This window comes from Nocardia sp. NPDC046473, from assembly GCF_040645995.1.
Lineage (GTDB): Bacteria > Actinomycetota > Actinomycetes > Mycobacteriales > Mycobacteriaceae > Nocardia.
On sequence record NZ_JBEYZJ010000008.1, the window covers coordinates 574,974 to 631,620 of the forward strand.

52 protein-coding genes (2 of these 52 only partly in view) are annotated in these 56,647 nt (G+C 66.7%); 30 read left to right on the plus strand and 22 right to left on the minus strand.

All coding sequences use genetic code 11. The annotated features are described in order from the left end of the window. Nucleotides 1-639, plus strand: the 3' portion of a protein-coding gene (locus ABZ942_RS30130) for an aminotransferase class V-fold PLP-dependent enzyme (protein ID WP_357387821.1). 567 nt of this gene lie to the left of the window's left edge; the window shows 639 of its 1,206 coding nt (coding positions 568-1,206); its start codon lies off the left edge, out of view; its stop codon occupies nucleotides 637-639. On the opposite strand, the gene ABZ942_RS30135 is transcribed toward ABZ942_RS30130, so the two are convergent. Beyond that, nucleotides 574-861 (minus strand): DUF1206 domain-containing protein, encoded by a 288-nt coding sequence (locus ABZ942_RS30135; protein ID WP_357387959.1) that lies wholly within the window; start codon nucleotides 859-861, stop codon nucleotides 574-576. The genes ABZ942_RS30130 and ABZ942_RS30135 overlap by 66 nt on opposite strands. Nucleotides 862-1,159: 298 nt before the next feature. On the opposite strand from ABZ942_RS30135, the gene ABZ942_RS30140 reads away from it, so the two are divergent. Continuing rightward, nucleotides 1,160-2,497, plus strand: coding sequence for a dicarboxylate/amino acid:cation symporter (locus ABZ942_RS30140; RefSeq protein WP_357387823.1), 1,338 nt, complete (start codon nucleotides 1,160-1,162; stop codon nucleotides 2,495-2,497). A gap of 57 nt (nucleotides 2,498-2,554) precedes the next feature. Here the strand turns inward: ABZ942_RS30140 and ABZ942_RS30145 are convergent, their stop codons facing one another. Beyond that, nucleotides 2,555-3,796, minus strand: coding sequence for a helix-turn-helix domain-containing protein (locus ABZ942_RS30145; RefSeq protein WP_357387825.1), 1,242 nt, complete (start codon nucleotides 3,794-3,796; stop codon nucleotides 2,555-2,557). 186 nt (nucleotides 3,797-3,982) lie between these two features. Here ABZ942_RS30145 and ABZ942_RS30150 point away from each other — a divergent pair, with 186 nt between their 5' ends. Further along, the gene (locus ABZ942_RS30150) at nucleotides 3,983-4,639 is read left to right on the plus strand and encodes an SRPBCC family protein (RefSeq protein ID WP_357387827.1); all 657 of its coding nucleotides are present in this window, start codon (nucleotides 3,983-3,985) and stop codon (nucleotides 4,637-4,639) included. Continuing rightward, nucleotides 4,639-5,064 carry a metalloregulator ArsR/SmtB family transcription factor gene (locus ABZ942_RS30155; RefSeq protein ID WP_357387829.1) on the plus strand — a complete coding sequence of 142 codons (426 nt, stop codon included), beginning with the start codon at nucleotides 4,639-4,641 and terminating at the stop codon, nucleotides 5,062-5,064. Before ABZ942_RS30150 ends, ABZ942_RS30155 begins: the two co-directional genes overlap by 1 nt. Nucleotides 5,065-5,074: 10 nt before the next feature. Here ABZ942_RS30155 and ABZ942_RS30160 read toward each other — a convergent pair whose 3' ends face one another. Next, a complete protein-coding gene (locus tag ABZ942_RS30160) occupies nucleotides 5,075-6,043 on the minus strand; it encodes a DMT family transporter (RefSeq protein ID WP_357387831.1) in 969 nt (322 codons plus the stop codon). A 38-nt stretch (nucleotides 6,044-6,081) separates the two neighbouring features. On the opposite strand from ABZ942_RS30160, the gene ABZ942_RS30165 reads away from it, so the two are divergent. The 4 genes from ABZ942_RS30165 to ABZ942_RS30180 all read left to right on the plus strand — a co-directional run bounded on the left by ABZ942_RS30165 (nucleotide 6,082) and on the right by ABZ942_RS30180 (nucleotide 9,440). Further along, nucleotides 6,082-6,612, plus strand: coding sequence for a CGNR zinc finger domain-containing protein (locus ABZ942_RS30165; RefSeq protein ID WP_357387833.1), 531 nt, complete (start codon nucleotides 6,082-6,084; stop codon nucleotides 6,610-6,612). Between the two features lie 171 nt (nucleotides 6,613-6,783). After that, nucleotides 6,784-8,025 carry a GGDEF domain-containing protein gene (locus ABZ942_RS30170; protein ID WP_357387835.1) on the plus strand — a complete coding sequence of 414 codons (1,242 nt, stop codon included), beginning with the start codon at nucleotides 6,784-6,786 and terminating at the stop codon, nucleotides 8,023-8,025. 93 nt (nucleotides 8,026-8,118) lie between these two features. Further along, nucleotides 8,119-8,409 carry a metalloregulator ArsR/SmtB family transcription factor gene (locus tag ABZ942_RS30175; protein ID WP_357387837.1) on the plus strand — a complete coding sequence of 97 codons (291 nt, stop codon included), beginning with the start codon at nucleotides 8,119-8,121 and terminating at the stop codon, nucleotides 8,407-8,409. A gap of 20 nt (nucleotides 8,410-8,429) precedes the next feature. Next, nucleotides 8,430-9,440, plus strand: a complete 1,011-nt coding sequence (locus tag ABZ942_RS30180; RefSeq protein ID WP_357387840.1) for an LLM class flavin-dependent oxidoreductase — start codon at nucleotides 8,430-8,432, stop codon at nucleotides 9,438-9,440. Nucleotides 9,441-9,448: 8 nt separating this feature from the next. On the opposite strand, the gene ABZ942_RS30185 is transcribed toward ABZ942_RS30180, so the two are convergent. The 4 genes from ABZ942_RS30185 to ABZ942_RS30200 all read right to left on the minus strand — a co-directional run bounded on the left by ABZ942_RS30185 (nucleotide 9,449) and on the right by ABZ942_RS30200 (nucleotide 13,116). Then, nucleotides 9,449-10,693, minus strand: a complete 1,245-nt coding sequence (locus tag ABZ942_RS30185; protein ID WP_357387842.1) for a hypothetical protein — start codon at nucleotides 10,691-10,693, stop codon at nucleotides 9,449-9,451. Further along, nucleotides 10,690-11,475, minus strand: coding sequence for a hypothetical protein (locus ABZ942_RS30190; protein ID WP_357387844.1), 786 nt, complete (start codon nucleotides 11,473-11,475; stop codon nucleotides 10,690-10,692). Before ABZ942_RS30190 ends, ABZ942_RS30185 begins: the two co-directional genes overlap by 4 nt. A gap of 285 nt (nucleotides 11,476-11,760) precedes the next feature. Further along, a complete protein-coding gene (locus tag ABZ942_RS30195) occupies nucleotides 11,761-12,510 on the minus strand; it encodes a serine/threonine protein phosphatase (RefSeq protein ID WP_357387845.1) in 750 nt (249 codons plus the stop codon). Nucleotides 12,511-12,621: 111 nt separating this feature from the next. Further along, nucleotides 12,622-13,116, minus strand: coding sequence for an Lrp/AsnC family transcriptional regulator (locus ABZ942_RS30200; protein ID WP_357387847.1), 495 nt, complete (start codon nucleotides 13,114-13,116; stop codon nucleotides 12,622-12,624). Between the two features lie 70 nt (nucleotides 13,117-13,186). Here ABZ942_RS30200 and ABZ942_RS30205 point away from each other — a divergent pair, with 70 nt between their 5' ends. The 4 genes from ABZ942_RS30205 (at nucleotide 13,187) to ABZ942_RS30220 (ending at nucleotide 17,337) form a co-directional block, all read left to right on the plus strand. Next, nucleotides 13,187-14,350, plus strand: a complete 1,164-nt coding sequence (locus tag ABZ942_RS30205) for an aminotransferase class I/II-fold pyridoxal phosphate-dependent enzyme (RefSeq protein WP_357387849.1) — start codon at nucleotides 13,187-13,189, stop codon at nucleotides 14,348-14,350. Between the two features lie 231 nt (nucleotides 14,351-14,581). After that, nucleotides 14,582-15,214 carry a LysE family translocator gene (locus tag ABZ942_RS30210; protein ID WP_357387852.1) on the plus strand — a complete coding sequence of 211 codons (633 nt, stop codon included), beginning with the start codon at nucleotides 14,582-14,584 and terminating at the stop codon, nucleotides 15,212-15,214. A gap of 204 nt (nucleotides 15,215-15,418) precedes the next feature. Beyond that, complete coding sequence (locus ABZ942_RS30215; protein WP_357387854.1) at nucleotides 15,419-16,780, plus strand: M20/M25/M40 family metallo-hydrolase; 1,362 nt, start codon at nucleotides 15,419-15,421, stop codon at nucleotides 16,778-16,780. A 14-nt stretch (nucleotides 16,781-16,794) separates the two neighbouring features. Beyond that, a complete protein-coding gene (locus tag ABZ942_RS30220) occupies nucleotides 16,795-17,337 on the plus strand; it encodes a YbhB/YbcL family Raf kinase inhibitor-like protein (RefSeq protein ID WP_357387856.1) in 543 nt (180 codons plus the stop codon). A 125-nt stretch (nucleotides 17,338-17,462) separates the two neighbouring features. Here the strand turns inward: ABZ942_RS30220 and ABZ942_RS30225 are convergent, their stop codons facing one another. After that, entirely contained in the window at nucleotides 17,463-19,292 is a 1,830-nt protein-coding gene (locus ABZ942_RS30225) for a long-chain fatty acid--CoA ligase (RefSeq protein WP_357387858.1), read from the minus strand. A 197-nt stretch (nucleotides 19,293-19,489) separates the two neighbouring features. On the opposite strand from ABZ942_RS30225, the gene ABZ942_RS30230 reads away from it, so the two are divergent. Genes ABZ942_RS30230 through ABZ942_RS30240 form a run of 3 tightly spaced genes read left to right on the plus strand, consistent with a single transcriptional unit; the run spans nucleotide 19,490 to nucleotide 24,792 of the window. Next, nucleotides 19,490-20,842, plus strand: a complete 1,353-nt coding sequence (locus tag ABZ942_RS30230) for a hypothetical protein (protein WP_357387860.1) — start codon at nucleotides 19,490-19,492, stop codon at nucleotides 20,840-20,842. Nucleotides 20,843-20,892: 50 nt separating this feature from the next. Further along, nucleotides 20,893-24,336 (plus strand): alpha/beta fold hydrolase, encoded by a 3,444-nt coding sequence (locus tag ABZ942_RS30235; protein ID WP_357387862.1) that lies wholly within the window; start codon nucleotides 20,893-20,895, stop codon nucleotides 24,334-24,336. Between the two features lie 21 nt (nucleotides 24,337-24,357). Beyond that, nucleotides 24,358-24,792 (plus strand): hypothetical protein, encoded by a 435-nt coding sequence (locus tag ABZ942_RS30240; protein WP_357387864.1) that lies wholly within the window; start codon nucleotides 24,358-24,360, stop codon nucleotides 24,790-24,792. A 2-nt stretch (nucleotides 24,793-24,794) separates the two neighbouring features. Here the strand turns inward: ABZ942_RS30240 and ABZ942_RS30245 are convergent, their stop codons facing one another. Continuing rightward, nucleotides 24,795-25,490, minus strand: a complete 696-nt coding sequence (locus ABZ942_RS30245; protein WP_357387866.1) for a GTP cyclohydrolase II — start codon at nucleotides 25,488-25,490, stop codon at nucleotides 24,795-24,797. Then, nucleotides 25,487-26,956, minus strand: coding sequence for a PfkB family carbohydrate kinase (locus tag ABZ942_RS30250; protein WP_357387868.1), 1,470 nt, complete (start codon nucleotides 26,954-26,956; stop codon nucleotides 25,487-25,489). Before ABZ942_RS30250 ends, ABZ942_RS30245 begins: the two co-directional genes overlap by 4 nt. 665 nt (nucleotides 26,957-27,621) lie before the next feature. On the opposite strand from ABZ942_RS30250, the gene ABZ942_RS30255 reads away from it, so the two are divergent. After that, nucleotides 27,622-28,002, plus strand: a complete 381-nt coding sequence (locus ABZ942_RS30255) for a hypothetical protein (RefSeq protein WP_357387870.1) — start codon at nucleotides 27,622-27,624, stop codon at nucleotides 28,000-28,002. A gap of 56 nt (nucleotides 28,003-28,058) precedes the next feature. Here the strand turns inward: ABZ942_RS30255 and ABZ942_RS30260 are convergent, their stop codons facing one another. From ABZ942_RS30260 to ABZ942_RS30270, 3 genes are read right to left on the minus strand one after another with little or no spacing between them, the layout of a single operon-like run. Further along, a complete protein-coding gene (locus ABZ942_RS30260) occupies nucleotides 28,059-29,135 on the minus strand; it encodes a quinone-dependent dihydroorotate dehydrogenase (protein ID WP_357387872.1) in 1,077 nt (358 codons plus the stop codon). 4 nt (nucleotides 29,136-29,139) lie between these two features. Then, entirely contained in the window at nucleotides 29,140-29,430 is a 291-nt protein-coding gene (locus tag ABZ942_RS30265; protein WP_357387874.1) for a DUF5703 family protein, read from the minus strand. Then, entirely contained in the window at nucleotides 29,427-30,545 is a 1,119-nt protein-coding gene (locus ABZ942_RS30270; RefSeq protein WP_357387876.1) for a hypothetical protein, read from the minus strand. Before ABZ942_RS30270 ends, ABZ942_RS30265 begins: the two co-directional genes overlap by 4 nt. 163 nt (nucleotides 30,546-30,708) lie before the next feature. On the opposite strand from ABZ942_RS30270, the gene ABZ942_RS30275 reads away from it, so the two are divergent. The 4 genes from ABZ942_RS30275 to ABZ942_RS30290 are packed head-to-tail and all read left to right on the plus strand — an operon-like array spanning nucleotide 30,709 to nucleotide 34,235. Continuing rightward, nucleotides 30,709-31,065: a hypothetical protein gene (locus ABZ942_RS30275; protein WP_357387878.1), complete on the plus strand. Its 357-nt coding sequence runs from the start codon at nucleotides 30,709-30,711 to the stop codon at nucleotides 31,063-31,065. Beyond that, a complete protein-coding gene (locus ABZ942_RS30280; RefSeq protein ID WP_357387879.1) occupies nucleotides 31,066-31,605 on the plus strand; it encodes a hypothetical protein in 540 nt (179 codons plus the stop codon). A 17-nt stretch (nucleotides 31,606-31,622) separates the two neighbouring features. Continuing rightward, on the plus strand, nucleotides 31,623-33,758 hold the full coding sequence (locus ABZ942_RS30285; RefSeq protein ID WP_357387881.1) for an MMPL family transporter: 2,136 nt from the start codon (nucleotides 31,623-31,625) through the stop codon (nucleotides 33,756-33,758). A 12-nt stretch (nucleotides 33,759-33,770) separates the two neighbouring features. After that, nucleotides 33,771-34,235: a YrdB family protein gene (locus tag ABZ942_RS30290; RefSeq protein ID WP_357387883.1), complete on the plus strand. Its 465-nt coding sequence runs from the start codon at nucleotides 33,771-33,773 to the stop codon at nucleotides 34,233-34,235. A gap of 965 nt (nucleotides 34,236-35,200) precedes the next feature. On the opposite strand, the gene ABZ942_RS30295 is transcribed toward ABZ942_RS30290, so the two are convergent. From ABZ942_RS30295 to ABZ942_RS30310, 4 genes are all read right to left on the minus strand, one after another. Beyond that, a complete protein-coding gene (locus tag ABZ942_RS30295) occupies nucleotides 35,201-36,049 on the minus strand; it encodes a heme ABC transporter ATP-binding protein (protein ID WP_357387885.1) in 849 nt (282 codons plus the stop codon). Between the two features lie 190 nt (nucleotides 36,050-36,239). After that, nucleotides 36,240-37,256, minus strand: a complete 1,017-nt coding sequence (locus ABZ942_RS30300; protein ID WP_357387961.1) for an iron ABC transporter permease — start codon at nucleotides 37,254-37,256, stop codon at nucleotides 36,240-36,242. 103 nt (nucleotides 37,257-37,359) lie between these two features. Next, the gene (locus ABZ942_RS30305; protein ID WP_357387887.1) at nucleotides 37,360-38,427 is read right to left on the minus strand and encodes an ABC transporter substrate-binding protein; all 1,068 of its coding nucleotides are present in this window, start codon (nucleotides 38,425-38,427) and stop codon (nucleotides 37,360-37,362) included. Between the two features lie 156 nt (nucleotides 38,428-38,583). Next, nucleotides 38,584-39,555 (minus strand): aldo/keto reductase, encoded by a 972-nt coding sequence (locus tag ABZ942_RS30310; protein ID WP_357387888.1) that lies wholly within the window; start codon nucleotides 39,553-39,555, stop codon nucleotides 38,584-38,586. A 269-nt stretch (nucleotides 39,556-39,824) separates the two neighbouring features. Here ABZ942_RS30310 and ABZ942_RS30315 point away from each other — a divergent pair, with 269 nt between their 5' ends. The 4 genes from ABZ942_RS30315 to ABZ942_RS30330 all read left to right on the plus strand — a co-directional run bounded on the left by ABZ942_RS30315 (nucleotide 39,825) and on the right by ABZ942_RS30330 (nucleotide 43,042). Then, nucleotides 39,825-40,751: an undecaprenyl-diphosphate phosphatase gene (locus ABZ942_RS30315; protein ID WP_357387963.1), complete on the plus strand. Its 927-nt coding sequence runs from the start codon at nucleotides 39,825-39,827 to the stop codon at nucleotides 40,749-40,751. A 67-nt stretch (nucleotides 40,752-40,818) separates the two neighbouring features. Continuing rightward, complete coding sequence (locus tag ABZ942_RS30320; protein ID WP_357387890.1) at nucleotides 40,819-41,571, plus strand: histidine phosphatase family protein; 753 nt, start codon at nucleotides 40,819-40,821, stop codon at nucleotides 41,569-41,571. Between the two features lie 79 nt (nucleotides 41,572-41,650). Further along, a complete protein-coding gene (locus tag ABZ942_RS30325) occupies nucleotides 41,651-42,235 on the plus strand; it encodes a DUF3090 domain-containing protein (RefSeq protein ID WP_040735411.1) in 585 nt (194 codons plus the stop codon). Nucleotides 42,236-42,238: 3 nt separating this feature from the next. Continuing rightward, a complete protein-coding gene (locus ABZ942_RS30330) occupies nucleotides 42,239-43,042 on the plus strand; it encodes an SCO1664 family protein (RefSeq protein WP_357387892.1) in 804 nt (267 codons plus the stop codon). A gap of 223 nt (nucleotides 43,043-43,265) precedes the next feature. Here the strand turns inward: ABZ942_RS30330 and ABZ942_RS30335 are convergent, their stop codons facing one another. Next, complete coding sequence (locus ABZ942_RS30335; protein ID WP_357387894.1) at nucleotides 43,266-43,646, minus strand: DoxX family protein; 381 nt, start codon at nucleotides 43,644-43,646, stop codon at nucleotides 43,266-43,268. A 586-nt stretch (nucleotides 43,647-44,232) separates the two neighbouring features. Here ABZ942_RS30335 and mshC point away from each other — a divergent pair. Continuing rightward, entirely contained in the window at nucleotides 44,233-45,471 is a 1,239-nt protein-coding gene (mshC, locus tag ABZ942_RS30340) for a cysteine--1-D-myo-inosityl 2-amino-2-deoxy-alpha-D-glucopyranoside ligase (protein ID WP_357387896.1), read from the plus strand. A 295-nt stretch (nucleotides 45,472-45,766) separates the two neighbouring features. On the opposite strand, the gene fadD11 is transcribed toward mshC, so the two are convergent. Further along, the gene (gene fadD11, locus ABZ942_RS30345; protein ID WP_357387899.1) at nucleotides 45,767-47,587 is read right to left on the minus strand and encodes a fatty acid--CoA ligase FadD11; all 1,821 of its coding nucleotides are present in this window, start codon (nucleotides 47,585-47,587) and stop codon (nucleotides 45,767-45,769) included. Between the two features lie 280 nt (nucleotides 47,588-47,867). On the opposite strand from fadD11, the gene ABZ942_RS30350 reads away from it, so the two are divergent. From ABZ942_RS30350 to ABZ942_RS30360, 3 genes are read left to right on the plus strand one after another with little or no spacing between them, the layout of a single operon-like run. Then, entirely contained in the window at nucleotides 47,868-50,852 is a 2,985-nt protein-coding gene (locus ABZ942_RS30350) for a heavy metal translocating P-type ATPase (RefSeq protein WP_357387901.1), read from the plus strand. A 10-nt stretch (nucleotides 50,853-50,862) separates the two neighbouring features. Next, nucleotides 50,863-51,486: a helix-turn-helix domain-containing protein gene (locus ABZ942_RS30355; protein ID WP_357387903.1), complete on the plus strand. Its 624-nt coding sequence runs from the start codon at nucleotides 50,863-50,865 to the stop codon at nucleotides 51,484-51,486. 48 nt (nucleotides 51,487-51,534) lie between these two features. Then, complete coding sequence (locus ABZ942_RS30360) at nucleotides 51,535-52,239, plus strand: dienelactone hydrolase family protein (protein WP_357387905.1); 705 nt, start codon at nucleotides 51,535-51,537, stop codon at nucleotides 52,237-52,239. Nucleotides 52,240-52,449: 210 nt separating this feature from the next. On the opposite strand, the gene ABZ942_RS30365 is transcribed toward ABZ942_RS30360, so the two are convergent. Further along, nucleotides 52,450-53,235, minus strand: coding sequence for a crotonase/enoyl-CoA hydratase family protein (locus ABZ942_RS30365; protein ID WP_357387907.1), 786 nt, complete (start codon nucleotides 53,233-53,235; stop codon nucleotides 52,450-52,452). 377 nt (nucleotides 53,236-53,612) lie between these two features. On the opposite strand from ABZ942_RS30365, the gene ABZ942_RS30370 reads away from it, so the two are divergent. Beyond that, nucleotides 53,613-54,719, plus strand: a complete 1,107-nt coding sequence (locus ABZ942_RS30370; protein WP_357387965.1) for an AI-2E family transporter — start codon at nucleotides 53,613-53,615, stop codon at nucleotides 54,717-54,719. 1 nt (nucleotide 54,720) lies between these two features. Here the strand turns inward: ABZ942_RS30370 and ABZ942_RS30375 are convergent, their stop codons facing one another. Then, entirely contained in the window at nucleotides 54,721-55,386 is a 666-nt protein-coding gene (locus ABZ942_RS30375) for an enoyl-CoA hydratase-related protein (protein WP_357387909.1), read from the minus strand. A gap of 50 nt (nucleotides 55,387-55,436) precedes the next feature. Next, nucleotides 55,437-56,045: a TetR family transcriptional regulator gene (locus ABZ942_RS30380; RefSeq protein ID WP_357387911.1), complete on the minus strand. Its 609-nt coding sequence runs from the start codon at nucleotides 56,043-56,045 to the stop codon at nucleotides 55,437-55,439. Between the two features lie 293 nt (nucleotides 56,046-56,338). Here ABZ942_RS30380 and ABZ942_RS30385 point away from each other — a divergent pair, with 293 nt between their 5' ends. After that, a protein-coding gene (locus ABZ942_RS30385; protein WP_357387913.1) for a TetR/AcrR family transcriptional regulator crosses the window boundary here: on the plus strand, nucleotides 56,339-56,647 show its 5' portion. 240 nt of this gene lie beyond the right edge of the window; 309 of the gene's 549 nt are visible here — the first part of the coding sequence; it begins with the start codon at nucleotides 56,339-56,341; the stop codon falls past the right edge of the window.

Genomic DNA, 56,647 nt, shown 5'->3' on the forward strand with positions numbered 1-56,647 from the left:
CTTGCGGCACACCCGGCGTGGTTGTTCGTCGACGCGTCACAGGCCTTCGCGAATGTCGTGACAGATCTGTCGGATCCGCGTATCGACGTGGCAACCGTCAGCGCGCGAAAGTATCTCAGGGCGCCGCGGGGAACCGGCTTCGCGACTTACAGTGAGCGCTTCCTCGACCAGATCTGTCCGATCGGACTCGATCAAACCTCCGGGCCATGGCGCGGTGACCAGCCGGTCCCGATCTCCGGTGCCCGCAAGTTCGAGTTCATGGAGACGTCTTTCGCGGTGCGGATGGGCATGAAAGCGGCGGTCGACGTCGCCCTCGGCCGGGATCTCGCACAGGACATGGCACGTATCGCCGAGCTAGCCGGGCATGCCCGGTCCGCGTTGGCGGAATTGCCGGAGGTAACCGTGGAAGACCGATCTGAAGAGCTGTCCGGCATCGTGACCTTCTCCCATGCGCGTCTGGCGCCCAGCCGGATCCAGTCGGAACTCCGACGCCAGAAGATCAACGTCGCCGCCCCGCAGGAGCCCTACGCGCCACTGTGGATACGTGCCGGACGTCCGCCGACGACCCGAATCTCACCACACGCGTTCAACACGCACGCTGAGATCGAAACCGCCGTGGCGGCGGTTGCCGCGCTCTGAACTCAGCGACGGCCCCGGCACCGTGGCCGAGGTCGTCGCTGAGTTCTCGGGTGCGGCCGGGATCCTAGACGGGACGGGCATACCGCCGTAGGTGCGGCGGTGCTTGGCCTCGAGGAAGGACAAGACGCCGAAGGCCATGAGGCCCACGGAGATCAGGATCAGCAGCCAGGGGCCGAAGGGCTTGGTGACGAAGCGATTGACACGCGCGCTGTGTGAGCCCAGATCCGCTGCGGGACGCGCGGAGTCGTGACTCGGGAGGTGTGGGGAAGTGGGCGCGACTGGGGAGCGCCGTCACCGCTCGACCGGCGCTGATCGGACGGGGTTGTGACGCAGGCCATACGGCGATGAGCCGAACCGATGGGTAATTGATCGGACGAATCGCTTACCGTTTAGGGCGTTATGAACTTTTTCGCGACAGTCGTGCACCTGGTCGCCAGGCTGCATGTGGATCTCGGCCGGTTGGCCGCGCAGCTGTGTTGCTGACGCGCGCTCAGCTCACCAGATCCTCTGATTGTCTTGGATGGTTCCCTTGTCTTCACCCAGTTCGCGCAGCCGTGTCCTGAATCCGGCGCGCTGGTCGTTCGGCGTCCAGATCCTGCTCGGTCTTGCGGTCGGTATCGCCGCGGGCTTCATCGCCCGCGCCACCGGATCCGCCTGGCTCACCAGCACATTGACCCAGGTCGGCGGCATTTTCGTGCAGCTGCTGAAGCTCGCGGTGCCGCCGCTGGTGTTCACCGCGGTGCTGGTGAGCGTCGCCGGACTGCGGCACGTCACCAATGCGGCCCGGCTGGCCGGCCGCACCCTGCTGTGGTTCCTCGCCACCGCGCTGATCGCGGTAGCGGTCGGCATCGTGCTCGGGCTGGTCACCAATCCCGGTCGGGGAGTCGAGCTGACCCTGGTCGGTGCGAAGGCGCCCGACTCGAAGGGCGGCTGGACCGACTTCCTCACCGGCATCATCCCGACCAACGTCGTCGGCGCCTTCACCAATGGCAATGTGCTGCAGCTGGTGTTCCTCGGCGCGGTGCTCGGCGTGGCGGCGCTGAAACTCGGCGAGCGCGCCAAACCCTTTCTGACACTGGCGGAATCGGTGCTGGAGCTGGTGCAGAAGGCGCTGTGGTGGGTGATCCGGCTCGCGCCGATCGGCACCGCAGGCCTGATCGGTAAGGCGATCGCCAGCTACGGCTGGAACCTGCTGCGGCCGTTGGCGACCTTCACCATCGCGGTATACGTGGGCTGCCTCATCGTGCTGGTCGTCGTCTACCCGATCCTGCTGCGCACCGTCGGCGGCGTGAACCCGATCCGCTTCTACGCGAAGGCTTGGCCCGCAGTCGAATTGGCGTTCGTATCCCGGTCGTCGATCGGCACGATGCCGCTGACGCAGCGGATGGTCACCGAACGGCTCGGTGTGCCAAGGGAATACGCGTCGTTCGCCGTCCCGTTTGGGGCGACCACCAAGATGGACGGTTGCGCGGCAGTGTATCCCGCGCTGGCGGCCATCTTCGTCGCGCAGATCACCGGAACGCACCTCGACATTCGCGACTACCTGTTGATCGCCTTCGTCTCCGTGGTCGGCTCCGCGGCAACCGCCGGCCTCACCGGTGCGATCGTGATGCTCACCCTGACGCTGTCCACACTGGGCCTGCCACTGGCCGGGGCCGGTTTGCTACTGGCCATCGACCCGATCCTGGACATGATCCGCACCGCGACGAATGTCGCTGGGCAGATGGTGGTTCCGGTTCTGGTGGCCAAGCGCGAAGGCATCCTCGACCAGGAAGTCTTCGATCAGCCGTCCGCCCCCCTGACCGAAGCCGAGCCCGAGCCGGTGGAAGAACCGGAGCCGGTGCCCGCAGCGGCCTGAGGACGCGGTGGTGCGGCGCCTCGAGCGCCGCACCGCGGTCTCGAATACCGCTGCCGCTCAACCGACTTGGCGGCCGCCGTCGGTGGGGTGGTAGGAGCGGGCGATCAGGGCGGACCGGAGATACCAGAGGCCGGAGGGTTGGGACGGGTCGAAGCCGGTCAGTTGGCCGATGCGCTTGAGTCGATAGTCGACGGTGTTGGTGTGCACGTGCAGGGCGTGCGCGGTGCGTTGGCGATTGAGGTTGTTGCTGATGTGTAGCTGGAGGGTTTCCAGCAGTTCGGTGTGTTCGTCGAGGGGCGTGAGCACGCTGCCGAGGTATTCGCGGCCGGGACCCGGCCGGGTGAGCTGGTATTCGAGGGCGAGTTCGTCGAAGCGGTACAGGCCGGTGACGCAGTCCAGCCGGTGCACCATGTCGAGCAGTTCGTGGGCTTGATCGACGGCGCCGGGGATCTGTTCGGGGGTGGCTTCCATCAGGGTGGCGGTGATGCCGACCTGCGCGGCGTCGGAGAGCCCCTTGATCAGCGCGTCGAGTTCGTCGTCCCGGAGCTGTTCGGCGGGCAGGAGAATGGTTCCGCCATCGATGCTGAGTAGCGACAAGGCGTTGCCGCCGCAGCGGGTGGCCAGTTCGGCCTGGGTGCGGCGTAGTTTGCGGCGCGCGACGACCTGGGTGTCGAGGGCCGGATTGTGCTCGTCGCGATGACGCGGAATCGACACGGCCAGCACAACATACGACTCGGCGATGGTGATGCCGCATTCGCGCGCCATCGTCGAGGTGGGCCGCCCGCCGAGCAGGGCGGAGGTGAGCGTGTGGACAGCGGTGTGGTGCTCGCTGACCGCGGCGCGCAGTTCCCGGAAGTAGGCGCGGGAGATGGCCGAGGTCAGCGTGTGCAGGATCTCGATGTTCATCTTGGAGGCGTCGACGAAGCTGTCGAAGTCCTCGACGGTCAGGTTCGAGACGACGAGGTCCATGCCCATCTTGAAGCCGGCGTGAATGGCGTTGTGGATCGCATCGATCGGCACGCCCTCGCGCGCCCACCCGGCCGCAGCCTCCTCGAGCTGTTCGACCTTCGCCGGAATGTTCTGCCCGTCCAGCATGCTGGCGGCGAGTTCGAGACAGACCCGGGTGATGGTGGTGACGTCGCCGTAGATCGCCTCGCCGGGCAACGTCGCACACGGCACGACGTTCTCGACGAAGTGGCCGACCATTTGCCGGGAGAGGGTTCTTACGTCGCGTAAGGGGGTGAACATCGGTTTCCCGGAGGTAGTCAGGTTCGGCCGGATCGGACTGTCGATAGCCATGACAACTCCTTCGTCAGCATTAGCTATGTGGCAGTTTCAGATTAGCTGCGCTGTTGCCATTTGTGGGATTTACCAGTCAATTTGTGATAAGAGGTGGGCGTGGCCGGACGGCAGCTGTGATGGATCACAGTGCGGCGGGAGGCGATGTCGATTACTATAAGTGCAGACTTATAGAAGGAGGATGTCATGCCCCTGCTCACCGACCCTGCCGCGATCGCCGGACTCGTCGTTCGCGAGGTCCGCACCGGATCGCGCGACGGTGCGCCGACCAGGATCGCCATCGCCCGTCGCACCTATACGACCGACCGGGCAGATCTCTGGGACGCACTGACCAATGCCGAGCGGATACCGCGGTGGTTCCTGCCGGTCAGCGGCGAACTGAAGGTCGGCGGCCGGTACCAGACCGAGGGCAACGCGGGCGGAGTAGTGGAGGTATGCGATGAGCCGCGACGGTTCGCCGTCACCTGGGAGATGGGCCCGCAGGTGTCGTGGGTGGCGGTTACTCTGACCGCTAACGGCGAGGGCACTCAGCTGGAGTTGGTCCACGAGGCGCCTGTTGCTCCCGAATTCTGGGATCAGTACGGTCCGGGCGCAGTGGGCGTCGGTTGGGATCTTGCACTGATGGCACTGGGCCTGCATCTGGCGAGCGGTGCGGCTGTGGACCCGAGCGAGGGCTCGGCGTTTCCGACGACTCCCGAGGGGCTCGAGTTCGTCCGGGTGGCGGCCCTCGGCTGGGCGAACGCGGCCATCGACGACGGTGACGACGCGGCCGCCGCGCACGCGGCCGCGCGGCGAACGATCACCTTCTACACGGTCGAGCCCGAGGACAGCTCGCAGTCCTGATGACGCTTTCTCGGGAGAAGATCTTCGAGGCGCTCGGCGATTCGGTTCGCCGCTACATTCTCGAACTGGTGGCGGCCGGTGAGCAGACCGCAGGCGCGATTGTCGCTGCCGTGCAGCAATATACGCGGATCTCGCAACCCGGCGTCTCGCAGCATCTCAAGGTGCTGCGAGACGCCGGGTTGGTGAGTGTTCGTGCCGAAGGCACTCGACGGCTTTATGTCCTCGACGCCGCAGGCGTTGCGGCGGCCCAGCACTGGCTGGCCGGGTTGGTCGACCCGCTGGCGCAGTTCGCCCAGCCGCTCGACGCCCTCGCGACCGAGGTCGCGCGTGGTCAACGCGCTCGCAGGGTGGCCAAGCCCGGTAGTTCGGCCGAGGAGTCGTCTGGAAGGGGCCGTTCGACCCGCCTGAATCTTTGGCTGGCGTAGCGTCGAAAACCTAACGCTCAGTGGCGAACTCGTCCACCGGTGCCGCCGCGTCGACCTCCCCGCGCCGGACGACGATCACGCCGCCGAGAATCAGTGCGCCGCCGAGCAATTGGAGGACGCGGGGCGCTTCGCCCAATAGTGCCCAGGCGAAGGCGAGCGCGGAGAGAACCTCGAAGAGGGCAACGAAGGACGCCAGCCGGGAGCCGAGCAGTCGGGTGGCGGCGATGCCGGAGACGTAGGCGAGGGCGGCCGTCACGACGCCGAGCGCCAGCACCGGGGGCCACCACGGGACGGTGAAGTGCTGGAAGACGACCGGATTTGTCGTCGCGTGCAGCGGAACGATGCCGACCGCGCCCGCGACCAAGAGGGCGACTCCGCCGATGAGGAGTCCGCCTGCGGCCAGGACGGAGCCCGGTAGCGTGCCGTCGCCGTGTGCCGAGAGCACGAAGTACCCGGCCGCGCCGACCATCGCGGCGAGTGCCCAGATGATGCCGATCCAGCTGGTGGTCGCGCCGGAACGCAGGTCGATGACCAGGAACAAGCCAGTGATCCCGAGCGCGGCGCCGGCGACCGTCGCAGCCCCGGGACGTTCCCGGTATCGCACCCACAGCCAGCCGACCACGGCGATCGGTGCGGTGTATTCGATGAGCAGCGCGACCCCGACTGCCATGTGGGCGACGGCGTTGAAGTACGCCAGCTGAGTACCGGCGACGGCGATCAGCCCATACGCGGTGATCAGAGATGCGTTGCGGCGCAACAGCTGCCAGTCGCCGTGCAGCTGCCGCAGCGCGATCGGCATGACCACGACGGCGGCCAGCAGCACTCGGACGGCCACGACGGACGCGGCACTCCAGCCCGCGTTCATCAAAGCGCGGGCCAGCGAACCGGAGAGTCCGAACGATGACGCGGACAGTATCGCGAGGGTCAGTCCGGATCTGAGTTGCCGCTGAACGGCACTGTCATGAGTCATCGTAGCCATGGGTAATGACGCTATGAGCGGCGGTGTAATATGTCAACATGGATTTTGCTCCTGACATCGAGGAGTCGCTGGTGGCAGCGGTGGAGCTGGTGAATTCGGCCGAGGAACCGGATACGCTGACCGAAATCGACCAGCTCGCAGCGTTTTTCGACAAGCACGTCTATACCGGCTCGCACGTCGGCGACGCCGCCGAGCTCGCGGCGGTCCGTGCGCTGCGCGCGCCGCTGCGGCGGATGCTCACCAGCGACCGCGATACGACGGTGCGGCTGGTGAACGAGACCCTGGCGAAGCATCGCGCGGTACCGCAACTCGTCCGGCACGGCGACGTCGACTATCACATCCACGCGGTCCCGACCGAGGCGCCGCTGCCGGTCCGGATCGCCGTCGAGACGGCGATCGCGCTGGTCGATCTGATCCGCACCGATGAGCTGAGCCGATTGTCCCTCTGTGCCGACAGCACGTGCGAGGGGATCGTGCTGGACCTGTCGCGCAACCGATCGCGCCGCTATTGCAGCACCGCCTGCGGAAACCGCAATGCCGTGGCGGCCTACCGGGCGCGGCGGAAATGATCACGCACTTCAGACGAATGGACCGCTAGGATAGGCGTTTCGTCCCGTATCGGATAGTGTGCCGATCTCACATTGCGTGATCCTGATACCCGTTTTACTGTCGATTTGCACGCCATGCTGGAGACCTCCGGGTAAATGCCCGGTCCGTTGTCGACCAAAGGCGGTAATTCATTGACCGACGACCGATCGATGTTTCGGACATGGTGGCGCGACCCGGTCGATTACCGCGGCCTGGTCGAGACGTTCGAATCGCACGGTGCGCTCGGTCGATTCAAGTTCATGCTGGGTGCCGGTGGGCTGGTCATGCTGCTGATCGCGGTGCTCGCCTCGGTGGCGCAGGGTGACGTGGCCGGGTGGGTCGGGCAGGTGCAGGGCGGCGTCGAGGCGACCGTCGCCGGATTGTGGACGTTGCGCTGGTGGTTTTTGCCGTGGCCACGCGAAGCCGAATCCATCGCCTGGATCGTGATATTCGATATCGACACCACTGCCAACGATTTGCTGGTGCACGATCGCGTCGTCGGAGTTCTGGGTGTCGTGCTGCTGACGGCGATGGGTGCGTACGTGACCGTGTTCCACGGTCCGCGGGTGCTGGCATTGCATGTCGGGTGGACCATCCTGACGAGCGTGGTGCTGGCATTCCTGATGTTTCGCGGTGAGCTGGCCGATTCCACCCGGAGTACGCAGGACGCTGCGAGCCGCCAACCGCAAGACCTCGCCCTGGGTCTCGCGGTCGTCCTCGTCATGCTGGTCGTGGTCGGTGTGATGCTGCCCTTCGTGCAGTTCTGCCACTGGCTGCTGCGCGCGGACGCCCAATCGGACCCACTGACCGGGCTGTTGAACCGGCGCGGCCTCGACTCCTATCTGTCCTCGCACATCGTGCATTGCCGCCAGGAGTCGGCCTACGTCGCGACGCTGGACATGGACCGATTCAAAGCCGTCAACGACACATTCGGTCATCCGTTCGGCGACGAGGTGCTGACCCGGACGGCACAGCGATTGCGCGAGGCGGTCGAATCCGACGCCCTGATCGCACGCACCGGTGGCGAGGAGTTCGTGATCGTCGGCTGCCTGCGCGAAGACGCCGCCGCGGTCGGTGAACGGCTGCGCAGCGCGATCGAAACCATGCCCGACCTGCCGCTGCCGATCACCGCCAGCGTCGGGATCGCGGTGCTCGAGGGCACGCGCACGACCAGCTCCGACGACGTGGCCACCTACCGCCGCCTGCTGCGGCGTTCTGATTCGGCGATGTATCGGGCGAAGCGCCGAGGCGGGAACGCCGTGGCGATCGCAGGACAAGACGAACCGCCCCCGGCCCGCCTGCGGCGCAAGCCCGCAGGCGTACCCGAAATCCGCCCCGTATCGACCTCCGATGACCTCGGTTTGTCCAGCGGCTCGCTCGGGCCGCCTGCCTAACCGTCTCGCGCGAGTGAGCAGCGTCATGGTGCCGGTGCCGTCGCGGGCGGCGTAAATTCGTTAATTAGCGAAATATCGAAGGGCGGTGGGACGTTGCTCGAAGAGTGCAAAGCGCTGGCGAACGAGACTCGGTTGCGCGTCCTGGAGTGGCTCAAGGAGCCGGACGTGCACTTTCCCGCGCGGGGAGAGACGGCTGAGCTCGGCGTGTGCGCTGGTCTCATCCAGCAGAAGGCCGGTACCTCGGCGTCGACCATCTCGGCTCATCTGGCGATCCTGCAGCGCGCGGGGTTCCTCACCGGCACCCGGCGCGGGCAGTGGATCTACTACCGCCGTGACGACGCGCGCATCCGTGCCTTCACCGAACAACTGCATCGCGTTCTCTGACCTACGAAAGGCGACGTCCTATGTCGACTGCTCTATCCATCCTCGATCTGGCGGTGATCGCGCCCGGCCAGTCCGCGCGCGATAGCTTCGACAACAGCGTCGCCCTGGCGCAGGCCGCCGAACGGTCCGGCTACCGCCGCGTCTGGTACGCCGAGCACCACAACATGGACTCGATCGCGTCGAGCGCGACGAGCGTGCTCATCGGTCACATCGCCGCGCACACCGACCGCATTCGGCTCGGCTCCGGTGGCATCATGCTGCCCAACCATTCGCCGCTGGTGATCGCGGAACAGTTCGGCACGCTGGAGACGCTGTTCCCCGGGCGCATCGACCTCGGGCTGGGGCGAGCGCCGGGCAGCGACCAGAAGACGATGCTCGCGTTGCGTCGCAATCCGTCCTCGGCGGACTCGTTCCCGCAGGACGTGCTGGAGCTGCAGGGATACCTGTCCGGGCGGTCGCGGATCTCCGGCGTGCAGGCGGTGCCGCGGGCGGAAGGCACTGTGCCGCTATACATTCTGGGTTCTTCGCTGTTCGGTGCTCAGCTTGCCGCGCAACTCGGCTTGCCCTACGCCTTCGCCTCGCACTTCGCACCGGACGCGCTGCACCAGGCGGTCGCCGTCTACCGTGACAGCTTCCGTCCGTCGGAGCAGCTGGCCGAGCCGTACGTGATGGCCGGGGTGAACGTGTTCGCCGCGGCGGATCGTGCGGATGCGTTGGCGCAGAAGACGATCTCCTATCGTAATCGGACCCGAATGTTCATCAAGCGTGGCGCCGCCGATGTCGACTACACCGACGCGGAGATCGACGCGTTCCTCGCCTCGCCCAACGGCCGCCAGCTCGCCTCGATGACCCAGTACACCGCGGTCGGTACGCCCGCCGAAGTTGTTGCGTACCTGGAGGATTTCGCCGCCGACAGCAACGCCGACGAACTCATTCTGGCCCATCACGCGGCGCAGATCGACGATCGGGTGCGCTCCGTCGAGCTCACCGGCGCCGCCATGGCCGCCGTCGCGCACGAACCGGCAGTTTAGCCGCCGGGCTACGGGCGCGGCGGTCGCTTCTTGGTCGCTTCCGTCGAGCCTTGGTAGCCGAGGATGATGAGCACGACCAGTAGCGTGACGATCTCGAGGGTGTTGAAGGCGAAGGGGTCGGTGGCCGAGGCGGCCGCGTCGTCGCCGGCGGCCGCGGGTGCTGCCGCGACGACGAATCGTCCTGGCATAGTGGCTGATTCGGCGTCGGTGCCGGCCGCGGCGATGGGCGCGGCCACCGGCAGGAATGGGAAGAGCGGGCCGGGCGCTATCGCCGGCGGGATCAACAGTGGGAAGGTCGGCACGGGCGGGGTAGGGGCGGTGGAGAGCGCGAGCAGGCAGGTCAGTACCGCGCTGCCGGTGACCGCGCTGCCGACGGCGGCGCTGCCGAGGGCGGAACCGCTCGAGCCGAAACCGGGTGGGATCACCACCGAGCCTGCCGAGCCGACCACGGCCCACCAGGGTGGGGCCAGCATGCCCGGCCCGATCAGGCCGGAGCCCGCGGCGGAGCCGAGGAACAGCAGCGCGCCGCCCGCCACCGCGCTGCCCGCGCAGGCGGTGAGGACGCTGCCGCTGTCGAGGCCGAGTGCGGCCGGTCCGACGGCGGTTTGTGTTGCGGCTGTGGGAGTTTCGCCTGTCTCGTCGTCTGCCGTGCTGCCGATGTCGAGCATGCCGCTGGCGGACGGTTTCGGCGGGTCCAGTGACAGTAGGCCGCCTGCGGATGCGCTGCCGGAGGCGATGTTCGGTGTGGCCGCGCTGCCGGTCGATGCGTCCGGTGTGGCGCTGCCGGTCGAGACATCTTGTGGCGCCGCGCTTCCGGTGGAGACGTCCGGGGTAGACGTGTTTTCGGCCGGCGGGGGCGGGTTTGCGGCCGAGGGCGGTGTGTCGCCGGCGGGGATGTCTGAGCGAGGCGGGCTTCCGGTCGAGGGATCTGGCGCCGGGGTGTTTTCGGCCGGGATGTCCGACGAGGGCGCTTTTCCGTACGGAATGCCGAGCGGAGCCGCAGTCCCGGTCGGAACATCTTGCGGCGCTTCAGTTTCGGACGAGGTGCTCGGCTGCGCCGTATTCGGCGTATCGGCCGGGCTCTCGGTCGTGACATCTGCGGCGGCCGGCGGGGCCGGGATCATCTCGTCGGCGGCGGATCGGCCACCGAACAACAGAGCCGCCGGAACGAACGCGCTCACGACAACCAATCCGCGTGCGCCCCTGGTCACTCGCGGCGCGACGCCGCCGAACTGCCTCCGCGGAAGTTTCATTCGTTGTGGGTGACCGGTCCGGGAATGCTCGGCTCGTACTGTGATTGGGCGTAGGTGAACGCGTCTATCGGAATGCCGAGCACGCCGGAGAACGGTCGTTCCAGGTCGTGGATGGCCAGCAGTGCGGAGCCGATCACGATGCCGAGCAGTGCGGTCATCGCGAGGCTGCGCCGGGTGACCAGCATGCCGGTCAGTACCGGGTTCAGCAGGACCAGGACCGCGCCGAAACACAATGCTATGTACAGGAATTGGGGGACGGAGCGGGCCGCGTCGATGGCCCGATCATGGCGGGCCTGCGTGACGCGGTCGATGCCGGCCAGTGCTCGGGTTCGTGCCTCGGCGACCGTCGGGTCCTGCGATCGGATCGATACCACGGTGTCGCGCAGCTCGTCGAGCAGCTTGCCGGTGGACGCGTTGAGGCGGCTCTCGCGCTCCATGACCGGCCACTCGTCTTTGAGGACGGAGTCGGTATAGGCACGCAGCTTCTCGTGGATCCGCTGCTGCTCCGGTCCCGGCATGGTGTGGATGGCCAGGTAGGTATCGACCAGCCCCTTGGACTCGGTGATCGTGTGGTTGTACGCGTTCTGGTTTTGGTTCCAGCAGGCGACGAAGACGAAGGCGAGTACCGCGGTGAATATCGTCTTGGCCAGGTCGAGCGCGAGGTGACTGGACGATTCGTCACTGGTCTGCCGCCACGATTTCGGGCGAACCCGGTCCCCGATGACCAAAACCGCCACCGCGATCACCGCGGCAATGATCCCGACGATCAATTCCTGCGACATCTCGCTCTACTTTCCCGGGCAAAGTCGGTACAACTGATTTCCGAGTGCATGGCTGAGCGGACGGGGCAACCCCGGCATTGGCATATTAGAACAGCAACCGTCGAAGGTTAGCCCTGGTCACTCGTGCTAAGTTGGCGACGTTACCGAAATGTGATCATCAATGAATAACCGGAGCGAATTTGCAGCAAATACGAGTTCCCAGTCGATCTATTTCGAGGAACTACGGCCGGATCGGGCGTCGGGGGCGGCGCCGAGCCGGTGTGGGACCACCGGTTCGTCCGGCGATCAGGTAATCGGGCGGCAGTCGGCGACCAGGGCGGTGGTGTTGTCCGTGCCGCCCGCGCGCAGGGCGCCGTCCACCAGGGTGTCGACCGCGATCGCCGGCGATTTCTCCTCGGCCAGGATTGCCTTGATCGACGCCATGTCGAGGCGCTTGTGCACGCCGTCGGTGCTCAGCAGCAGCCTGCCGGTGCTGGAGCCGGTGGTCGCGGTGCCGATGTCGGCGGGGCGCACCGTGCGCGCCGAGGTGAAGACGATGTGGTCGAGACGTGGCGGCGGGCCGAGGCCGCGGGCGCGCCAGTATTCGGCGACGGTGTGGTCGGTGGTGATCTGGTGCAGCACGCGCCCGTTCCAGCGGTAGGCGCGGCAGTCGCCGACCCAGGCGATATCGCCCGGTCCGTCGGGCCGGCCCGCGGACGGCAGTACCGCAACCACGAGGACGCTGTCCGCCTCCGATTGCGGGAACTGGCGGAGCAATTCGGCTTGGGCGGCAAGGATTCCCGCGCGCGCGCCGGTGCGGGCGCCGACGCGTGCGGCGACCTCCGCGGCGGTGCGCGAGGCCCGCGCGGCGGCCAGATGGTCGCCGATACCGTCGGCGACGACGAACGCGGTGCGGCCGGTGCCCGGATCGGTCACGGCCGCAGCGGCATCGGCGTTCAGCGAGCGAGAACCGCGTCTGCTCAACGACTCCCAGGTGGTGCCGGTGAGCCGGACCACTTCGGGGTCGGGGCCGTCGGTGACAGGTGCCGAGCACATGTCCTGACCTCCTTGGCGGGACCGTTGTGCGTGCCGATCGGCACTACTCCAGTAAACCGTGCTTATCCGTGCCGTCGGCAACAGTTTGCCGTGCAGTTCCTGTGAAGCCCATTACGGTTTGGTCTCTTGGCGCGACGGCGACAACGGTACGGCGAGTTGGGCTTTGACTCGTTCGTAGGTGGGCAGCGTCTCGTACCGGTGCACCGACTTGTCGCCGACGAACAGTTCATTCGACAGGCGCCGGTAGGCGGCGAGGTCTTCGGTGACCAGCACTACGACGTAATCCCATTGGCCCACAACGGAATAACACTGCTGCACGGCGGGTTCGGCCAGCATGCGGTCGGAGAAGGCGACGTAGTGGTCGATGTCGTCCTCGGTCAGCTCGACGAGGACCACGGTGGTGAGTCCCATGCCGACGGCGCGCGGGTCGATCACGGCGACCTCGGCGGTGATCACCCCGCCGGTACGCAGCCTGGTGAGCCTGCGCTGAACCGCGCTGGGGGACAGGCCGACTCGGTCGCCGAGCTCGTGCAGGGGCTGGGTGGCATCGACCTGTACGAGTTCCAGCAGCCGGTGGTCGATGTCATCTAACGGTAGAACGCTCACGCAAGAATCTTGCGTGGGACCGGTAAAACTGTCAATCGCATTCGGCGACGTTCCCTCTATGGTTCAGGTCATGAACGATCTTGTCGATATCGAGGTGCTCCGGCAGCGGGCGGGCATCAAGTGGGCGCGAGCCGGGGCGGACGTGCTGCCCGGCTGGATCGCGGACATGGACTTTCCGGTGCCGGACCCGGTGCGCGCGGTGTTGCGGCGGGCCGCCGACGGTGACCTCGGCTATCCGGCGTGGGAGGACCGGCCCGATCGCAATCCCTTGCAGGAGGCGTTCGCGGATCGCATGCGCGACCGGTATGACTTCACGCTCGACCCGGACGACGTGTACGTCTTCACCGAGCTCATTCAGGTACTGCAGATCGTGCTGCAACTCATGACGAAGCCGGGCGACGCGATCGCCGTGCACACGCCCGCTTACCCGCCGTTCCTGAAGACACTGGAGGATATGGGACGCCGGCTGGTGCCGATCCCCATGATCGCGGGGGAGCGAGGCTGGACCTTCGATGTCGATCGGATGGCCGAGGACGTTCGCCGCAACGATTGCCGCGCTGTGATTCTGGTGAACCCCAACAACCCGACGGGGCACGTGTTCGATCGTGACGAACTGTCGGCCATCGCGGAGATCGCCTGTCGGCACAACCTTTTGGTGATCTCCGACGAAATCCATTCCGAGCTCACGCACGAGCGGCACCGGCACATCCCGATCGCCACGCTCGGCCCGGAAATCGCCGGTCGCACAGTCACCCTCAACTCCGCGAGCAAGGCCTTCAATCTGGCGGGCCTGCGCTGCTGCGTCGCCCATGTCGGTGACAGTCGGGTCCGTGCGGCCTTGGCCGCGCAGCCGCCGCTGATATATGGGCAGGTCAGCGCGCTGAGCGTGCTAGCGACCTGTACCGCGTGGCAGGACGGTGCCGCGTGGTTGGCGCAGACCCGGCGGCGGCTGACCGACAACCGCGACTTTGTCGCCGAGTCGCTGCCGCCCGAAATCCGTTTCCATCGACCAGAGGCGAGCTACTTGGCCTGGCTCGACTGCCGTGCACTCGACCTCGACCAGGATCCGGCCGCCTTCTTCCTGGAACACGCCAGAGTCCGGCTGCTGTCCGGACCCGACTTCGGGCCCGGCGGTGCGGGATTCGCGCGATTGAACTTCGCGACCTACCGGCCGATCCTCGCGGACATGCTCGGCCGCATGCACACCGCTGTGCAGAAGCACCTCAACCGCTGAACCTGACGATTCGCCTCCGGGAGTTGCAGCATTCTGATCATCATCGCCCGCACCACGAGCGCGTCCGGATGCGATGTGGTCAGGACGCTTTGCACCTGGGTGTTGGCCAGTGCCAGTGCCGCCACCGGGTGCCGTTCGGTGTGGTAGGTGTCGAGCTGCCAAACCAATCGTTCGTCGCGCCACCGGTTTTCAGGCTGGTGGAAGGTGCTGGGTGGTAGTTAGATTGGGCGGGTGAGTGTTTGGACAGCGTTGGTGTCGTTCGCCGTTGTTGCGGGGTTGCTGACTATCGTTCCGGGGTTGGATACCGCCCTGGTGCTGCGTTCCGCGATTGTCCGGGGCACGCGCATTGCGTTTGCTACCGCGCTCGGGGTGGGCAGTGGGCTGCTGGTGTGGGGGATCGCGGCCACCTGTGGGCTGTCGGTGTTGCTGACCACGTCGCAGGTGGCGTACACGGTGTTGCGGATCGCGGGCGCGATCTATCTGGTCTGGCTCGGTGTCTCCAGCTTGGTGGCGCTGTGGCGTTCCGGTGGCAGCCATGTCGCCGACGACACGGTTCCGGACGGCAGTGTGCTGCGGGCGTGGGTGCGTGGCGCGACGTCGAATCTGCTCAACCCCAAGGTCGGTGTCTTCTATATCGCGATGTTGCCGCAGTTCATCCCGCCGCAGGCGCCGCATCTGCTGATGGGCACGGCGCTGACGCTGGTGCATTTCGTCGAGGGTCTGCTGTGGTGCACGGCGCTGATCTGCGGTGTCCGGTTCGCCAGGGCGTGGCTCGATCGTCGCTCGGTGAAACGGTGGATGGAAGGCATCACCGGGTCCGTACTGCTGGCGCTCGGACTGAAACTCGCCTTGGACCCGGCGTGATCCGGTACTCCGTTGGGACCGAATCGGTCTCGGCTCGCGAGTAGTCGAGCATGCGGCTGACGGCGGGGCGTTCCGATCATCATGATGCTGACCCCTGCGGACCCGGCGATCGGCACCGTACGCTGTGTCGTCCCGGCGGGGCCACGCTGGCGCGGCGGGAGGGAGTGGACGGCTCGGGTCGGGACAGGTGGTAGGAAAGGGTACGTGTCCACAACTGTCGAAGGATCAGTCCCCAACAGCAGCTCTCGCGCGGTCGATGAGGTGGTGGACCTGGTCAGCGCGCTGATCCGGTTCGATACCTCCAACACTGGCGAGCTGGCAACCACCAAGGGGGAGCGCGAATGCGCGGAATGGGTGGCCGAGCAACTGCACCAGGCCGGGTATACGACCGAGTATGTGGAGTCGGGCGCGCCGGGGCGCGGGAATGTGTTCGCGCGGCTGAAGGGCGCCGACTCCAGCCGGGGCGCGCTGATGATGCATGGACACCTGGATGTGGTCCCCGCTGAGGCGGCCGACTGGAGTGTGCACCCGTTTTCGGGTGCGGTGCGCGATGGTTACGTGTGGGGGCGCGGCGCCATCGATATGAAGGACATGGTCGGGATGATGCTGGCGATCGCCCGCCAGTTCAAGCTCGAGGGGACGGTGCCGCCGCGCGATATCGTGTTCGCGTTCCTGGCCGACGAGGAGAACGGCGGCAAGTGGGGGTCGCAGTGGCTGGTGGACAACCGGCCCGATCTGTTCGAGGGGATCACCGAGGCGGTCGGTGAGGTCGGCGGCTTCTCGCTGACTGTGCCGCGGCCGGACGGCACCGAGCGCAGGCTGTATCTGGTGGAGACGGCCGAGAAAGGGCTCGGCTGGATGCGGTTGCGCGCCAAGGCCCGTGCCGGTCACGGCTCGTTCCTGCACGAGGACAACGCGGTCACCATTCTGGCCGCCGCGGTCGCGCGGCTGGGCAAACACACCTTCCCCGTGGTGATGTCGGATTCGGTGACCGAGTTCCTGGCCGCCGTCGCCGAGGAGACCGGGCTGGAGTTCGATCCGGCCAGTCCCGACATCGAGGGCCAGCTGGCCAAGCTGGGGACCATCTCCCGCATTATCGGTGCGACGCTGCGTGATACGGCGAATCCGACCATGCTGCAGGCGGGATACAAGGCGAACGTGATCCCGCAGACCGCGGAGGCTGTGATCGACTGCCGCGTGGTGCCCGGTCGGCAGGCTGCGTTCGAGCGCGAGGTGGACGAGCTGATCGGCCCGGACGTCGAGCGCGAGTGGATCACCAAACTCGACTCGTACGAAACAACATTCGACGGTCACCTGGTCGACGCGATGAACGACGCCATCCTCGCGCACGATCCGCAGGGTCGCACTGTGCCCTACATGCTTTCGGGCGGCACCGACGCGAAGGCGTTCGCCCGCTTGGGTATTCGCTGCTTCGGCTTCGCGCCGCTGCAGCTGCCGCCGGAGCTCGACTTCACCGCGCTGTTCCACGGTGTCGACGAACGAGTTCCCGTGGAAGCGCTCGAATTCGGCACCCGGGTGCTGGAACACTTCCTGCTGAACAGCTGACGAAAGGACAATCCGTGCCCGACTACTCCTTCAATCCCTACGAGGCGCTGCCACAGTTGCCGTCGTTCACGCTGACCTCCGCGGATGTCACCGACGGTCAGCCGCTCGGCAACGATCAGGTCAGCGGCGTGTTCGGCGCGGGCGGCAAGGACGTCTCGCCGCAGCTGTCCTGGTCCGGATTCCCCGCGGAGACAAAGAGTTTCACGGTGACCGTGTACGACCCGGACGCGCCGACAGCGGCCGGGTTCTGGCACTGGGCGGTCGCCGATATCCCGCTCGGGGTGACCTCGCTGCCCAGCGGCGCGGGCAGCGGCGAGGAGGGCGGCGCACTGCCGAACGGGGCGGTCTCGTTGCGTAACGACGGCGGGTTCGCCGGATTCGTCGGCGCGGCACCGCCGCCCGGACACGGCTACCACCGCTACTTCATCGTGGTGCACGCGGTGGACGTCGAGAGCCTCGGCATCGATGGTTCCGCCACCCCCGCCTACCTCGGTTTCAACCTGTTCTCGCACGCCATCGCGCGCGCGACCATCGTGGGTACCTACGAGCAGAAGTAACCCCTCCCGACCGAAGGTCACCTTCAGCACGCCAGACCAACCGAAGGTGCCCTTCAGTCGATTCGGGCTTGCCGACCGAAGGCGACCTTCATCCGTTCAGCCGGGGTGGAGGTCGCCTTCGGGCGTTATTTGACGGTGATGACTGTGTCCGACAGTTCCTTTGCGTACAGCGACGCGATTTCGGGGGCGTACTTGGCGGCGATCGGGTTCCGCTTGAGGGACATTTTCGGGGTCAGCTCGTCGCCGCCCGGCTCCCAGACCGCGCCGATGATGGTGAAGCGCTTGATCTGCTCTACTCGCGAGAGCTTGACGTTGCCCGCCTGCACCGCGGCGAGCACCTCGTCCACGATCTCCTGGCGGGTCGCCAGCGTCGCCACATCGGCGTCGGTGGCGTCGAACTCCTTGGCGCGCAACGCCGCAACGTCGGGATCGAGCACGATCAGCGCGGCGATGTAGGGCTTGGCGTCGCCGACCGCGACGACCTGGCCGATCAGCGAGGAGGCGGCCTTCACCGCATTCTCGACGTTGCTCGGCGCGATGTTCTTGCCCGCCTCGCTGATGATCAGTTCCTTCTTGCGGTCCACGATGCGCAGGTAGCCGTCAGGGTCGAGGGTGCCGATGTCGCCGGTGTGCAGCCAGCCGTCGTCGTCGATGGCCTCGGCCGTCTGCGCGGGCATGTTGCGGTAGCCGCGGGTCACGATGGGCCCGCGCACCAGCACCTCGCCGTCGGTGTCGAGTCGCAGTTCCATGCCGTCGACCGGGCGGCCGACCGAGCCGGGGCGCGGCTTGGCCTTCTCGGTGAAGGTGCCGACGCCGGTGGTTTCGGACATGCCCCACACCTCGCTCATCGGGAAGCCGAGGCCGAGGAAGTACTCCAGGGTCTCCGCCGGGATCGGCGCGGCACCGGAGGCGGGCACGTGCAACTCGTCGAGGCCCATGGCGTGCCGCAGCTTCGACAGCACCAGCGCGTCGGCCAGTTTGTGCTGCACCGCGAGGATCGGGCCGCGGCCTTTGCCCGCGAGATCGGCTCGGGCCGCGGCCATTCCGGTCTCGATGGCCCAGGCGGCCAGCGCCTTCTTCACGCCGCTCGGTTCGGCGGCGAGCTTGCCCTCGATGCCGACCTTGATCTTCTGCCATACCCGCGGCACCCCGAAGAAGGTGGTCGGGCGGGCGTCGGGCAGTGCGGCGGCGACCTCGCGCGGGTCCGGCACGGTGGTCACCTGGACGCCGGTGGTCAGGTTCATGGCATGGCAGGAGATGCGGTCGGCGACGTGTGCGGCGGGCAGGTAGGAGACGGCACGATCGTCGAAGCCGACCGGCAGTGGTCCGTTCACCAGCGCTATCACCTGGGCGAGCACGTTGCGGTGGGTGACCTCGACGCCCTTGGACGGGCCCGTGGTGCCCGAGGTGTAGATCAGGGTGGCCAGATCGTCGGGTTGGACCGCGCGCCAGGTCGCCTCGAAATCGAAGTCGGCGGCCGGGTTCGCCTCGACCTCGGCCAGGGTGATGGTGCCCGCGGCCGGCCCGTCGACCAGGATGATGTGCGCGAGCTCGACACCCGCGCCGGTGACCTTGTCCAGAAAAACCTGTTCTGTCACAACGACTTTGTTCGCCGCGTTGGTGAACAGGTGGCTGATCTGCTCCGACGAGCTGGTGTTGTAGATCGAGAACGGGGTGGCGCCCAGGTGCAACGCGGCGGTGTCGACCAGGTTGAACTCGGGCCGGTTGGTGAGCATGATGCCGACGGTGTCGCCGCGCCCGACCCCGAGCGCGGCCAGCCCCGCCGCGATCGCGCGCACCCGCTCCCCGAACTGCCGCCAGGTGATCTGCTGTGTCCCGCCGACGGTCCGCAACGCGACCTGCTCCGGCCGCATCGTCAGGGTCTCCTGGAACGCCTCCGGCACCGTGTAGACCGTTTTGCCCGATTTGTGCGAATAGCCGATGTCTGTCGTCATATCCCTGTTCCCGATATCCATACAATGAACCGCGCCTCACGGCATCCGCACGCGGGCGGTTCGAGACCCGAACGGGTCGGCGCGCCAGGAGTGGCGCGGCTCACTCATGGTAGCCAGGTCGTGCGGGTAGTGGTGCGGCTTACTCGGGAAGTGGCCTTCTGACCCGCCGACGTACCCGGAGCGGATAACCTGGGTCGATGACGGGGAGTGGGCGGGAGCCGGCTGCCGGTTCGGGGTTCTCCGCGACCGTTGTCGGGCGGACGGTCGATGCTGATACGTCTGGGTTCGCCACTCCTGCAACGGAAGTCGAGACGGCATCCAGCGGGATCGGGCTGGCAGGGGTGATGGCGCGGTTCGGGTTCGATGTGCAATTCGTGACCGATTTCGCGGACGACGGCGCGGCAGCTATCGCGCGGACCGATGTAACGATCGTGACGCTGGCACCGCCGTTCGAGTCGGTGATCGCCACGTTGGAGCGCATCCGGAACTCGGATAGTCCAGGCATCGTGCTGGTGCGTGCCTCCGAGAACTGCGTCGAACCGGCAGCGCTACGCGACTATGCAAGCTCGATCCATTGCGTGGTCGGCACCGAGGCCGAAATCGCGCACCTGGCTACCGGTTCGGCGGAGAGCCTGGTCGCCTCGGGCGTACGTGCGGTCTGCACGACAAGCGAAAGTTCTTGTGCCATATATACGCACGCCGGAAAATCTGAGCGCCCGCGGATCGACGGTCGCGATCCGCGACTGTTGACGGATACGCTCGCCGCGGCATTGGCGCTTCGAGCGACTGTCGGTGCGGCCCCACTCGAGGCTTCGGACGTCGAATGGGCGTTGGCGGCGGCAACGGTGTCGAGTGCGATTTCGGATACCGCGCAAGGGATGGCGGATCGGGTCGATCGTTTGGTGGAACTATTGTGGGACAGGCCGTTAGCGGCGGGTGCAGGGCCCGCGGGCGAGTTCGTGCACCAGATCGTCCGGCACGCCGAAGCGATCGACGTCACGGTGCACACCGTCGGTCATTCCGGCCCGGACAGCGGTTACGCCGTCGAGTTCGGCGCCGCCGGGCCGAAATGCTTGGTCCGCCTGCATTCGCGCTGTTTCTACGGTGAATCACTCGGCATCGACGGATGTGATTGCGCGGGGCAGCTGTCGAGATCGATCGATCTGATCCAGCATGAGGGTGCCGGAGTGCTGCTCTACCTGGAGCAGGAAGGTCGTGGTGCCGGGCTGCTGCAGAAGGCCAGGGCGCATCAGCTGAGCCAGCTGATTGATCGCGACACATTCGAGACCTATGAACTGCTCGGCATCCCGCCCGACGCGCGATCATATGACCATGCCGCCGATTTTCTGCTCGCCCGCGGCTTGACCGATATTCGGCTGCTCACCAATAATCCCTTGAAAGTCAAGGCACTTCGTGATCGCGGGATCTACGTCACCGTCGTTCGCCTGGTGGTTCCGGTTTCGGAGGCGGCCGAACCCTATATGCGAGCAAAGCAACGCCGTGGTCATTGGATCGAAACTGATCCGCCGCGTGAAGGGGGTCACGAATGAGTCGGTGGTCGTCTAATCCGGTGCGTCATGGTGCAGGGGGGTGATCGGTGATGCGTGGTGCCGCAGTTGTTTTCGTGCATGGCCTGTTTTCCTCGCCGAGCACCTGGTCCAGTATCGTGGCCCGGATTGCCGAGGATGTACTGCTCGACCGGGAGTTCGACGTGTTCTGCATGGAGTACGACAGTCCCAAGGTCGAGCTGAATCCGTTGCAGGCCATTCCCGGGTACAACGTGATCGCCGATTCGCTGAAGACCTATCTCGAGGTCGATGTCGCGGGATACGAGAAGGTTGTTCTCGTCAGCCACAGTCAGGGCGGACTCATCGTTCAGCGATACCTGGCGAGAATGGCGAATGCCGGTCTGGCGCTGGAGTTGACGCGAATCAAGACGATCGTCATGCTCGCATGTCCGAACTCCGGGTCGGACTTCGCACGATTGCTACGCCGAGGGGCCATCTTCTGGAGGCATCCGCAAGAGTCGGAACTGCGGCCGATCAACGAATACGTGACAGAAGCTCAGAAAACCGTCCGTGACCGCATCCAGGACGCGCCGCGAATCGATGCCTACAACTGCCCCATCCCGATTTACTCCTACGCGGGGACGAGCGACAAGGTCGTCACGCCCACCTCGGCGCGCGCAGCCTTCCGCAAAGGTGGCGCGTTGCCAGGCAATCACTCATCGATCCTGCATGCCGATTCCGCGGAATCACGAACCTTCAAGACCCTGAAGCACCATCTCCTTGCGGCGCTCGCGGTACCGGGGCACGTAGACACACCGATGACTGAGCCGACCAAACCGATGCCCTGTGAACCGTCTCGCGGCAGCACTGCGCCGGTGGAGTCGGCACCAGAATCGGGACCTCCTGCCGCCGCTATGGTTCGGCACAATGTGACGCCACCGGCCGGCGCCTTCTTCGACCGCGAGGTGGAATCTCAGCGGGCACTCGACGGGCTTGCCGCACCGAATCGGGTGGTATCGATATCGGGTCTGGGCGGCATGGGCAAGACCGCATTGGCCAACCGCATCGCGTGGCAGCTCACCGGGACCGTGCCAGCAACCACTCCTGGTTTCGACACCATCATCTGGTGTGACCCGACGTCCGGTGCGCTGACGCTGGACTCATTGATCGACGCCATCTCGCGCGTCATGGACTACCCCTACCTGCGCGCGCTTTCGATGCCGGAGAAAGCGACCCGCGCGCTCGAGCACCTCAACAGCGGGAGCTGTCTTGTTGTCCTCGACAACTTCGACAACGTCCGGGACCAGGCGATTCGCGAGTTCCTCTCGAAGATCGATCCCGCCAAGAGCAAGGTGCTCATCACGTCGCGCTCGCGGTACTCGCCCGACGCGTGGGAGGTCGACGTCGGTGGCCTCGACGAGGTCGCGCGGGAAGACCTGATCATGGCGGAGAGCCGACGTCTCGGAATCCCCGGAGTTGTTGTGGGGGACAGCGCGTTGCGCCGCGAGTACCTGGACGCGACCGGCGGTAATCCCTTGGCCATCCGGCTGACGGCGGGACAGATGCGTTACGGAGGCGACGATCTGCGTTCGATGACGGTGCGGTTGCGGGAGGCGACCGAAAGCGACCTCTTCGATGCGATCTACGACCGATCATGGAACGAGATCCTCACCGCGAACGACGATGCGCGCACTCTCGTCACGGCCGTGGCGTTGCATCCGACGACGGCCTCTCGTGCGGCGGTGGAATATGTCCTGCTCCCGCACGGCGGTGACCCGCGACGGGTGATCAGGGAGGTGGTGGAGTCCTTGCTCGTCGAGATCTCCGACATCGGCCCCGATCGAGCGGCCAGACTTCGGCTGCATCCACTGACTCGGGCCTACGTGCTGCGCCAGCTCGACTCCGCGCCAGATCGTAAAGCGCACATCGAGAAACGGCTCATCGACTACTACCGTTCGTTCGTGTCCGAACATTCGGGGCTCTACACCGCCCCCGAGTTGGTCGGTGTCCTGGATACCGAACGCGAGAACATCCTGGCGTTCGCGCGGACAGCGTTCGAACAAGCGACGGAGCACGCGGATTATCTGACGGTCATCGAGTTCGCCGAGTCGACGGCGGGTTATCTGTGGGGTCGGGGTTACTGGCGGGATCGCATCATGCTCTGCGAAAACGCCGTTCGGGCAGCAGTATTGGCGGACGAAGCGGTCTCCCGCGCGCGACAGTTTGCGCTCATCGGCCGCGTGTATGTGTGGCTCGGCCAGTATGCCGACGCTGAGCGATGCGCCGAGCAGAGCGAAGCGGCGTTGCCGGTCGACGCGAGCGACGAAGACCGCCGCGAAACCTTTCGCCTGCGCGGTCATATCGCTTCGTGTACTGGCGAATACGGCACGGCCCGTGCGCTTTTCCATCGAATTCTCGATGTCGCGCCGCTGACCGCCGACGACGAAGGCCGAGCGGCGACACTGGTCGAATTGGGCGTTTGCGCGATGCGCGAAGGCGAGATCGCTACCGCGCGAGAACGATTCGAGGAGGCGCTGCGCCTCGACGACGAGATGGGTGCGGTCGAAGGTGCGTCGGTATCACTGAGTCATCTGGCGAATACGTTCTACGAGTCGGGTGACAATCGGCGGGCCCGGCCGCTGTTCGAACGAGGGCTACGGCTGGCAGACCAGGTCGGTCGCTTGTCGAGCCAAGGACGATGCGATCTCGGCCTGGCGAAGATCGATGTGCTGGACCGTGAATACGCCTCCGCTAGAGCGCATGCTGTGGCTGCCAGTGAGACTTTCGCGCGACTGGGGGTAAGAGAGATGGTGGCCGAAGCTCAGCTGCTGCTCGACAATCTGCCCGACGCACAGTCCTCGGAGCAGGCGCCCAATATCGCTCGGCTGCTCGAACGATGCCGTGCGATCGTCCTCGATTTCGACGACACCATCGCGGCGACCGCCACAGCACGCTGGGCGGTGCTGCGGAGAACCGCGGCCACGTTCGGGGTCGACCTGGCGGTGGAAACCATCCGTTCGGCATGGGGGTTGCCGTTCGACGCGCTGATCGCGTCGATCGTGCCGACGCTCGACGCCGCCTCCTACAAGACGGCGTACCGGCGAGCGATGGATGACGAGAAGCCGATCCCCGCACCCGGTGCGAAACCCTGTGTCGAAGAACTACATCGGCGCGGTATCGAGCGGGTCATCGTCGGCTCCGGTAGCCACGACCTCATCGTGCAGGACCTGGTCGCGCTCGGGTTGGACCGATTCTTCGATGAGGCGGAGATCTACGGCTCCGAACAGTCCGAGGTGCACAAGCCGGACCCGCAGGTGCTGCGCGATCCACTTCGCGGCCTCACCGAGCGTGGTATCGATCGGAGGTCGATCGTGTGCGTCGGTGACAGCGTGCGGGACTTCCGGATGGCCGAAGGCAACAACCTGGCGTTCATCGCTGTGCTGACCGGTTTGGAGAGTCGCGACGACTTCCTGAACGCAGGTCTGTCGAACCGGCTGATCGCGGCAAATCTGGGTCAGCTACGGCTGTGGCTCTGACGACGGGAAAGGACGAGTCCGATGCAAGAGACCCCGACTGTAGGGACGGTCGTCGAACTCCATGTCCCGGATTTCGGGCCGGTCCGCGAGTTCTACACCGGCCTCGGCTTCGAGGTGGTGTGGGAGCGTGCGCCCGAGGGGAAGAAGGGCTACCTGGTGGTGCAGCTCGAGAACAACGTGTTGTGTTTCTGGTGTGGCAACGAATACGTCTACGAACAGAGTTACTTTCGGAAGTTTCCCGAATCCACCACGCGCGGTTACGGAGTCGAGGTCGTCGTGATGGTCGCCGACATCGAGCATCAGTTCGGGCGGGTCAGCGACGAAGGGTGTGTGGCGAGCCCGCTCAAACCGCGGGATTGGGGGATCAAGGACTTCCGGGTGATCGATCCGTTCGGCTACTACCTGCGGTTCACGGAGCAATTGGATATTCGGGATCGGAAATACGCGGTGGAGTGAGGTCACTCGGTATTCGGGTCGCCGATCGCGGTGTCGTCGCCCGCCTGGCTTTCTTCGGGTGGCAGCGGGAATACCGGATCGAACGTCGTGAGTGGATCGGGCGCGGGCAGGATATGTCCGCGATGGATCCGCTTCGCCTCTAGATAGGCTTGGGCACGATCGCTGCGCGCCGGCGTGATGAGCGGTGCGACAATTACATTCAGGCCGTTGTCACGGAGCGTACCGATCTTGTCGGGGTTGTTGGTCAGCAACGTGACCGAGTGCAGACCGAGGTCGAGCAGACCACGTGCCGCAACCTCGAAGGTGCGCGCATCGACGGGGTAGCCCAGCGCCACGTAGCTGGTGAAACTGTCGGTGGAATGCTGTTCGCTGTATCGGTATCCACGCGCCTTCGCGACCAGTCCGCAGCCGCGTCCCTCTTGCTCGAGATAGACCAGGACACCGCAGCCAGCGGCCTGGATATAATCCAGTGCGGTATCCAGCTCTGGCCCGCAGTCGCAGTCTTCGGAGCCCAATGCTTCGCTGTAGAGACAGCGTGAATGGATCCGGACTAGGCAACCGTCGGTGACGTCACCGAAAACCAGTAGATGCCCACGCTCGGTCGCGTCATCGAGTTCTACCACCCTGAGCGGCAGGGCGATCTTCTTGCGTGTGAACTGGTGCTGGGTCTCGGCAAAGCGGTAGGGCCATGTGGTCAATGTTCCTCCGAACCAAGTCTGACGATGCGGTCGATATCGCTGATGGACGGCATCGCCTCAGGCACATCCCCGAACGACTGAGTAGTCACCATCGCTGCGGTCGCCCAGACGTAGTCGTCTCCGTCGGCGGGGCGGTGGGTCGAAACGAGACGGTATACCAGCGCAGCGGCGAAGGCAGCTTGCGCACCGGGGGAGTCTTCGAGAGCGGCTGGGAACGGCGGAATCTCGGCGTTGACCCGGTCCGACCAGACCGTGCAATGGAACTCCTCGACTGCGCATACCGAGCGGACGCCGAGGGCACGCAGCCGCAGCGCGGTGTCCGCAGCGGAGATGGTATTCGTCCCCGGCACCATCGCGGCGAGGTCCGTGCTGGTCCCCACGAGACAGTCCACCACGTCGAGATGTTGGTAGAGATACTGCGGCAAATCCACCGGCGGCGCCGGATGGACGACGAGCAGCGGTCGGTCATCCATCCGCCGCACCGCGGACATCACCTGCTCGATTATCGGACGGGGTTGTTCAAAGGTCAGTAGCACCGCATCCGACTTCTCGATGGCGGCGCGAATCACCGGACTGCGCAAATCTTGGGCACTCAACCGAATGCGGTAGTCCCGGCAGCCGATAGTGCTCGCGGCGCCTGTGCTCGTGACCAATAGCCCGGTCACCGGGGTCGGCGCGTCGGGTACGACCTTCACCAGGCTGGTGTCGACGTTCTCGCTGCACAGATAGTCCAGGATCCGCCGGCCCGCGTTGTCATCGCCGATCGCTGTGATCAACTGGACGCGCAGCCCAAGCCGGGCGGCGGCCACGGCGCGGTTGAGACCTTTGCCGCCCGGATGTTCGGCGAAGTTGCCGGGGGCGGAAGTGCCAACCTCCGGGATGTGGTCGACGCGATAGATGTGGTCGATCACGGCGTCGCCGAATACCGTGACGGTACCCGGAACCGTCGGTGGCTCAACAACGTCCGGCATCGGCAGGGAGTGGCCGGGATGTGCTGGTCCGGCGTTGTAGATCGATTCGTTGGCGACCAGCGCCGCCAGTTCGCTGAAGGCGCGCCATTCGTGACTGCCGCGCAACGACCGTACCGATGGCGCGGGCGGCACGTGGTCGACCCGCAGTGCGGTGTGCAGCAGCATCCACTGCTCGGCCAGATACTCGCGGCGCTCGCCCAGGTCGGGGGCGTAAAGGTGCTCGAAATCGATTCCGGCGTCCGGTATTTCACGCAGCAAGCCCAGTGCCAGGACCGCGTCGACGATCACCAGCGATGAGGGGCTCAGCTGACGGGCCAGCTCGCGAACCACGGGCAGCACCGCTTCCTCGCGTTCTATCCCTACTCGCTGTGCGTGCCTGCGGACGGCCGGTAGACCGAGTAAGGGATCGACATCGATCTCGGTGGTGCGCAAGCGATCCGAGCTCAACCCGGAGCGCTTGCCCAGACGCGTGAGGATGTTGCGAACGGCAACCATTCCCGAGTCCTGTGGGATCACGGCCGTCTCAACCTCCCTGGTCGTCGTTGCTGGGGGGGGCCTGCACTGGCGATAGCCGTAACCGGTGTTTATCCCCCGCAGGAAAACCGTCAATCACCAACCTACAACGGCAATTGACGGTTCGATAGGGCAAATGCCACACTGGGTTGGCAAGGCCGCAGCTCGGGGAGGGCGCGCCGCTCAGGATGGCCGGGCAGTTTGCTCAGCGAGTCGAAACATCGTGTACGGCAACCGTCCTGGAATCCGGTGGAGCCATAGTTGAGATCCGCGCTCCATAGGGTTGTAGCCGTCGTCGTTCGTTCGGCTGTTCACGATAGGAGGTTTAGTGAGCGGACGGACCGTCAACTATCGATGAACATAGGCAATTGACCACTGAGAACGGCAAGTGCCACACTGGAATTGGCGATTCGATCGCCCCGCCAGGTACGCGGGAGGGCCTGGTGACGAGCCTGATTCTTCGAACAACTGCACCTTCGGCCGAGACTCGGCGCATCCCCGAAAGCGGGGCGTCGGCGTCTCGGCGCGGTTTCCGTTCACCTCCTCCGAACGGGGCCGCGCGGCGCGGCGCGCGCCGAACAACGGGGAACCACCGTGCAGCACCCCAGTCTTCGACTGCACACCGGATGCACGACAGGAGGAACGTCGTGACCATAGACGTGACGGCCTGGTTGATGACCAGCGACAGGACCCCTGAATCCGCCCATCGGGTCGCGGATTCGACCAGCGAGGTGTGGCGACTGAGCTGGCTGCCGGACCGAGAATTGTCCCGTGAGCAGGCGCTTGCCGGAATGGAACTCGACGAACTGCTCGGCGATCCGCGGGCTGTGGACGATCCGACGGCGCTGGCTCGGATGGACGGCTACGCCAGCGAACTGGGCCTGACCACCACCGACGCGGTGCTGCTGATCGCGCAGCGGATGGCGGCGCGTTTGGTGCCGCCGGCCGAGACGATGCCGGATGAACGGATCGACCGTCGAGGCCGATCCTACGGGCGTGTCATCGATCCGCCGTACGTGCTCGGATAACTGGAACTCGAATGCGCCGACCGGCGGCGGTTCGTCGGTCGGCGGCGGCGCTGCGATCAGGCGTTGGCGGTGTGCTCGGCGCCGATAGCGTCGGCGATGCTCTGATACCCGTTGGCGCGCAGGCGTTGTGCGAGGCCGCGGTGGATTTTGCGGGTCCAGAAGGGGCCGCCGTAGATGAAACCGGTGTAGCCCTGCAGCAGGGTGGCGCCCGCGCGGATGCGTTCCCAGGCCTGGTCGGCGGTTTCGATGCCGCCGACGGAGATGAGGACGAGGCGGTCGCCGACGCGGCGGTAGAGGCGGCGCAGCACGTCGAGCGAGCGGTCGGCCACGGGGGCGCCGGAGAGGCCGCCTGCGCCCATGGCGGTGACCTCGTCGGCGGGCGTGCGCAGGCCGTCGCGGCGAATGGTGGTGTTGGTGGCGACGATTCCGGCGAGGCCGAGTTCGACGGCGAGGTCGGCGACGGCGTCGATATCGTCGTCGGACAGGTCGGGGGCGATCTTCACCAGGACCGGCACCTGGACGCTGTCGAGCACAGCCTGCAGCAGCGGGCGCAGCGATTCGACGGCCTGCAGGTCGCGCAGGCCGGGAGTGTTGGGGGAGCTGACGTTCACGACGACGAAATCGGCGAGCGGGCCGAGCAGGGCCGCGCTGATCGCGTAATCGCCTGCGGCGTCGGCGGGTTCGACGATTTTGGTCTTGCCGATATTCGCGCCGATCGGCACGTCACCGCGGCGGCCGCGCAGGTGTTCGGCGGCGGCCGCGGCGCCGAAGTTGTTGAAGCCCATGCGGTTGATCAGGGCGTGGTCGGCGGGCAGCCGGAACAGTCGCGGCGCGGGATTGCCGGGCTGGGCCTGAGCGGTGACGGTGCCGATCTCGGCGAAACCGAAACCCAGTGGCGCCCAGGCGTCGACGCCGTCGGCATTCTTGTCGAAACCGGCGGCCAGGCCGACCGGCGCCGGGAAGTCGATGCCGAACGCGGTGTTGCGCAGGATGGGATCGTCGGTGACGAGTAGCTTGGTCATCACCCAGCGGGTGGGCGCGAGGCGAGCGGCCACGCGCATCGTCGCGAAGGCCAGGTGGTGGATGCGTTCCGGCGGGACCAGAAACATCAGGCGTAATAGCAGGGCGTACATCAGCTCACATTCCCGGTTCGGGCTGGGGTAGCGCGGTTTTTCGGCGGCGCAGCAGCACCCGGCGGCTACCGTCGGTATAGGCCCGCACGCGGGACAGTTCCCAGCCGCCGAACTCGGCCTGGATGGCCAGCCGCATGGACGCGGTCACCCTGGTCACCTCGGGTGGCAGCCGCAGCGGCACGTATTCGTAGTCGTCGCTGGTGGTTTCCCAACCAGCGGGCAGTGCTTTGCGCCGCGCTCGCTGCTCGCGTGGTGATGCGGGGTCGTCGTCTGCGCGCGTTGCCGGAGTCATCATTGGCCTCTCTTCCGATCGTCCGCGCGGATCCGCTGCAGGCCGTCGCCGACGGCGGATCCGACGAACATGTCCCCGGTGCGCTGATCGATGGTTACCGAGTTCGGCTGCCGCACCGTCGGGTAGCGGCCCACTTCTGTCGGTATACCTGTCGACAGATCGAATCCGACGACTTCGTTGCTCTGCGTGCACGTCACCCACACGGTGTCGGACCGCTGATCGTAGGCAAGCGCGTAAGGCGAAGAGTTTACCGGGAACCGCTGACGCAGGACGAGAGGTCCGGCGCTGAAGACCAAGAGTTCGCCGCCGGTGCTGTCGGTGACGATGATCCGGCCGAAGTGGTCGGCGATCATGTTGGTGGCGCCGTCGCCCGCGCGCAGGGCCAGGCCGAGGTCGTCTTTGCCCAGCTCGATCTCGGTGACGGAGGTTTGGCGGCGGTCCAGGACGGACACGTGGCCCTCGGTCAGGGCGAGCGCGTCGGCGGAGGCGAGGCCGGTGATCGTGTGGGTGACCTTGCCGTCGGCGGCCAGGGTGCGGACCTTGCCGTCGGCGGTGCCGACGAGCAGGGTGCCGTCGTCACGGCGCTGCACCGACCTGGCGTCACCGTCGAACGGGATCTCGCTGACGGAGTGAGCCGTGATGTTGATGCGGAAGATCCGGTTGGGCGCGGCGACCAGCAGTTCGCCCGGCTTGCCTTGCGAGAGGCTCGCGCCGCGGGCCGACAGTGACAGGGCGCGGACGCCGGCGTCGGGAACGCCGTTGGGGTCGGTGTGGCCGAGGGTCGTCGGGTCGATGAGGAACAGCACGGTGCTGGTGTCGGTGCTGGCATCGAGGGCGGCGATCTCGCCGGTGCTTTGCTCGGTCAGCAGTGCGCGGACGGGGCTGGACAGTCGTGTGACGTCGCCCGCGGGACGCGGCGTGTCGGTGGGCGAGACCGCGGCGGTGGCCGGATCTCTGGTGGGCAGGTTGTCACTGTCGGGGCTGTTGGAGCAGCCGGTCAGCAGGGCCAGTGCCGCTACTCCGACGAGCACCGTGGGGACGCGGAGTCTTTGGTTGCGGGACGCAACCACAGCGGAACCCGCGAACGCCGCCAATCGAACCCAGCCGCGAGGGCGCATCCACCGAACTCCTTCTACCGACTGCTACCGACGATTCACCGCAACTCCACCATCTGACCATGATGGCGCAACATCACGGCGTACCGGGGTGGCGGCTGGGGGAGAATGTTGGTGATGCAGGTTACGGTTGAGCTGAAACAGTGTCCAAATCAGGGAGATCCGGTTGAAAGCCGACCATTCGTCGGGATTTGCCATCGATGACATAACCGTTGGCCCGTTCGCGCATGGGTTCGGGACGACCGGTGATGGCAGGCCGTATGCGTTTCGCACGGTCCGAGCCAGCTTGACGCTGGAGATCTACCGGGCCGATCTGGCGAGCGAGGTGCCCGGTCCGGAGGACGTGGTCGCGGTCGCCGAGGCCAGGGTCACCGACATCGACCTCGATGACGAACGCAGCGTCGTCGCGTTGGTGCGCGACATGATTCCGGACGCGGTGCCCGTCGACGCGGCGCCGGACCGAGAAGTCACGACCGTGCGGGCACTGCTGGGACGCATCAGCTCCGTAATTGATGGTATGTAGATGGTGATGCCATCCACATTTCTCGCCCGCACCGTGCTGACCGCGTCCGGCCTCCTCCTGGTGGCCGCCGCCGCGGCGTGCAGCACCGGATCGGACGAGGCGGCCGTCGACGCCGCTCGTTCGTCGGCCAACGCGTCGCTGTCCGCCTCGATCACCACGTCGTCCATCGCCGCGCATCCGCCGCTGCCGTCGGCCGCGCAGCTGGACTCACAGATCAAGCGGGCACTGGATCCCGGGCTGCCGGACAGCGAGCGCACCGACCTCATCGAGGACGGTGACGCGTTCCGGACCGCGATTCCCGATATGTACAAGGCGCTGCAGGACAATCCGCGCGCGGTCTACGGGGTCACCGATCCGGTGTTCGACAATCACGACGGCACGCTCACCGCAACGATGCGGCTGGACAAGGACGGTAGCGGGACCGCGGTGCGCACGACTGTCGTGCATTTCGTGCTGCTCGACGGTAAGTGGAAGATCTCGCGGACCGACCTGTGCGGGATCCTGCGTTCCGCCGATTACCGCACGCCGGCCTGCGGCTGACCGTGTCGGATTTGCGGATGACGCGCGCTCGCGGGTCGCGGGCACCGCAGGGCGATTCGAAGTTGCATTCGGGGTTGTTGTGGTGGGGGCGGTTCGTCTATCGGCATCGGGTGCTGGTGCTCGGCGTGTTCGTGTTGGTGGTGTTGGCGTCGGGTGTGTACGGGCGCGATCTGGCCGGGCGGCTGACGCAGGAGGGGTGGTTCGACGAGTCCAGCGAGTCGGTGGCGGCGTCGAAGATCGCCGACGCGACGTTCGGGCGGGATACCGACAGTGACCTGATCCTGCTGTACACCGCGCCGGAGGGGGCGACCGTCGACGATCCGGCGGTGCGGTCCGCGGTGACGGGTGCGTTGAACGGGTTGCTTGCGCGTTATCCGGAGAACATCCTGAAGATCGATAGCTACTGGGATAGTCCGTTCGCGGCGAACGCCACCGATGCCTCGCGGACGCACGCGTTCGCCAGCGTCGGTTTGCGGGGTGAGGGCACCGCGACTGTCGAGAATTACTCCGCGATCAAGGATCATCTCGGTGCCGGGAGTGTCGGCGGCGGGCCCGGCGGCACCACCGTGCAGTTGGCCGGGCTGCAGCCGGTGCTGGCCGGGCTCAATACCGGGATGCAGAACGACATCCACCGAGCGGAGCTCATCGCGATGCCGTTGGTGGCGATTCTGCTGTACTTCGTGTTCGGCGGGGTGATCGGTGCGCTGCTTCCGGTACTGATCGGTGGGATGACGATCATGGGGACCGCGGGCATCATGCGGGTGCTCACCGGGTTCATCGATGTGAACGTATTCGCCAGTACCGTCATGACTTTGGTGAGTCTCGGGCTGGCGATCGACTATGGGTTGTTCACCGTCACCCGGTTCCGGGAGGAGCTTGCGGCGGGTCGCAGTGTGGAGGAGGCGACCGCGCGTACGGTCGCGACCGCGGGGCGCACTGTGTTGTTCTCGGCGGCGATCATCGCGGTCAGTCTCGGTGCGCTGTTCATCTTTCCGAACGGGGTGCTGCGGTCGGTGCCCTATGGCGGTATCAGTTCGGTGCTGCTTGCCGCGTTGCTGTCGGTGACCGCGCTGCCCGCGGCGTTGAGTATCGCCGGGCGGCGGATCGATCTGCTGGGCTGGAAGCGGTTCTCGCGCAGTAAGACCGAGGCGCAGATCGATGCCGGATTCTTCTCGCGGCTCGCGCAGTGGTCGATGCGGCGGCCGTGGGCGGTGGCGGTGCCGATCGTGCTCGCTCTGCTCGCGTTGAGTATTCCGTTCCGGCACATCGAGTTCGGTGGGATCAGTGAGAAATATCTCGGTGCGGAGAACCCGGCCAGGGTGGCGCAGGAGCGCTTCGATGAGCTGTTTCCGAGTTTCCGTACCGAACCGTTGAAGCTTGTTATACGCGGTGCGGATCCGCAGCAGCTCAGTGATATTCGCTACGAGGCGAGTCGAATCCCTGGGCTCACCGGACGATTCGAGCCGTCGGTGCCGACCAAGGACGGCATCAATGTGTTACAGGCCGGGCTGACGGACAAGCAGGATTCCGATCGGGTGATCTCGGCGTTGCGGGCGATTCCGGACCCGCCGGGCGTGGACGTGATGGTGGCGGGAGTGCCCGCGCTGGAACGCGACAGTATCAATGGACTGCTGCGCGGACTGCCGTTGCTGGTGGCGATTCTCGCGGCGGCGGCGTTGACGCTGATGTATGCGGCGTTCCGGTCGATTGTTTTGGCGGTCAAGGCTGTTGCGATGAGCGCGTTGAGTTTGGTGTCGACGTTGGGTGTGCTCACCTGGGTGTTCGTCGAGGGGCATGGTGCAGGGTTCTTCCACTTCACACCCGGCCCACTGATGTTCGCGGTGCTCGCGTTGATCGTGACCGTGGTGTTCGGGCTGTCCACCGACTATGAGGTGTTCCTGCTGTCTCGGGTGGCCGAGGCGCGGGCGAACGGGGCCGAACCGCGCGAGGCGATCCGCTACGGCATCGCCCACACCGGCGGCGTAATCACCTCCGCCGCCGCCATTCTGATCGTCGTCACCGGCGCGTTCGGTTTCTCCGACCTGGTTCTGATGAAGTACATCGCCTACGGCATGATCGCCGCGCTCATTCTCGACGCCACCGTCATCCGCATGCTGCTGACCCCAGCGGTCTTGAAGCTGATCTGGCGCTGAAGGAGTCGCACCATGCGGATACTCGAGGGCGCCAACCTGTTCGGCACATTCCTGCTGGAACTGGGAGTCCTTGCGGGAGCGGCGGTCTGGGGCTTCACCCTGCCCGCAGATATCCTCGTGCGCGTAATCGTCGGAGTCGGCGCCCCCGCCCTCTTCGCCCTCATGTGGGCCTTGTTCGGCGCAGGCTCGACCCCACGCTTCCCCCTCCGCGGTTCATGGCGAGTCGCCCTGGAACTCATCTGGTTCGGCGGCGGCGCCCTAGCCTGGTCCACCGCCACCACCCCACTCATCGGCCTGATCTTCTTCGCCCTCTGGGCAATCAACGCCCCTCCTACGCGTCCTTCTCCAAGGTGGCCTGCTGCCGGCCAACGACCCGACAGACGCCCCCCACCCCCTCTGACCGGCGCCAACCTCTCCCGCACCACCAAGTGCCACTCGCCGTCAGCGGCCGCGCGCAAGACCGCTGGCCGCGCGTGAACCAGCTTGGCGCGCATAGAAATACTGGCAATTATGGACGCAGCGGGCGAGGAGGTGCGCGGCGGTGCTCGGGGCGAGATCGGCGGCGGCCGGGTAAGCCGAATGGCACCGTCATGGCCCGAGCGGAGGTTCAGCTATCGGGCCAGCCGACTTTCGGTGCGTGCAGAATCTGGGGCGCTAGCGGGCACCTCGCCGACGTGCCGGAGGTGTGCCGCACCGCGCCGCGCGTGAATCAGTGTGGTGCGCATGGAATTGCTGGCGATTCTGGTCGCAGTGTGCGAAGAGGTGCGCGGCAGGTGGCCTGGGCGAGATCGGCGGCGGTCGGGCAAACGGAGGTGTGCCGTGCCGCGTCGCGCGTGAATCAGTGTGGTGCGCGTGGAATTGGTGGCAATTATGGACGCGGTGGGCGAGGAGGTGCGCGGCAGGCGGCCTGGGCGAGATCGGCGGTGGTCGGGCAAACGGAGGTGTGCCGTGCCGCGCCGCGCGTGAATCAGTGTGGTGCGCATGGAATTGGTGGCGATTCTGGTCGCAGTGTGCGAAGAGGTGCGCGGCACGTGGTCCGGGCGAGATCGGCGGTGGTCGGGTAAACGGAGGTGTGCCGTGCCGCGCCGCGCGTGAATCAGTGTGGTGCGCATGGAATTGGTGGCGATTCTGGTCGCAGTGTGCGAAGAGGTGCGTGGCAGGCGGTCCGGGCGAGATCGGCGGCGGGCACGGATCAGCGGCACCCTGTCGACGTGTCTGTGCTGCGGCCGGTCGGCTGCTGCGTATGAATCAGTGTGGTGCGTATGGAATTGGTGGCGATTCTGGTTGCAGTGCGCGAGGAGGTGCGCGGCAGGCGGCCTGGGCGAGATCGGCGGTGGTCGGGCAAACGGAGGTGTGCCGTGCCGCGCCGCGCGTGAATCAGTGTGGTGCGCGTGGAATTGGTGGCGATTTTGGATGCGGCGGGCGAGGGGGTGGGCGGGTGGTCAGCGGCGGACGGGGAGGACTAGTTGGGCGCCGGTGAGGGGGTGGTTCAGGACTTCGACGGGGTGTTGGTAGACGCGGGTGAGGAGGTCGGTGGTGAGGACCTCGCGGGGTGGGCCGTCGGCGGCGATGCGGCCGGATTCGAGGACGGCGACGCGGTCGGCGTAGGCGGCGGCGATGCCGAGATCGTGCAGGACGACGACCACCGCGGCGCCCGCTTGGGCGCGGGTGGTGGCCAGGCGGAGGACGGCTTCCTGGTGGCCGAGGTCGAGGGCGGCGGTGGGTTCGTCGAGGAGCAGGGTGCCGGTGTCCTGGGCGAGCACGCGGGCCAGGGCGACGCGGGCGCGCTCTCCGCCGGAGAGGGTCGGAAAGGACCGGGCGCCAAGGTGTTGCACGTCGGCGGCGGTCATCGCGGCGGCGATGCGCTCGTCATCGAGTTCGCGCCGCTCGGTCCGCAACCACGGCGCACGACCCATCGCCACGACCTCGCGGGCCGTGAACGGGAAACCGACGGTATGGGTTTGCGGGAGCACGGCCCGACGGCGCGCCATATCCAGCGGTGACCAATGCGTCAACGCCTGCCCCTCGAGCTCGACCACCCCTTCGCTCGGCGTCAACTCCCCGGCCAGCGCGGCAAGCAAGGTGGACTTGCCCGCCCCGTTGGGACCGACCAGCGCGACAACCTCACCCGCGACAACATCGAAGTCCACCCCGTCGAGCACCCGCCGCTGCGCAGTCGTAGCGCCCCGCCGATCCACACTCACCCCCCGCGCCCGCAGGGTAACCGCCCCCTTCTCCGGCGCAACAGGCAACTCATGCGTCCGCGCAAACACCTGCCGAACCCCACTCACGCGCTACCCCCACAGCTCAGGAAGTCAACTGGCACACCGAAACTCGGTGAACCCCAAGCGTGGTCGACACCCGGCGGGCGCGCAGGTCGGGCCGTGCTCACGGAGTCGTCGTGTGCCGCAGCGGATCCGGTGCACCAGTGGGCTGGCGCGAAGCTCGAAGAACGCCAGGATCTTTGGTTGTGGAGGCGCGTCATGCCCAACCTCCGGCGCGGGCTCGGGTGCGGCGCAGGAGCCAGAAGAAGAACGGGCCGCCGATCAAGGAGGTGAGCATGCCGAGGGGGAGGTCGGCGTTGTGCACCAGGGAGCGGGCGGCGACGTCGGCGGCGAGTAAGACGGCGGCGCCGAGGATGGCGCTCAATGGGATCAGGACGCGGTGGGCGGGGCCGACGAGCATCCGGACCAGGTGCGGGACGATCAGGCCGACGAACATGACGATGCCGGTGAATGCGACGCCGGCGGTGGCGAGGATGGCGACGACGAGAATGACGTTGCGGCGCAAGCGTTCCACGTCGACACCGAGGTGACGGGCAGCGGCTTCACCGAGGGCGAGCAGGTCCAGTCGTGGCGCGATGAGGATGGCGGCGGTGACGCCGATGGCGGTGAGGATGGCGACGACGGTGACCGAATCCCAGGTCGCGCCGTTGAGTGAACCCAACTGCCAGAACACGATCTGATCGCGTGCGGCAGGGTTGGCGACAAATAACAGGAAGGCGAGCAATCCGCCCGCGAACGCGTTGATCGCGACACCGGTGAGCACCAGGGTGACCACCTCGGTCCGCCCGTTGGAGCGGGCAAGCAGATACACCAGCAGCGTGGTGGCCAGCCCTGCGGCGAACGCGGCCGCGGCCACCGACCAGGCGGCGACGAACGCGCCACCGACCACGATCACGGTGCCCGCACCGACCGCGGCACCGGCCGAAACGCCGATAACACCGGGCTCGGCAAGCGGATTCGCGAACACCCCCTGCAACAACCCGCCCGCTGTCGCGAGCGCCGCGCCGACCAGCATGGCCAGCAGCACCCGCGGGAACCGCACCTGCCACAGCGTCACCTCACCGGCGGGATGCGCGGGCATCGGCCCCCAGTCCAGTCCGATCCGGTGCAGCACACTGCCCGCCACCTCGGCGGGCGTGGTCGGCACCTGTCCGATCGCGGCGGAGGCCAGTGCGAGCGCGATCAATCCGATGATCGCGACCGCGAAAACCATGGTCGTGCGCGAACGTCCGCGCGATTTCGGTGCGGGTGGCGCGGGCGGTTCGACAGCTGGTTCCGACTTGGCCACGGCGGATTCGGTCATGCGAGCCGCCCGATCATGCGGGCTTGGCGCCGTACACGGCCGCGCTCAGGGCGGTGATCACCCGGCCGGTGTTGGGTCCGTAGCTCAGGATCACCTGATCCGACATGTCGACGACCCGCTTGTTCCGCCCGGCGGGCGTCTGCGCGATGCCGGGCACCTTTTCCAACCCGTCGACTCCGCCAACGGATTTCAACCCGTCCGACATCACCAGCAGCAGATCGGGTGCGGCACTGATCATCGCCTCGCTGGTGATCGTGATGAACGGTTCGGACAGCGCGGCGCCGGCGTCTTGCCCGCCGAGCGCGGCGATCAGCGAATCCGCACCGGAGCCGGGACCGGCCAGCATGGTGATGGCGGTGCTGCGCAGATACAGGAATGCCATCTTCAACCGCGGATCCTGTTGGGGCACAGCGGCGATGGCGGCGTCGATCTCGGCGCGGGTGCGTTGTCCGAGCGCCTTGCCTTGTTCAGGCACGCCCAAAGCGTTTGCCACGGACTCGATTTGGGGGATGACACCGTCCATGGTGCGCTTCGGGTCGGCGAAGACGACGTTCACGCCTGCCGCACGCAACTGCTCACGCAACTGCGGCGTGACCGTCACATCGTCAGTCAGGAATACCGAAGGCCGCAGTGCCAGTAGGGCTTCCAGGTTCAACGCGCCGTTGCCGCCCGCCACGTTGGGCACATCGCGGATGGCGGGGATGGCGACTGAGCTGCGGCCGATCAGCTTTGAGCCCAAGCCGAGCGCGTACACGATCTGCGAGAGGGTGCCGTAGCGGTCGACCGCGATGATTCGGCTGGCATCGGTGATGGTCACGTCCGCGCCGTCGAACGAGCGCACGGTGACCGGCAGCGTCGGCGTCGGTTCCGGTCCGATCGGCACCGGGTCGAGGTCGGTCAGCGTCGCGGTGGCCGGTCCGCGCTGTCCGGAGTCGGTCGTGGCGGTGTCGGTGCCGCACGCGGCCGAGGCGGCGACCATGGTCAGCGCGAGTACCGCAAGCACACAGCGCGACCATCCCGACCGGACACCGGCGATCCGCTGGGTTCGGACGGACGGGTCGCCGGACGTCGCATGCCTCATATAGGCAAGCCTAAGACGTGCCGCGAGGCGACCGGCATCGGGTCGGTGCCGATCGAACCGATGGTCGCCGGGAAGACACTGGAGTGCGAGATTCCGTAAGTGTTCGGAAATGTGCCGCCGGCAGGGCGGATACGGAGCTGCGACCGGCGGCATCGCTCATTCGGTACGAGCACTGACATCGTCGAGTGCGGCCGCGATGGCGCGCGGCAGTTCAAGGGTTTCCGCGGCCAACACGCCGGTGAGTTGTCCGATATCGCGGGCGCCGACGATCATGCTCGCGATGCCGGGCCGGTCCCGAATCCAGGCCAGCGCGACGGCTAACGGTGAAGTGCCTAACCCGTCGGCAGCGGTGACCAGCGCGTCGACCACCCTGGTCGCGCGTTCGTCGAGACTGCTGCGGATATCGGCCGCGGTGGCCTCGTCCGCGCCACGCGAGTCCGCGGGAACCCCGTCCCGATACTTACCGGTGAGAATCCCACCGGCCAGCGGCGCGGACGCGATCACGCCGACGCCGTGATGCAGCGCGGCGGGCACGAAGTCGGTTTCCGCCTCGCGGGCCAGCAGCGAGTACGGCGTCTGCGCGACGCTGATCGGGGTGACCGCGGCGAGACTCGCCACCTGCCACGCGCCGAATCCGCGCACGCCCGCGTACCGCACCTTCCCGGCCTGCACCACCTGTTCGAGGGTGGCCGCGACCTCATCGAGTGGGGTCCGCGGATCCCACACCGCGACATTCCAGATGTCGAGGTGATCGGTGCCGAATTCGAGCAACGTCCGATCGAGCTGACGCAGCAGCGCGCGACGCGAGGTATCGACGGCGGTCTTGGCCGTCGCGTCCGGCACAGCCGGTCCGGCGGGCGCGGGCGTCACCCGCGGCGCGAGACCCGCACAGCCGCTGAGCACCAGATCATCTCGCGAGACGAGATCGCCGAGCAGCTCGGCCAGGATGCGTTGCGCGCCACCACCGACGTACGCGGGGGAGGTGTCGACGAGCGTGCCGCCCGCCTCGATGAACGCCACCAACTGCACGGCCGCCTCATCGGCATCCGTATGCGAACCCCAGGTATGGGTCGCAAGCCCTATCCGGGACACCCGTAGGCCGCTGCGGCCAACCGTCCGTTGCTCCATCACCGTGTCCGCGCAATCGTCACGGCGCCAAGCCTAGAGCGTGCGCGGTCGTCCGGGCGCCTACCCGCACAGTGGCTCGCGCGTCGTTCCCGATAGCGGTGCGAGCATGCCGCCCTGGCCGCGACACTGTACTGTCGCTGCGGGATTGCGCCGGACCTCACTCGCGTGCGACCCATCTGTTGACCAATTGCCCAGTCGGAACAGTTCTTTCGGGCAAGTACACATGGAGGCGGCATGAGACACCAGGAGACCGTGTGACGGGCGAATCGATGACCTGGATACAGGCGCTCGTCCTCGGCCTGGTGCAGGGCCTCACGGAGTTCCTGCCGATCTCCTCGTCGGCGCATCTGCGGATCGTGTCGGGGGTGTTCTTCGGCGACGACGCGGGCGCCTCGTTCACCGCGGTGACCCAGCTCGGCACCGAGGCCGCCGTCCTGGTGTATTTCGCCAAGGACATCTGGCGGATCCTGCAGGCCTGGTTCAGTACCGTGGCCCGCAAGCTGACGCAGCGGGACTCGGTGCCGATCACCGATCAGGTGACGACGCGGCTGCCCGTGGTGACGATGGGCCAGGCCGACCGCTACTTCGACACGGAGCGCCAGCGCGAGCTGGACTACCGGGTCGGCTGGTATGTGATCATTGCCACCATCCCGATCGGCGTGCTCGGCTACCTGCTCAAGGACGTGATCCGCACCGCGGCCCGCAATCTGTGGCTGATCTCGTTCATGTTGATCGCGTTCGCGCTGGTCATCGCGGCGGCCGAGTACTACGGACGCAAGCTGCGCCCACTCGAGCAGCTGACCACCCGGGACGGGTTGGTCATGGGTTTCGCGCAGTGCCTCGCGCTGATTCCCGGTGTGTCGCGCTCGGGGGCCACCTCGTCGGCGGGTCTGTTCCTCGGGCTGACTCGTGAAGCGTCCGTGCGGTTTTCGTTCCTGCTCGCGATTCCCGCGGTGACCGCGTCGGGGTTGTTCAGCATTCCGGATGCGTTCAAGCCGGCCGGTGAGGGACTCAATGCCAGCGGTGCACAGCTGATCGTGGCGACGTTGCTGGCGTTTGTCGTCGGATACGCGTCGGTGGCGTGGCTGCTGAAGTTCGTCGCGAAGCACTCGCTGGATTGGTTCGTCGGTTACCGCATCGTGCTCGGGTTGACCGTTATGGGACTGCTCGCGACCGGTGTCGTGTCGGCCACATGAATACAGCACCGCGTAGCGATCCCCTGGGGGGCGGCGGTCGGGCCGCGGGCGGGCTTAGGCTGACTGTATGACGGTGATTCTGCTCCGACACGGAGTCTCGACCTCGAACACCGCCCACACGCTGGCCGGTCGCAGTACCGGCGTCGAGCTGACCGAGCACGGCAACGACCAAGCCAAGGCCGTCGCTGAACGCCTCGCCGGGCTGCCGATCGAACGCATCGTGCACTCTCCGCTATTGCGCTGTCAGCGAACGGTGGCGCCGCTGGCGGAGAAATTAGGGCTGGAACCGGTCTTCGACGACCGGCTGATCGAGGTCGATTACGGCGAATGGACCGGGCGACCGATCGGCGAACTGCTGCAGGAACCGTTGTGGAAAGTGGTGCAGCGGCACGCTTCCGGCGCGGTGTTTCCGGGCGGCGAGGGGCTCGCGCAGGTGCAGGCCCGCGCGGTCGCCGCGCTGCGCGAGCACGATCGGGCGCTAGCCGAACAGCACGGGCACGACGTGCTGTGGGTGGCCTGCACCCACGGTGACGTCATCAAATCCGTGCTGGCCGACGCGTTGGGCATCCATTTGGACGGATTCCAGCGGATCGTCGTGGAGCCCGCGTCGATCAGCGTCGTCCGCTACACGCCGACCGCACCCTATGTGTGGCGGCTCAACGACACCGGCACCGACCTGTCCGCGTTGTCGAATCAGCAACGCCCCGTTCCCGATTCCGGCGCCGATAAACAAGAGGCCGCGCCCGATACGTCCGGGCCCGTTCCCGGCGGCGAGCTAGGTAGTGCCGGGAGTGGGGATAATGGGAATGCGGAGCGCTGAGATTCCTTGTACACGGATAGTGGGCGTTGTAACCCAGCGCCGTGGGTAGTCGATCAGGGTCACGTATCAGGAGGTGCATGTGTCACGCGCAATCCATGTATTTCGCACCCCCGATCGTTTCGTCGCCGGGACCGTCGGTGAGCCGGGCGATCGTTCGTTCTATCTGCAGGCCATCGAGGAACCGCGGGTTGTCAGTGTGCTGCTGGAAAAGCAGCAGGTGAAGGTGCTCGCAGACCGGATGGGTTTGCTGTTGGACGAGGTAGCTCGCCGGTTCGGCGCCGAGGTGCCGCCGCAGGCCGAGGACATCGGCGACACGGCGCCGCTGGTGACGCCGGTCGACGCGGAGTTCCGGGTCGGCACCATGGGGCTCGGCTGGGACGCCGATGCGAACGCGGTGGTGGTCGAGTTGCTGGCGATCACCGAGACCGAGGTGGACGAGTCGGTGGTGCTCGACGACACCGAGGAGGGGCCGGACGCGGTTCGGGTGTTCCTCACCCCGATTCAGGCGCGGGAGTTCGCGCTGCGGTCGACCAGGGTGATCGCGGCGGGTCGGCCGCCGTGCCCGCTGTGCGGGGAGCCGCTGTCGTCGCGGGGGCACATGTGCGTGCGCACCAACGGGTACAAGCGCGGCGATATCTTCGGCGCGGCCGAACTAGAGGAGTGATCGGTGACGCGGGCCGGGGACCGGTTCCACAGCGGCGAGCTGACGGTGATCGGGCGGATCAGTACTGCCAGTAACGTGACCCTGGTTTGCGACATTCTCGATGAGGCGGAACCGCCGCTGCGGGTGGTGTACAAACCGGTGCGTGGCGAGCAGCCGCTGTGGGACTTTCCCGACGGCACGCTCGCGGGGCGCGAGGTGGCGTCGTATCAGATTTCGGCCGCGGTGGGTTGGGGCGTGATTCCGGAGACGATCCTGCGCGACGGGCCGTACGGGGTCGGCATGGTGCAGCGATGGGTCGATGGGGTCGACAACCACACCGAGCAGGGGGATCGGCTCGACCTGGTCGATCTGTGTCCGGCCGGTGCGGTGCCCAATGGTTTCCATGAGGTGCTGCGGGCGCAGGATCCGGCGGGGAACGAAGTGTCGCTCATTCACGCCGACGATCCGCGATTGCAGCGGATGGCGGTGCTGGATGTTTTGCTGAACAACGCTGACCGCAAGGGTGGGCATGCGTTGGAGGGGACCGACGGGCAGGTGTACGGGGTGGACCACGGCATCTGTTTGCACAGTGAGCATAAATTGCGCACGGTGCTGTGGGGGTGGGCCGGACAACCGCTCAGTGAGGCACTCGTTGCCGATATCACGGCGTTCGCGAAGGAACTGCCGGGTGGAGTTGCCGATCAGCTCGCCGAGCACATCACCGAGGCCGAAATCGAGGCATTGGTCGACCGCACGCAGGAATTGATCGATGATCCGGTGATGCCGACGCCGCGCACGGCCCGGCCGATTCCGTGGCCTGCGTTCTGAATTCTCGTCGAGCCGGTTTTCGGCAGTGAATGCGAAGCTGCGTGCTGTGTCGGGTTGCTCGGCACAATTCGCTGCCGAGTTCCAATAGCTCGAGTCGACTAGAGGGCGCAACCCTCGATTCAGCTGCGCCCGTGTGATGTCGACTATCCGGACGTGCGCCGTGACGGTCATCCACCCTCGCGAATTCCATTGCCGTACCGACACCGTCGGCCCGCCAGCGAGATCAGCTGAAGGACTGCGGGCCGAAGCGACCCCAGGCAATGAACACAGCCAACGCAAGATACGCGACATTCAGCACCACGAACTTGTATCCACCATCCCGGATATGGGTGATCATCGCGCCCACCATCAACACGACCCAGCAGGCAGCCGTCACCGGCACCAGAACCGGCACGATATCGAGCACAGCAGGCAAAATCAGGCCAACCGCGGCGAGAAGCTCGAGCAGCCCGAGAGCCTTGATGAATCCACCACTGATCGGCTCGGTCCATTGCCCGCCAGGCACCGCGGCGAGTTTCTCCTTCGGTACGAACGTCTTGCTGATTCCGCCGGCCAAGGCGACGACAGCCAGCAGTCCGGCAGCAATCCACAGTGTGATGTTCATGAGCTCTCTCCTCGAGAAGTAGTCGGCGACTTGTCCGCATAAGACGCCCACCGTCCGACCCGTGTGACACCCCACCTCCGTGATGTACGCCATAGGCAGAGCCGCACTGTTGCGCTGGCACCCTGCACTGCTCGCTGAGCGGGAACGTCCGCTGCGCACAGCCGATCTCGCGGCCCGCTGGTCACGGTGGCCCACAATGCACGTCGGCGACCAATGAATGTTGTTGCGGTACTGGTTCACTGGCATTGGGCCAGGTCGTTCGCGGCCGAGTCGGCATCGAGTGCGGGGTTGCGCACCGTGCCGATCGCGGGCGTTGGCCCCCTTGATCGGGCCGAGATTCTTCGTTGCCCTCGGGCGGTCCGGCCGCTACCGTCAGCGGTTGGCCGGGTGGCGCGCGGTGCCGGAGCGAAGGGGCCGGATGTCCGCGGACGCGGATCCGCCGACAGCTGATTCTGCGAGAGCGAAAATGTTGACATCCCATGATTTGCTGAAAAACGCAGGTCGGGAGCGGCTGGTCAGGGGCGTACGGCGGGTGCTGGACCGGGGCGGGGGGCGATGATCTCGACCACACCTTTACCCTCGAATCATGCAGTCCTGGTCCGATACCGCCCTACCCACCATCCCCGGAGCAGGGCCACCGTTGCGGTTGTACGACACCGCCGACCGTCAGGTGCGGCCGGTGACACCCGGTGCCACCGCCACCATGTACGTCTGCGGGATCACCCCCTATGACGCCACCCATCTCGGTCACGCCGCCACCTACCTGACCTTCGATCTGGTCAACCGGGTGCTGCGCGACGCAGGCCACGAGGTGCACTACGTGCAAAACGTGACCGACGTGGACGACCCGCTGTTCGAGCGGGCCGAGCGCGACGGCCTGGATTGGCGCGACCTGGGCACCCGCGAGATCAATCTGTTCCGCGAGGACATGACGGCGCTGCGGATCGTGCCGCCGCGCGAGTACGTCGGCGCGATCGAATCCGTCGACGAGGTCATCGAATTCGTGCAGAAGCTGCTGGCGTCGGGTGCGGCGTACATCGTCGACGATGCCGAGTTCCCCGACGTGTACTTCCGCGCCGACGCCACCGAGCAGTTCGGCTACGAGTCCGGCTACGACCGCGCCACCATGGAGCGCCTGTTCGCCGAACGCGGCGGCGACCCCGACCGTCCCGGCAAGCGCGACACCATCGACGCGCTGCTCTGGCGTGCGGAACGCCCGGGCGAGCCGTCCTGGCCCGCCCCGTTCGGGGCCGGACGTCCCGGCTGGCACATCGAGTGTTCGGCGATCGCGCTCAACCGCATCGGCCCCGAGTTCGATATCCAGGGTGGCGGCAGCGACCTGATCTACCCGCACCACGAGTACTCCGCCGCACACGCCGAGGCGCTCATCGCGGGCCGCCGCTTCGCCCGCCACTACGTGCACGCCGGCCTGATCGGCCTGGACGGCGAGAAAATGTCGAAGTCCAGGGGCAACCTGGTGCTGGTCTCCACGCTGCGTCGCAGCGGCGTCGACCCGGCCGCCATCCGCCTCGGCCTGCTGGCCGGCCACTACCGCCAAGACCGCATGTGGACCGACGCGGTGCTCGAGCAGGCCAAGTCCCGCCTCGACCTGTGGCGCCGCGCCACCGCCCTGTCGTCCGGCCCCACCGCCACCGACACCATCGCCCGCCTCCGCCAGCACCTGTCCGACGACCTGGACACTCCGAAAGCCCTGGACGCCCTGGACAATTGGGCCCGCCAGGCCCTGGAATACGGCGGCTCGGCCCCGGAAGCCCCCGCCGAAATCGCCGCCGCCATCGACGCGCTCCTCGGCATCAGCCTGTAGTCCGCCCGTCCGACTGTCGATTCGCGCAGCCCGCAGAACGTTGCGGGTTATGCGAAGCGACGGACAGATATCTCGGCCTGACCTGGTGGCAAATCCGGTCGGTTGGGCGCGCCGCAGACTGTTGCCGCTCGGCAGCGGTTCTTCGGAACTCTGTGCCCTCGTACAACATTCGCCGACTCTGGCCGGTTTCTCGCACAGCGTCCCGCGCCAGATCGCGAGTAAGCCCGCCATGATGTCCCGTTCGGCAGACGGCCCGGCAGGTCGGCCGGGGACCGGCTGCTGCGTGGCCCGCCGGTCAAGTGACGGTGGTGGTTTCGGCGGGGACGGTGGGTTGGTGGACTTCGGGGGGTGGGGCGGGGGAGTAGAGGCGGTCGATGTCGGGGGCGTATTTGGCGGCGATGGGGTTGCGGCGGAGTTTCATCGTGAGGGTGATTTCGTCGCCGCCGGGTTCCCAGAAGGTGGGCAGGACGGTGAAGCGTTTGATCTGTTCGACGCGGGACAGTTTGGTGTTGCCTGCCGCGACGCCGCGAGCGATCTCGGCGATGACGCTGGGGTCTTCGGCGAGGGCGGCGGCGGAGGCGTCGGGTAGGCCGTGTTGGGCCGCATAGGGTCCGGCGGTTTCGGCGTCGATGACGATGAGTGCCGTGTTGAAGGGGCGGCGGTCGCCGATGGTGGCGATGGAGCCGATCAGCGGGGTGGCGGCTTTGATGGCGTTCTCGATGTTGGCCGGGGACATGTTCTTTCCGGCGGAGTTGATGATGAGTTCCTTCTTGCGATCGACGACGCGCAGGTAGCCGTCGGCGTCCTGGGTGAGGATGTCGCCGGTGTGCAGCCAGCCGTCGGCGTCGAGGGCCTCGGCGGTCTTGGCCGGTTCGGCGCGGTAGGCGCGCATGATCGACGGGCCGCGGATCAGGAATTCGCCGTCGTCGGCGATGGTGGCTTCGAGGCCGGGCAGCAGCTTGCCGACCGTGCCGAGCCTGGCTTCCCGAGGTGGGCTGACGGTGGCGATGCAGGTCACCTCGGACATGCCCCAGACCTCGGAGATGGGGATGCCGAGGCCGAAGAAGAAGCCGAGCGTTTCCGGCGGGATCGGCGCGGCGCCCGACATCGCCCACTTCACCTGGTCGAGGCCGAGTTTCGCGCGCAACTTGGACAGGACGGCGGCGTCGGCCTTCGCCCATTCGGCGGCGAGGGCGTCGTCCATCGGCTCGCCGGACAGTTCTGCGGCGGCCTTGCGTGCGGCGACGTCGAGTCCCCACTGCAGGGCCGCGCGGGTGGTGTCGTCGGGTTCGTTGGCGGCCGCGAATTCGAGTGCGGCCTTGAACTTTTCCCACACGCGGGGGACCGCGCCCCAGATCGTGGGCTTGGCGTCGAGCAGCGCGGCGAGCAGTTGATTGCGATCGGGCACGACCGTGAGTTGCGTGCCGAAGACCTCCTGCAGATACAGCGCGGTGAATCGGTCGGCCATGTGCGCGGTCGGCAGGTATGAGGTCTGCCGGTCGCCGAATTCGACGGGGAGTACCGAGGCGAAGGCGTGTGCGTCGAACAGGAGGTTGGCGTGGGTGAGCTCCACGCCCTTCGGGTTGCCGGTGGTTCCGGAGGTGTAGCACAGCGTCACCACGTCGTCCGGTTGTACCGCGCGCCAACTTGCCTCGAAGTCGAAGTCGCTGCGTCCCAATGATTTCAGCTCATCGACGCTGAGCGTTCCGTCCGGTGCGCCGTCCAGGGAGACGATGGTCTCGATCGGCACGCCGCAGGATCGGATGCGGTCCACATACTGTGCCTCGCAGATCACCACGCGATTGCCCGCGTTGCCGAACACATAGTTCAACTGCTCGGGGACGAGTGTGTTGTACACGGAAAACGAGGTGGCCCCGGCATGTTGCGCACCGACCTCGAGCGGATAGAACTCGACCCGATTGGCCATCATCAATGCGACAGTGTCGCCACGTCCGACACCGAGCGCACTCAACCCCGCCGCGATCTCCCGTACCTGCGTGGCGTAGGCCCGCCAGGTCAAACTCTGCTCGCCGCCGATCGACCGGACCGCAACCGCGTCGGGATCAATGGCCGCGACCCGCTGAAACGCGGCGCAGGAGGTATTCGGTTCGGACATCACGCAACCCCGTTCAGAACAGCTGTCTATCTATCTCAGACGGTAAAGGCAGGGAAGCGAGACGGGGACGTTTCTGTCGATTTCCGCGCGGTAGCGTCGCCGCGGACGAGCGATCCGCTGGGGCTTCGCCGCAGCCTGTTCGGACGCGGTGACGGGCGAGCCGGCGCGTCGGAACGATTTGCGTTAGACACCTACCCGGTAGGGGTATATGGTCGAGCTGGCCGACGGCGCGCTCGACTCGATCGATCGAGCCGAGCTTTCCGAACGAGGAGTGAGGTACGTGAACCACGACCAGCAGCACCGCAACCCGCCACGCCGCACCGCCGTCCTCGACGTGCGCGGCGTCCGCTGGGCCAGCCAAGCCAACGTCGTCACCGCCGTACTCCGCCGCAGGCCCGGCGTGCTCGATGTCGCCGCCAACCCCACCGCCCAAACCGCCACGGTCGCCTACGACCCCACGCTCACCTCGGTCGCCGAACTGGCCGGCTGGGTCCGCGACTGCGGCTACCACTGCGCAGGCCGCTCGGTCCCCAACCACATCTGCGATCCACTGGTCGAGCCGCACACCGACGGTCACGCGGGGTGGGACAGTGTCGGCAATGCCGCGCACGACGGCGACGTGCCCGGCGCGTACGAGCACCGCGGTGACGCCGCGGGTGGCGGGCGAACAGCGCCCGCCGCGCACGATCCGCATGCCGGACACCACGCACACGTAGCCGACGGCGCCCCGGACGCTGAACACGTCGGAACCGCCGGGCCGGGCGGCAGCGGTGGTCAGGGGGCAGACACGGAGATCGCCGATCACACCGGGCACACCGTCCACGATTTCCCCGCCGAGCAAGCCGGGATGGCCGGGGTGGCCGGGCAATCTGGGGTGGCCGGGCATGGCGGGATGGCCGAGCAAGCCGGGCAATCTGGGGTGGCCGAGCAAGCCGGGATGGCCGGGCAAGGCGGGATGGCCGGGCAAGCTGGGATGGCCGGGCATGGCGGGATGGCCGGGCATGGCGGGAACGCCGATGGTGGCGGACACCGTGGGCATGCCGGGAGTGGTGGCCACGGCGATGCCGAACATGGCGGCCATGCCGAACATGGCGGGCACGCCGGGCATGCCGGGATGTCTATGGCGGACATGGCTGCTGATATGCGGAATCGGTTTGTGGTGGCGGCCGTTTTTGCGGTGTTGGTGATGTTGTGGTCGCCGATGGCTACCGACATGTTCGGGGTGCATTTGCCGGTGCCGTTCGGGATGCGGCAGGACATTTGGGCGCTGGTGCTGAGTTTGCCGGTGATCTTCTATTCGTCGGCGATCTTCTTCACCGGCGCGGTCGCGGCGTTGCGGGCGCGCACGTTGGACATGATGGTGTTGGTCGCGGTGGGGATCGGGGCGGGCTGGCTGTATTCGCTGGCGATCACGCTGACCGGCGGCGGCGAGGTGTTCTACGAGGCCTCGACGATGCTGGCAACCTTTGTGCTGCTTGGTCATTGGTTCGAGATGCGGGCTCGCGGCGGCGCCAACGATGCGATCCGCGCGCTGCTGGATCTGGCGCCGCCGAAGGCGGAGGTGATCCGGGACGGCGTGCCGGTCGAGGTGCCTACCGCGGAGGTGGTGGTCGGTGACCTGTTGCTGGTGCGGCCGGGTGCGAAGATCGCCGTTGACGGTGTTGTCGAGGAGGGCGACAGCGAGGTCGACGAGTCGATGGTGACCGGCGAGAGCATGCCGGTGCACAAGGAACCGGGCTCGACGGTCATCGGTGCGTCGTTGAACACCAACGGAACGCTGCGAGTGCGTGCGACCAAGGTCGGCGCGGATACCGCGCTGGCGCAGATCGTGGAATTGGTTCAGCAGGCACAGAATTCGAAGGCGCCGGGCCAGCAGCTGGCCGACCGCGCGGCCTTCTGGTTGGTGCTGGTCGCGCTGATCGGCGGCGCTCTGACGTTCACGGTGTGGCTGCTCGTCGGCGCCTCGTTCGCCAAGGCGATGTTGTTCGCGATCACCGTCGTGGTGATCACCTGCCCCGACGCCCTCGGCCTCGCCACCCCGACAGCGATCATGGTCGGCACCGGCCTCGGCGCGAAACGCGGTGTGCTGTTCAAGAATGCGCTCGCCCTCGAATCCGCGGCCCGCATCCAAACGGTAGTGCTGGACAAGACCGGTACCCTGACCAAGGGCGAACCAGAAGTCACCGATGTGGTGACCGCCGAAGGATATTCGGCCGACGGGGTGCTCCGCCTGGTCGCCGCCGTCGAACGCGAATCCGAACACCCCCTGGCCGCCGCGATCGTCCGGCACACCGAAACCCGCAGCCCCGCAACGCAGGTCGAGCCCATCCCCGGTGACGCGGCGGCTACCAAGGTCGGCGAATTCGCGCACGACCTCGCTCATCTTCCCGGTAGGCCTGCCGTCGATGACGGCGGCACGAATTTGCCTGGCGACGACTCCGGGCACGGCCCGAGCGCCGGAACCGGAACGCCCTTGTCTGCCGGCAAGTTCGAGAATGTCCCCGGTCATGGTGCAATCGCCGAGGTCGATGGCCATCGTGTCCTCGTCGGCAACCGGCGCTTGTTCGAACGGGAGCGCGTCGACCTCGGTTCGCTTGCCGCGCAACGTGATCGCCTGGCCGATTCTGGTCACACCGCCGTGCTCGCCGCGATCGATGGCACTGCTGTCGCGGTGATCGCACTCGCCGACGCGCCGCGCGACACCTCCGCCGCCGCGGTCGCCGAGTTGCATGACCTCGGTATCGAAGTGGTGATGTTGACCGGCGACAATCACGCTACCGCCGAACGCATTGCCGCCGACCTCGGTATCGATACCGTCATCGCGGAGGTCCTGCCCGGCGACAAGGCCGCGAAAATCGCTGAGCTGCAACGTGATGGCCGCAAGGTCGCCATGGTCGGCGACGGTGTGAACGATGCTCCGGCGCTGGCGGGCGCGGATCTGGGTATCGCGATCGGCGCGGGCACCGATGTCGCCATCGAAACCGCAGACCTGGTGTTGATGCGCTCGGACCCGCTCGACGTCCCCACCGCGCTGCGCATCGGCCGCGGCACGCTGCGCAAGATGCATCAGAACCTGGCCTGGGCCGTCGGCTACAACACCATCGCGCTGCCGATCGCGGCAGGCGTTTTCGTGCCGGTCTTCGGTTTCACCCTGCGCCCAGAGATCGCCGCCATGTCGATGTCGGGTTCCAGCATCATCGTCGCGTTGAACGCGTTGTCGCTCAAACGCCTCCGCCTTCCGGGCCGGAACAGGACCCGCGACTAAGGTGAAGACAGTGAGCCAGCCTGCGAAACGCCCCCGCCAGCCGCGAATGCAGCTGGCGGTGCGTCGTGCGCAGGTGCTCGACGCCGCATTGCGGCTGGTTACCCAGCATGGCTACGCGGCGATCACCATGGAGGCGGTCTCGCGCGAGGCGGAGCTGGCCAAGCCTCGCGTTTATGCCGCCTATCCGGGCGTGGAACCGCTGCTGCTCGCGCTCTTCGACCGGGAAGGGCAGCGAGCACTGGCGACGTTGGCCGAGGCGATGCCCACCTTCGCCGACGACGCCGAGTTCGACGACATCCTCGTCGCGGCGATGTCGAACCTGCTCACCGCGGTCCTCGCGAACCCGGATTCGTGGCGGCTACTGCTGCTGCCCGCTGTCGACGCGCCGAGACAGGTCCGCGAACGATCCGAGGCCGCGAGTCAATTCGCCCTCGATCAGCTGCGCGCCCTGCTCGAATGGGGCCGCGATCGCCGTCCCGGCCTCGCCGACCTGGACCTGGAACTGCTGGCTATGTCCCTGATCGCCGCGGGCGAGCGGGCCGGGCACCAGATCCTCACCGACCCTGAGCAGTTCAACATCGACCGCTACCAACGGTTCGCCCGCAGCATGCTGGCCGCGTTCGCACCCCAGTAATGTGCTCGTGCTGTACATGTCTGAGACACTGACCTAGATTCGGTGGGCATGGAGACGATTGAGCTCACCGCACCCGATGGACGGCTCGAGGCGGTTGTGGCGCGGCCGTCCGGGGACGGGCCGTGGCCGGGGGTCGTGGTGATCCACGATGGGGTGGGGTTCAGCGAGGATCTGCGGCGGACCGTGCGGATGCTGGCCGATTACGGGTATCTGACGATCGCGCCGAATCTGTTCTCGCGAGGCCGGGTGCGCTGCATTCGGACGATCTTTCGCGCGCTGGCGTTCACCGGCGACGGCCCGCCGGTGCGCGATGTCATGGCGGCGCGGGATCGGCTGGTCGCCGAACCCGACTGCACCGGCCGCACCGCCGTGGTCGGATTCTGTATGGGCGGCGGGTTCGCGCTGCTGGTCGCGCCGAAAGGTTTCGACGCGTCCGCACCGTTCTACCCGTCGCTGTACGGCGACTACCGCGCCATGCTCGACGGCGCCTGCCCGGTGGTCGCCAGCTATGCCCAACGCGACCCGATCCTGATCGGCGCACCACGCAAACTGGACGCAGCGCTGACCGAACTCGGCGTTGACCACGACATCAAGGTCTACCCGAAGGTCACCCACGCCTTCGCCAATGTCACCCCGGTCGACCCGCTGCTGCGCGTCACCGGCCTCGGCTACAACGAGGACGCGTCCCGCGACGCCTGGCAGCGCATCTTCAGCTTCTTCGACACCCACCTCACCGGCGCCGAAAAGCCCTGAGCCAGCGGACCTGTCGAGCTCGCCGGCCGCCTCTCTCCAGAATCAACGGGGCACCCGCCCCGGCTGCGAAACGGATGCCGATTTCGCGTGCAGCGATCACGTTCGAGATCATGGGGGAACTGGTGCTGTTGGCCTCTCGGGCGGATGCCAGCATCACTTCCCCCATGCTCTTGAACGGGCCGCCCGACCACGAGCACGGCGGGTAATCGCTTACTCGCCGCTCCATTTCGGGGCGCGTTTCTCGGCGAACGCGCGCGGACCTTCGAGGGCGTCCTTGCTGATGAACACCGGTCCGGCTTCCTCGAGGCTCATCTGCCAGATCGGGGTGTCCCAGTCGGAGCCGAAGTCGTTGACGCGGTGCATGATTCGCTTGGAGGCGCGCACCGCCAACGGCGCGTTGCCTGCGATCTTCTCGGCCAGTTCGAGTGCGGCGGTCAACACTTGATCGGCGGGCACCACCCGGTTGACGAGTCCCCAGTGTGCCGCGCTCGCGGCATCGATCGGAGTGCCGGTCAGCGCCATCTCGAGCGCGATCTTCGGCGGCACCGCACGCGGCAGGCGCAGCAAACCGCCTGCCGCAGCGACCAATCCGCGCGTCACCTCGGGCAGGCCGAGCGAGGCGTCCTCGCTCATCACCGCGAGGTCACTGGCCAGTACGATCTCGGTGCCACCGCCCAGCGCGAACCCGTTGACCGCCGCGATGAGTGGCTTGTCGACGAAATGCTGGACCAGTCCGGCGAATCCGTACTCCGGATGCGCGGGGTCATGAATCGCGTTGCCGCGCGCCAACTCTTTGAGGTCGGCTCCGGCACAGAACGCGCGCCCGGCCCCGGTGATCACGCCGACCCGCAGTTCCGGATCGGCGGCGAGTTCGGCCAGCGCGGCACCCACCGCACTCGACAGCGCGGCGTTCACCGCATTCATCGCCTCGGGGCGGTTCAGCGTGATGACGGCGATGTGCCCCTTGCGTTCCAGCGTGGCTGCGGCGGCGGTCAAGGTGAGCCCTCCTTCAGAATTTCCATCGAACCTACCGGGAGGCTGCGCGGGCACCGTGTCAGATCCCGATCAGCGGGCGGTGCCTACGCGGTGCCGCGGCCGATCCAGGCCCGCGCCGCGGATTCCGTCGCCGATGCTAGGCCACGATGGCGGAGCGGCCCTTGACCTTCCGGGCGCTGCGAGGGCCTAGGCAGGCGCTCCTGCCGACGGCGATATCGCCGGCGGTCAGTGCTGCTGCGACTGATCGCGCCGCGCGGCAGACAATTACCCGCTCGGCTCCGTGCAAGACTTGGCCGGTGAGTGGGCCCAAAGAAGACATTCAGCACAACTCCGGCAAGCCTGACGACAAGACGGACCAGCGCAGCGGGAGTCACGCGGTGCCGGATCGCGGCGATGTGATCGGCTCCGGAATCATCTGGCTTGCCAAATGGGCGCTGTGCATCGTCGCGATCGCCGCGGGCGCGTGGGTGCTGATGTTTCTGCTCGCGAAGCTGTGGGTGGTGATCTTGCCGGTCGCGCTCGCGATCGTCGTCGCGACCGTGCTGTGGCCGCCGACGCGGTGGCTCACCGATCACGGCTTGCGTCCGGCGCTGGCCGCGACGATCACGATGGTTGTGTTCATCGGCGCGCTGGCCGGAGTCATCGCGTTGATCGTGCCGTCGGTGGTGGACCAGGCGCCCGACCTCGCCGATAAATCCACCGCTGGTGTCAATCAGGTGCGCGATTGGATGCAGGGACCACCCCTGCGGATCCGCGACGAGCAACTCAACTCCGCCGTAGACGCGATCGTGTCCCGGTTGCAGTCGAGCGCCGCGCAGATCGCCGGTGGTGTGTTCAGTGGAGTGTCCACGGCGACGTCGGTGCTCATCACGTTATTCCTGGTGCTTGTGCTGAGCTTTTTCTTCGTCAAGGACGGTCCGCGACTGCTGCCGTGGCTGCATGCCGTGCTCGGCAGCCGCAGCGGCCGCCATGTCGAGGAGGTGCTGAACCGGATCTGGGGCACCCTCGGCGGTTTCATCCGGACCCAGGCGCTGGTGAGTTTGATCGACGCGGTGTTCATCGGTGCGGGGCTGGTGATCCTCGGAGTGCCATTGGCGCTGGTGCTCGCGGTGATCACGTTCATCGGTGGTTTCGTCCCGATGGTCGGCGCGTTCGTGGCCGGGGCGCTCGCGGTGCTCGTCGCGCTGGTCGGCAATGGGTTCACCACCGCGTTGATCGTGCTCGCCATCATCGTCGCGGTGCAGCAGCTGGAAGGCAATGTGCTGCAACCGGTTCTGCAGAGCCGCAGTATGAAACTGCACGCGGTGCTGGTGTTGCTCGCCGTCACCGCGGGCGGCTCGCTGTACGGGATTGTCGGTGCGTTCCTCGCCGTCCCGGTGGTGGCGGTGGTCGCGGTGGTGGTCCGCTACATCGGCGAGCAGATCGATGTGGTCACCGCCGCGCCCGTGCCGTCGGACGACGAGGTTCAGCCCGCACCGGAGTAGGTCAGTCGGTTTGCCGGGCAGCCTCGAGCGCGGCGATGGCACCGGCGAACATGGTGTTCTTGATGGCGCCGAGGGTGCCGGCATCCTTGCCGCCGAGTGGGGCGAGGATGGCGAGCGCGGCGTCGGTGATCGCCCCCTCCGCGGCGGTGGCATCGACGATATCGACGGCGAGCGCGTCGGTTCCGCCGAAGCGACGGCCGGTGGTCATCGAGGCGACGGCGGTCTTCGGGGAGAGCTTGGCCTGGATGAGCGCGGCCATGCCCTCGGTGAACGGGATGCGGATGTCGACCTCGGGGAAGCAGAAGTAGCCGCGATCGGCGCGCATCACACGGTAGTCGTGGGCGATGGCGAGCATGGCGCCCGCGCCGAAGGCGTGACCGGGCAGCGCGGCGACCGTGGGGACGGGCAGCGCGAGCACCCGCGCGAAAATGGCCTGCACCTCGCCGACGTACCACTGGCTGCGATCGCCGTTGGCGCCGAGCCAGTCGAGGTCGAGCCCGTTGGAGAAGAACTTTCCGCCGGCGGTGGTGACCAGGCCCTGCGCGCCGTCGGCGAGCACGGTGTCGAGGTGGGCGTTCACCTCGTCGAGAAAGGCCGGCGAGAAACGATTTTCGTCGTTGCCGAGGTCGAGGACGGCGATCTTGTCGTGGTAGCTGAGAGTCGGCATGAGATTCCTTGCGTCGGGAGGTGTTGGATTCTTCTGACCATGAATTGCTGTCACGGTGGCGGACCGAGCGCGAGTACGGCCCGCACTGCCGCGCGAAGTTGCTCGCGGGCAAGAGGATTGGTGAACCGTTTGCGGCGCAGCAGGATTGCGGTGGGTAGGTCGACCAGGCACAGGTTGAGGACGTCGACCGCGCGCCCGTCGGCTCGATCCCAGAGGTGTCGTGACAGTCGGATCATCAACTCCACCAACACCTTGTCGGTGTCCGCCAGCTCGGTCGCGATGGCCTCGGGCACCTCGCCGAGCAGTTCATCGCGTTCGACGGTGAGCAACAGCCGCGATGACACCGGGAACTTCTCGGCGAACACCACGGGCGCCTCGGCCGCGGCGACCACCGCATCGATACCGTCGCGCCGATCGGGCCCATCCAGCGCGCCGTCGACCAACGCGGACTGCAACGTCAGGAACCGACGCGCCGCCCGCAGCCAGGTGCGCCCGAGCAACTCGGCCCGGGAACCGAACGTGTGATAGATCGCGCCGTTGGACACTCCGGTCGCCGCCGCGACCGCCCGCGTGGTGACCGCGGCCGGACCCGATCGCACGGCCAGCGACTCCGCGGCATCGAGCACGATGTCGGGGTCGTAGGTGCGGGGGCGAGGCATGCGACCACAATAACAGAGCAGGCGCTCTGCTATTCGAGGGTGTCGCTATCCAGCAGCCGCGCACGCGTTCGATCGACCCCGCGATGCTCGTGCGCTATGAGATAGCCGGGCGCACTCGTTCGCGAGCATGGTTTCGATTGCGCACGCGCACTAGGTATTTCGCCAGGTAACAGGTACCCAGGGTCGCTGGAACAGGGGTGCGGTGGCTTGGCTATCCTCGTACGAGCCGACGAGACAATGGGGTACTGTTCGGTCCTTCCACCCCTGCCCGAACGAACAGAACGGCACCCGGCATGTCACGTGTGGTCACCAAGGAGCAGTACTTCGACACGGCTCTGGAGGTGCTCGCCGAACTCGGTTTCAAGGGGCTCAACATCGGCGTGCTGTGTCGTCGGCTCGGGGTCACCAGCGGCTCGTTCTATCACCACTTCGGCAGCTGGCAGGGCTTCGTCGACGTATTACTGGAGCACTGGGAGAACCGGCAGGTGCTGATCCTGCGCACGCTGAAGTTCAACCAGGGCAACCCCGATGACGACATCCGCGCCATGTCCGACCTCGCCGCGGGCCTGCACCACGCCGCCGAAGCCGCGATCCGCGCCTGG

Excerpts from the sequence above, each read along its gene's own strand:
- ABZ942_RS30150 (WP_357387827.1), top strand. The coding sequence starts at position 3,983 with ATGCCCCTGCTCACCGACCCTGCCGCGATCGCCGGACTCGTCGTTCGC.
- ABZ942_RS30265 (WP_357387874.1), bottom strand. The coding sequence starts at position 29,430 with ATGATGACTCCGGCAACGCGCGCAGACGACGACCCCGCATCACCACGC.
- mshC (WP_357387896.1), top strand. The coding sequence starts at position 44,233 with ATGCAGTCCTGGTCCGATACCGCCCTACCCACCATCCCCGGAGCAGGG.
- ABZ942_RS30380 (WP_357387911.1), bottom strand. The coding sequence starts at position 56,045 with ATGCCTCGCCCCCGCACCTACGACCCCGACATCGTGCTCGATGCCGCG.
- ABZ942_RS30185 (WP_357387842.1), bottom strand. The coding sequence starts at position 10,693 with ATGAAACTTCCGCGGAGGCAGTTCGGCGGCGTCGCGCCGCGAGTGACC.
- ABZ942_RS30310 (WP_357387888.1), bottom strand. The coding sequence starts at position 39,555 with ATGGAGCAACGGACGGTTGGCCGCAGCGGCCTACGGGTGTCCCGGATA.
- ABZ942_RS30335 (WP_357387894.1), bottom strand. The coding sequence starts at position 43,646 with ATGAACATCACACTGTGGATTGCTGCCGGACTGCTGGCTGTCGTCGCC.
- ABZ942_RS30260 (WP_357387872.1), bottom strand. The coding sequence starts at position 29,135 with ATGTACGCCCTGCTATTACGCCTGATGTTTCTGGTCCCGCCGGAACGC.
- ABZ942_RS30180 (WP_357387840.1), top strand. The coding sequence starts at position 8,430 with ATGTCGACTGCTCTATCCATCCTCGATCTGGCGGTGATCGCGCCCGGC.
- ABZ942_RS30270 (WP_357387876.1), bottom strand. The coding sequence starts at position 30,545 with ATGCGCCCTCGCGGCTGGGTTCGATTGGCGGCGTTCGCGGGTTCCGCT.
- ABZ942_RS30300 (WP_357387961.1), bottom strand. The coding sequence starts at position 37,256 with ATGGTTTTCGCGGTCGCGATCATCGGATTGATCGCGCTCGCACTGGCC.
- ABZ942_RS30155 (WP_357387829.1), top strand. The coding sequence starts at position 4,639 with ATGACGCTTTCTCGGGAGAAGATCTTCGAGGCGCTCGGCGATTCGGTT.
- ABZ942_RS30280 (WP_357387879.1), top strand. The coding sequence starts at position 31,066 with ATGGTGATGCCATCCACATTTCTCGCCCGCACCGTGCTGACCGCGTCC.
- ABZ942_RS30305 (WP_357387887.1), bottom strand. The coding sequence starts at position 38,427 with ATGAGGCATGCGACGTCCGGCGACCCGTCCGTCCGAACCCAGCGGATC.
- ABZ942_RS30360 (WP_357387905.1), top strand. The coding sequence starts at position 51,535 with ATGGAGACGATTGAGCTCACCGCACCCGATGGACGGCTCGAGGCGGTT.
- ABZ942_RS30140 (WP_357387823.1), top strand. The coding sequence starts at position 1,160 with ATGGTTCCCTTGTCTTCACCCAGTTCGCGCAGCCGTGTCCTGAATCCG.
- ABZ942_RS30225 (WP_357387858.1), bottom strand. The coding sequence starts at position 19,292 with ATGACGACAGACATCGGCTATTCGCACAAATCGGGCAAAACGGTCTAC.
- ABZ942_RS30195 (WP_357387845.1), bottom strand. The coding sequence starts at position 12,510 with ATGTGCTCGGCACCTGTCACCGACGGCCCCGACCCCGAAGTGGTCCGG.
- ABZ942_RS30205 (WP_357387849.1), top strand. The coding sequence starts at position 13,187 with ATGAACGATCTTGTCGATATCGAGGTGCTCCGGCAGCGGGCGGGCATC.
- ABZ942_RS30285 (WP_357387881.1), top strand. The coding sequence starts at position 31,623 with ATGACGCGCGCTCGCGGGTCGCGGGCACCGCAGGGCGATTCGAAGTTG.
- fadD11 (WP_357387899.1), bottom strand. The coding sequence starts at position 47,587 with ATGTCCGAACCGAATACCTCCTGCGCCGCGTTTCAGCGGGTCGCGGCC.
- ABZ942_RS30165 (WP_357387833.1), top strand. The coding sequence starts at position 6,082 with ATGGATTTTGCTCCTGACATCGAGGAGTCGCTGGTGGCAGCGGTGGAG.
- ABZ942_RS30250 (WP_357387868.1), bottom strand. The coding sequence starts at position 26,956 with ATGGTTGCCGTTCGCAACATCCTCACGCGTCTGGGCAAGCGCTCCGGG.
- ABZ942_RS30375 (WP_357387909.1), bottom strand. The coding sequence starts at position 55,386 with ATGCCGACTCTCAGCTACCACGACAAGATCGCCGTCCTCGACCTCGGC.
- ABZ942_RS30235 (WP_357387862.1), top strand. The coding sequence starts at position 20,893 with ATGCGTGGTGCCGCAGTTGTTTTCGTGCATGGCCTGTTTTCCTCGCCG.
- ABZ942_RS30320 (WP_357387890.1), top strand. The coding sequence starts at position 40,819 with ATGACGGTGATTCTGCTCCGACACGGAGTCTCGACCTCGAACACCGCC.
- ABZ942_RS30190 (WP_357387844.1), bottom strand. The coding sequence starts at position 11,475 with ATGTCGCAGGAATTGATCGTCGGGATCATTGCCGCGGTGATCGCGGTG.
- ABZ942_RS30230 (WP_357387860.1), top strand. The coding sequence starts at position 19,490 with ATGACGGGGAGTGGGCGGGAGCCGGCTGCCGGTTCGGGGTTCTCCGCG.
- ABZ942_RS30290 (WP_357387883.1), top strand. The coding sequence starts at position 33,771 with ATGCGGATACTCGAGGGCGCCAACCTGTTCGGCACATTCCTGCTGGAA.
- ABZ942_RS30145 (WP_357387825.1), bottom strand. The coding sequence starts at position 3,796 with ATGGCTATCGACAGTCCGATCCGGCCGAACCTGACTACCTCCGGGAAA.
- ABZ942_RS30315 (WP_357387963.1), top strand. The coding sequence starts at position 39,825 with ATGACCTGGATACAGGCGCTCGTCCTCGGCCTGGTGCAGGGCCTCACG.
- ABZ942_RS30160 (WP_357387831.1), bottom strand. The coding sequence starts at position 6,043 with ATGGCTACGATGACTCATGACAGTGCCGTTCAGCGGCAACTCAGATCC.
- ABZ942_RS30240 (WP_357387864.1), top strand. The coding sequence starts at position 24,358 with ATGCAAGAGACCCCGACTGTAGGGACGGTCGTCGAACTCCATGTCCCG.